Raw genomic sequence first — 57,671 nt, forward strand, 5'->3', positions numbered from 1 at the left:
TGGAGCCTAAATTTGAGCAGTTATCAGATGAGGCATTAAGAAGTAAAACAGAAGAATTTAAAAAACGTTATCAAGATGGGGAAACACTTGATGACTTAATGGTGGAAGCTTATGCAGTAGTTCGTGAAGGTGCAAAACGTGTTTTAGGTATGCGTCCTTTTCCGGTACAACTACAAGGTGCTGTTGCTTTACATGAAGGTAATATTTCTGAAATGAAAACAGGGGAAGGTAAAACCCTTGCTTCAACAATGCCTGCGTATTTAAATGCTTTAACTGATAAAGGTGTCCATATTATCACAGTGAACGAATATTTAGCAGACCGTGATGCGCGTGATATGGGTCAACTTTTTGAATATCTTGGACTAACTGTTGGGATGAATGGCAACAGTATGACAAAAGAGGAAAAAAGAGAAGCCTATTTAAAAGATATTACGTACGGTACAAACAATGAGTTTGGTTTTGATTACTTGCGTGACAACATGGTGTTATACAAAGAACAAATGGTACAACGTCCATTACACTTTGCGATTATTGATGAGGTTGACTCGATCTTAATTGATGAAGCAAGAACACCATTGATTATATCTGGTTCGGCTAGAAAATCAGCAAGTATGTATCAACAAGCCAATTCTTTTGTACGTACATTGAAAAACGAAGATGACTATACATTCGATGAAAAAACAAAAGGTGTACAACTTACCGAAGAAGGTATGAACAAAGCAGAGCGTGCTTTTGGAATTGAAAACCTGTTTGATTTAGATAATGTGACATTAACACACCACATTAATCAAGCGTTAAAAGCACATGTATCGATGCATCGTGATACCGACTATGTAGTAGAAGAAGATCAAGTTGTTATTGTTGACCAATTTACTGGTCGTCTAATGAAAGGTCGTCGTTATAGTGATGGCCTACACCAAGCGATTGAAGCAAAAGAAGGCTTGCAAATTCAAAACGAAAGTATGACGCTCGCATCGATTACATTCCAGAACTTTTTCCGTATGTACGATAAACTAGCTGGTATGACTGGTACAGCGAAGACAGAGGAAGAAGAATTTAGAAACATTTACAATATGGATGTTATTGCCATTCCTACGAATCGCGAAATTGTCCGTGATGACAAGGCTGATTTAATTTATAAATCAATGGAAGGTAAGTTCAGAGCGGTTGTTGAAGAAATTAAGCAACGTAATGATAATGGCCAACCTGTTCTTGTTGGTACGGTTGCCGTTGAAACATCTGAGCTTATTTCAAAATGGTTGGATAAAGCTGGCGTGAAGCATAACGTATTGAACGCAAAGAACCACTATCGTGAAGCTGAAATCATTGAAAACGCTGGTCAAAGAGGAGCAGTTACGATTGCAACAAACATGGCTGGTCGTGGTACAGACATTAAACTTGGTGATGGTGTCATTGATCTTGGTGGTTTAGCTGTCGTTGGTACAGAACGTCACGAATCACGTCGTATTGATAACCAGTTAAGAGGTCGTGCTGGTCGTCAAGGTGACCCAGGTGTGACACAGTTCTATCTATCAATGGAAGATGAACTGATGCGTCGTTTTGGCTCTGACAACATGAAAGCAATGATGGAACGACTGGGAATGGACGACACTCAACCGATTGAAAGTAAAATGGTATCACGTGCTGTTGAATCGGCTCAGAAACGTGTGGAAGGTAATAACTTTGATGCTCGTAAAACAGTCTTGTCTTATGATGATGTTCTGCGTCAACAACGTGAAATTATTTATAAGCAGCGTTTTGAGGTTATTGATTCGGAAAGCTTACGTGAGATTATTGAAAAAATGTTACAAACAACGGTGGAACAGATTGTTAAAACCCATACGATGGATGACGATGAAGATAAGTGGGAAATTCAGTCTATTCTAGATTATTTATATGCAAATCTATTGGAACAAGATGATATTTCTGGAAATGATCTTAAAGGCAAAGAGCAAAATGAAATCATTGACGTGATTATGGAGAAAATCAAGCTTAAATATGATCAAAAAGAGATCGACTTAACTCCAGAACAGATGAGAGAGTTTGAAAAGGTTATATTACTTCGAACTGTGGATACGAAGTGGATGGATCACATCGATCAAATGGACCAATTACGTCAAGGTATTCACCTACGTGCTTATGGACAAAATGATCCATTACGCGAATACCAGATGGAAGGCTTCGCAATGTTCGAGCAAATGATTGAATCGATCAATGAGGAAGTTTCTAGATACGTAATGAAAGCACAAGTTCGCGAAAATCTTCAACGTGAAGAAGTAGTGAAAGATGCCAAAGCCGTATCTGGTGGAGAAGATAAGAAACAAAAAGTAAAACGACCATATGTGAAATCGGATGATGTTGGACGTAACGATCCATGTCCATGTGGGAGCGGTAAAAAGTATAAAAATTGCCACGGACGTTAAGTGAGTGAAGACACTTCCAAGCTGGAGGTGTCTTCCATTTTTAAAGTAGTTAGCAAAATTTTAATGAGGTGAAAGCATGGAATTAGGAGAAATTAGACAAGAATTAGAAAATATAGCTGGACGTTTAGCTGACTTTAGGGGGTCTCTTTGACTTAGATGAAAAGAGAGCTCGCATTGCAGAACTAGAAGAAGAAATGAGTGATCCATCTTTTTGGGACAACCAACAGGAAGCACAAAAGGTGATTTCTGAGGTTAATGGATTAAAAGATTTAGTCCAAACGTTTGATAAGCATGGGGAAAGCTTGGAAAACTTAGAGGTTTCCTATGAATTAGTAAGAGAAGAAAATGATGAAGAACTCCGCGAAGAACTGGAAACAGAAGTGAACGAACTGACGAGTGCACTGAACCAGTTTGAGTTATTTATGCTTTTAAGTGAGCCGTATGATAAAAATAATGCGATATTAGAATTACACCCTGGTGCTGGTGGCACAGAGTCACAAGACTGGGCAAGCATGTTATTACGTATGTACACACGCTGGGCGGATGCTAAAAACTTTAAGGTCGAAACAATGGACTACTTACCTGGGGATGAAGCAGGAGTTAAAAGTGTGACATTATTGATCAAAGGTCACAATGCTTATGGCTACTTGAAAGCTGAAAAAGGTGTACACCGTTTAGTAAGAATATCTCCATTTGATTCTTCAGGACGCAGACATACATCATTTGTTTCATGCGAAGTAATGCCTGAATTAGATGATGATATTGAATTAGACATTAGAACAGAGGATCTTAAGGTTGATACATATCGTGCAAGTGGTGCAGGTGGTCAGCACATTAACACAACGGACTCAGCTGTTCGTATTACACACGTACCAACCAATACAATTGTGACGTGTCAGTCGGAGCGTTCACAAATTAAAAACCGTGATCAAGCAATGAAAATGTTAAAAGCAAAGCTATACCAATTAGAAATTGAAAAACAACAAGCAGAGCTAAACGACATTCGCGGTGAACAAAAAGAAATCGGCTGGGGCAGCCAAATCCGCTCCTATGTATTCCACCCGTACTCGATGGTGAAAGACCACCGTACCAATCAAGAGGTAGGAAATACAAACGGCGTCATGGACGGAGACCTAGACCCATTCATCGACGCATACCTGCGTTCGCAGATGAATTAATCTTAAGATGAGACTTTCTGAATGTTGGAGAGTCTCATCTTTTTTGATGGAGCTTTGGGCCTAGTGAGGTGGAGTGGGATTATATGCCCGTTCAAGGTTGTTTTATCTACTTTCATTGATTGGAAATGCTCGTTGTGGCATGCGATATGACTGTTGCGATTTGGTATATCTACTTTCGGTCCTAGTATATGCCCTTTCAGGTTTTATATATGTACCCTATGTTTAGAGGAAATAGTAAATGATATCATCACAAAATGTTAACAAATTATTATTACCAATTTAACAATATAGTGATATACTAAGTTTGTGGGTTTATGTGGGTTACCTAGTTAGTTTGAACATAAAGGACGTGTACCTATGTTGGCGGAGAAAAGGCACAAAATAATATTAGAAAAGTTAGTGAAAGAGAAATCGGTGAAAGTAGCTAATTTAATGGATGAATTTGGTGTGTCTGATGAGACAGTTAGACGTGATTTAGAACTCCTTGAATCAAAAAAGCAATTAAAGCGAGTTCATGGTGGTGCTGTCATTGAAAGACAGGATGAGAATAAAGAAGAAAAATCGTTTATAACAAGAGAGTTTTTACATGTAGAAGAGAAAAAAGAAGTTGCCTTAAAGGCAATCGAATATGTGCAAGAAGGACAATCAATTGCTATGGATGTTAGTACTACGAATACGGAATTTGCTAGAGAGCTTAAGAAGCATTTCAAACAATTAACCGTACTTACTAATTCATTACCCATAGCTTATGAGCTGTCTGAAATGCCTCACTTTACTATCATTCTAGCAGGTGGTATCCTGCGTAATGAGGAATTGTGTGTCATAGGTGAAATGACAGAGGATTTCATTTCACAGTTTCACATTGATACATTGTTCTTAAGTGCAAGTGGAGTTTCCTTGCAATCAGGTATTACAGACTACGGTGTTCATGAATGGCATGTGAAGAAAAAAATGCTTAAGTCATGTAAGAAGTGCTTTGTGTTAGCAGACAGTAGTAAGTTCGATGCTGTTTCATTATTAAAGGTATGTTCCATTAATGAAGTGACTGGGATTATAACCGATTCGCAACTCCCGGATAGTACGAAGCAAAAATTCATATCAGAAGGTATAACATTAATTAACTAAGGAGCATTTAACAATGCTTCTTTTTTGTGTTTATTTGGATTATTAAGTGGTATTGTGGGTTTATTTTGTGTGAAAAGCTCTTTATTTTGAGTAAATCATACGAATTAGCTATTAAATAGATGATATATACCTCAAACTTCTTTATAAGATAGATTAAGAGGAAATGCGGATGAATAAGCGGTTTGGAAAGAATTTAGTTATCCGTTATTATTTATATAGGAGATAACCCACAACATTTAACCACAAAGTAAGTAGGAAAAAATTGGGTTTTCCAACATAATAACATCAAGATTCACACTTAAATTCAACAAAAGTCCATTTTTTTACACATTCTTAAAACTCTCTTTATACTATCTTTACAACTATGATTGATAATGAATATATCGGAGAGGGATAAAGGAGGCCGAAAGATTGGAAACAGTCGCAGAAACGTCAAAAGTAGAAACACAAGCAAAGACGAAAAGAAAGAGTAAGTTAAGCGCATTAAAAGCTTTTACACCTTGGTTTTTCGCATTACCAGCTTTAGTGCCACTCGCAACATTTTGGATATATCCAATGATAAATTCGTTTTATATTAGCATGACAGATTGGGATTACATCAGTCCAGGTTATACTTTCGTATTTTTTGAAAACTATCTTAATTTGATCAAAAATCCAGTATTTTATGAAGTGCTTTGGAATACGGTGTATTTCACACTCGGCACTGTAATCCCAACAATTATTGGAGGGTTACTTCTCGCACTACTGGTTGTGAAAAACCAACGTGGTATCGGAATTTTCAGGACTGTTCTTTTCTCACCATGGGTGACACCAACCGTTGCGGTAGCTATTGTCTGGTCATGGATATATGAACCAGAGACAGGGATAGCGAATTGGGTTTTGTCTCTGTTCGGGTTACCAGGATTAGAATGGACGAGTAGTTCTCAGTGGGCGATGCCGGCAATAATTATTGTAACGGTTTGGAAAGGGCTCGGATGGGCAATGATTTTTTATCTAAATGCACTAAAAAGAGTACCTACTGTTTTATATGAAGCGGCTTCGATTGATGGTGCTTCAAGTTTTCAAAAGTTTTTAAAAGTAACGGTGCCACTTGTATCACCAACCACACTTTTTTTAACGATCATCACGATGGTTGAGTCGTTGCAAGCGTATGACCAGATTCAAGTAATGACCCAAGGTGGACCAGCAGGAAGTACAAGAACATTACTATACATGTACTATCAATCTGCATTTGAGGAATTTAACATGGGCAAAGCGACAGCACTAGCTACGATATTGATTATTATCACGGCTATCTTATCACTCGTTCAATTTAAGTCGTCTAAGAAATGGGTTCATTATCAATAACATAAAGAAAGGAGAAAATAAATGAATACGAGAACAGTTTGGTCTAATACCGTCTTGTCTGGAAAATATCTTTTACTAACCTTTCTCAGCTTTCTCATGTTTTTTCCATTTTTATGGATGGTGAGTAGTGCATTAAAAACAAAGGAAGAAATTTGGCAGTTCCCACCAACGTGGTGGCCAGAAAATCCGCAGTGGTCTAACTTTCTCGAAGCATGGGAGATGGCGCCATTTGGTTTATACATATTTAACAGTGTATTTACAGCCACGGTCATTGTTGTTTTGCAATTAGTCACTGCGGCAATGATTTCGTATGCATTTACACAATTCAAGTTTAAGGGTAGAGACGCACTATTTACGATTATTCTAGGATCTTACATGCTACCTGTTGCTGCCACTTACGTACCAAGTTACGTTCTATTAGCAGATTTTGGATTGCTAGATACATATAGTGGGATTATTGTATCGAATGCGGTTAGTGTGTTTGGGATATTTCTTCTTAGACAAGCATTTATGCAAGTTCCAAAAGAAATGGTTGAAGCAGCTAGAGTGGATGGTGCAACTCATTGGAGAATATTATGGAAGATTTTCCTTCCACTAACACTTCCTTCATTTGTAACATTTGGTCTAATTAGTTTTGTTCAAATGTATAACAACTATCTATGGCCTTCACTAATTATAAAAAGTGAAGAAAAGATGTTGATTACGCAAGGGATTCAAAAGTTTTTTATGCAAGAAGGTGGATATGGATTACAGTGGCCACTAATTATGGCAGCAAGTAGTTTTGTTGTTTTTCCACTATTAATATTATTTATTTTCGCGCAAAAGTTTTTTGTATCAGGTATTAATGATCAAGGGGTTAAAGGTTAAACAGCTTTATAAAAATGGGAGGCAATAAAAATGAGTAATCTATTAAAAACGAAGTTATCTGTAATTTTCTCTATGCTTATTCTAGTTGGTGTACTAGTCGGATGTTCTGATTCAGATGGTGAAGCAAATGCTAGCCAAGGTGACGATGCCGCAAGTGATGGGCCAGTAGAAATTGAATTTTGGTATGGTCAAGGTGGTACATTAGCTGAAACGATTGAGCGTTTTATTTCTGAATTTAATGAAAAACAAGATGATGTTATTGTTACTGGTGTGACGCAAGGTAACTATGATGAAACGTATCAAAAGCTACAAGCTGCTATCGCTGCAAAAGAGGTTCCGGCAGTAGTACTTCTTGAAAATGACATGACTCGTAATTTAATTGAAAAAGAAGCCTTAGCATCCATGGATAGTTTTATAGATTCAACAGAGGATTTTAATGCCGACGATTTCGTACCTTCATTTTATCAACAAGGAACGGTTGATGGAAGTCAATACGCGCTGCCATTATACGGTACTACACAAATTATGTATTACCGTAACGATGTATTCGAAGAGATGGGTTTAACAGAAGATGTTTTTAAAACATGGGAATCACTAGAAGCAGCAGCAGCAAAAATTAAGGATGAAAAAGACATTGCTGGTTGGATGCCGATGTGGGGAACAGATAACTTGATTGATGCATCATTAAGCCGTGGTGGAGAAATCCTAAGTGAAGATGGTACGGAAGTCTTGATTGCTTCACAAGAATGGATTGATACGTGGGAATTTTTCCGTACAGCAATTCATGAAGATGAATCGATGGCAATTAATCACGGTGGACAAGGTTGGGAATATTGGTATAAGACAATTGATGATGTTATGCAAGGTAATGCCTTTGGATATACAGGTTCTAGTGGTGACCAAGGTGATTTAGATTTTGACATCTTATCAGCAGCGCCACAACCAGGTTGGGAAAGTCATGCAGCAGCTCCATTTGCTGGAGCATTGTTAGGAACCATTCCAGCAACAGCATCAGAGGCGCAACAACAAGCTGGATTCGAATTCCTTTCTTTCTTTACTAGTGCCGAGAAAACAGCAGATTGGTCTATGAGCACAGGTTATATTCCGGTTCGTAATTCAGCAACTGAGGTTCCTGCATTTGCAGCATATGCAGAAGAGAACCCACAAAGCCTTGTGCCATTGGAACAGGCGCAAACAGCAACGCCTCCATTTGTTGATCCAACTGGTGGTAAAATCTTAGATGCGTTATCGATTGCTGCTGATAAAGTTGAAATCGAAGGTGTTTCTGCTGAAGAAGCTTTAACTGAAGCACAAGAAGTAGCACAGAATGCGTTAGATTCAGTCGAGTAAATTGGAGGGGTTAGATGATTCGTACCGATAAAAATAAACTAAGTCGAGTTATGGATGCACAACATGTGATAGAAACATTTAATATAGAGCAAACAACTAATCTATTGGAATTAACTTTTTCCTTTACTGAAAACACATGGGCTTTCCTATTACTCTGGGATTCAAATGAAAAATTAAGATGGCAATATTTATATACACAAGATGATAAAGATAAACGGATTACTATCGGAGAGAGTTCTTCTCTCTCTTCTTTTTCATCCGTTGCTGGTACCATTCCAAAAGGATATTGGAAAATAGAAATTTTTTGCATGACCTATAAGAAATCCCCTGTTTTTAATTTAACAATGGAAGATAATCCTGAACAAAGCAACGTACCTGATGAAATGATTAATGTAGTTAACTGGGCGACTGTTGGTGAGACTTCTGGTTTTGAATTAACTTCCTATGATAGTAGTAAAGTGTTAAAGTCTGGCTACCAGTGGTATAAGGGAGATTTTCATACACATACAAGCCAAACAGACGGAAAAATGACACCAAAAACAAACATTCAACAAGCTAAGAAGATGGGTTTAGACTTCTTTGTTGCTACGGATCATAATATTGTGCCAACGAAATGGGTTGATGATAATCAAGTACTAGTCATACCTGGCGTGGAAATCACTTCATCCCAAGGACACTTTAATGCTCTGGGAGTAAACAAATGGTTAGATTGGCGCCCAAGCTGTGAGGATGGTGGAATGGAATCGGAAGTTGGTATGAACAGGATTTTAAAGGAAGTTAAAGAAGCCAAAGGGTTACGTTCGATTAATCATCCGAATCTAGCGCCATGGCATTGGACTTTCCAAGAAACCGATTTAAATGAAGTAGAAACGATTGAAATTTGGAATGACCCAACTTTTGAGGATAATATACAAGCGACCGAGCAAGCATTGGTCATTTGGGACACGTTGTTAAATGATGGACATCGCATTTTTGGTATCGGCGGTTCAGACTCGCATCTATTACCAGAAGATAGTTATAAAGAGGGCGGACCACCATCTCTAATCGGTGACCCAGCAACTTATGTGTATGCAAAAGACCTATCAGCCGATTCAATACTGAAAGCAGTATCGGAAGGGAAAGTGTATGTATCTCGTGGACCAGCTATCGATATTGTGGTTGTATCAGGTGAAGAAAAAGTCGAACTAGGTAGTCAATTCCAAGCAGATACGGTTGAATTTTTATTGAATATAGAAACTACGGAGACGGACCTAGTCATTGAATGGGTTGTTAATGGGGAAATTGAAAAAACAACGCCTGTATCAGATACATTTATTAAAGAAACGTTTGATTTTACAGATAAATCATTTGCTTGGATTCGTTTTAATGTAAGAAAAAAGAATGGTGAGTTATTAGCCTTTGCAAATCCTGTATTTAAAGGAGAAAAAGAGACTTCTATCAACACCTGGGGAAATCTGTAACAGAAGGCAGGTTGTCAATCATTGAGAAATATAAAAGCTATATTATTTGATAAAGACGGAACATTAATGAATTTTCACTCCGTTTGGACAAAATCCATTAAAGAGTTATTGCAAGAATTAAGTAAGATGATGCCTGATAATGACAACGCGTATAAGGAATTATCTGCATCGATTGGACTACACGGTGATGAACTTGATGGTAACGGTATTTTGGCAGGCGGAACCGTCAAGGATATTGCAGAAGCATTTGCATTGATTTTAAATAAACATTCACAAGATGTGGAATTAAATGATTTAAATCAATGGATATCGAGTAAAATGCTTCTCTTAACTAAGAAGTATATAACAGAGATTCGTCCTGTCTCAGATGACTTGGAAGGATTGCTGGCACAGCTTAACAAAAAAGGAATTGCGATAGGCATTGCAACTGCGGATGACTATTTAACAACAGAGGTTTGCCTCGAACATTTAAAGATAAAGAAGTACTTTGACTTTGTTTTTACATCAGACAAGTTTCCATATAAGAAACCAGATCCAAGTGTTTTAATAGCTTTTTGTAATCACTACAACTTAAAAGCAGAAGAAGTTGCAGTCATCGGAGACACACAAGTAGACTTAAACTTAGCTAAAAACGCAGGAGCAGGGTTAGCAGTAGGTGTTCTGTCTGGGGCAAGTAATCGCAGTCAATTAGAACCTTTAGCCGATATTATTTTAGGTTCGGTAGCGGATATCTTAAATAAAGATGACGAATTCATTTGGGATTCAGAGCCATATAATAAAGAAATATCATAGTATACTAAAAGGGCAGTCGATTTAATCGATTGCCCTTTTGCTTTTTGATAGCTTTGTGCTGGCTGCGGCTGGGACTGATGGGAGGATATACCCGTTCGGAGCGTGTATATGTACTTTTAGGGAGTATAAATGCCCGTTGGGGCGTGCGGTATGCCCGTTCAACATTAGAATATGAACTTTCGGCCTGCGTATATGCTCGTTGGATCACACGATATGCCCACTCAACACCGATGTTGCATCAAAATAGCGATATGCTCTTTCAGGTCTATTATATGAACTTCCATTTACTATAAATGCCCTTTCTACCTCTTCATATGTCCGCTGGATTCAGTATATCTACTTTTGTCCCCGGTATATGCCCTACAGCACTTACAATGTCCCCGAGTTAGTAATTTGAGCAAACGATATGTACACCCTTAACAATGTTTTACCTAAGAACATCGAAAATGTAGGCTCGAACCTAAAAACTAATCAAAGGTGTAAGATTTGTTGTTCAAATAAGACTCAAATCAATAAGAGCAGTATTCCGCAATAGGTTGAGGGAGCAAAGGGGGGACAAATTGTAAATAAGATATCTAAGTCTTTTTGATATAATAAATATTTTAGAGAAATAAATAAAGCCGCCAATATTAGCACAAAAAGTCAAGTCTCTTTAACTTTATATAGTTATAATTGAATTGAAGGTTAGGAGGTATCTGGTTGGTCTATAAAGAGCACGAAAAAACTATTCAAGAAACATTAAATTTTATTGAACAACATCTAACGGATAAATTGCAACTTCCTTTATTAGCTGGATACGCTGGTTATTCAAGGTTTCATTTTCACCGTGTTTTTCGGAAAATTATTGGGAAATCAGTTGTTGATTATATAAGAGAACGTCGGATTTCCCAAGCATCGAGAGATTTAATTGCTACGGATTATAGAGTTATAGACATCGCTTTGCATTATCAGTTTGGATCAGAAGAATCTTTTATAAGAGCTTTTAAAAAGGTATATGGCATGGCACCCGGCCGTTATAGGAAATTACTCAGAAAAATATTTGATAAAGGAGAATCTATTATGGTTAAAGATAGCAATATACCAAGCGGTTGGATTATGACAGGGGAATCACCATATGATTATGAAACAGGCTTAGACAGTCGAATAGTGCATAGCGGTAATTACTCTGCATATTTGAATTCAAAGGATGAAAAAGCACGGGGCTTTGCTACATTGATGCAACAAATTAAGTCAGATCGGTATCAAGGAGAGCGATTACGATTTTCTGGATTTGTAAAAAGTATAGATGTTGAAGGAACGGCAGGTTTGTGGATGCGTATCGATCATTCTTCCGGAGAAGTACTTGCATTTGACAATATGATGAATCGACCAATCAAAGGCACGAATGAATGGAATTATTATAGCGTTGTGATGGATGTTCCAGTGAAAAGTGAAGTAATTGCATTTGGAATATTATTAAATGGCACTGGTCATATTTGGATGGATGAACTTAGCTTTGAAATAGTGGATGAAAGCATTCCAGTTACCGTTCAGAAAACCTCAGAAGACCTATCCGATAAGCCTGTCAATTTAAATTTCGAAAGTATTGATTAAGATGATCAGAAGATATTTGGTTTAAGAAGGAGAGTACTAGCCATGAAGAGAGTGTTATCAATTTCATTATTTGTTGTTAATTCACTTACCTTTCTTATCGGTCTCGGATTTTTATTTGGTGACGATAAGGATGATAAAGCTTTAAAACAAAAGTAGTGATATTCATAGTGAATGGGCGCGTATCAAGAATATGTGATACGTGTATTTTCTATTTAAAGTGCCAGATAATGAAGCAACTTCAATATTACCTAGTAGCCTAAAACTAGGCACGAGGGTCCCCACTATAAAATAAATTGCTTTATGGCTAATGGACAGCCATCGATGATGTAATTCTCACCTACAGTGATGAAGACAAATAGTGGAGTGACCGATCTTCAACTCATTCTTTTTTACTAGCTTATGTCATGTATTAGATACCAAGTATTGGAAGCTTACTAGTATGATAAGTGAGTGCTAATCACTGTTTTAATTCATATGGCTATTTCATCACTTTCAGCAAATAAAATCGCTCTACTTATGATAAAATTAAGCATATAATTTCTAAAAATTCAATTAAACTTAAATCTTATGGGGGAGATGAACATGTTTTCAAATAAAATTGGCGGAGTTTTTATTCCAGTTAGTAATGTTGAAGTTGCACGTGATTGGTATTGCGATATTTTAGATTTGCCAACAGACGGAGAAATTTACTTTGGGCATATCTATGTTCTCCCGTTAGATGGACCAAATATTGTACTTGATAGTAAAATATATGCTCCCGAAAATATATACAACGTCCCAGCTTTTCAATTGCAAACCGAAGATATCAATAAATCATATGAGTATTTAATAGGAAAGAATGTTCATATAACAACTGAAATCGAGAATGGACATTGGTTCAACTTTAAAGATCTAGATGGAAATCTAATAATGGTTTGCAAATAAATTGAGAATTAAAAGATATTTAATTGGTAAAAGGGGAGTTGATATGTCCAATGAAACTGTTAGTGAATGGTTAAGAAGTGAAGGGTTATCTAATACTGACATTGATTTTATTGAAACAGTTTTGACGTTTACATCTACTGCTAAAGGACTTAACAATAAATTAGATGAAATTAACAAAGCATTTCAAACATCTTTTCCTGACAAAAAAGCAGAGATTGATCCCAATTTAACATTTTGGCAATTTGAGAAAATACTACATGATAATGGGTTACTCATTGATTTAAATGAAATGTTGATTAGATATAAGGCACAAGGTCTTTGTGTGTATCTCTGTAATGAACTGTTAGAAAGCCAGTTATAAAATATTGTTTCATTAAATGTTGAACTTCTGGAATGTAATTATGTTGAATTTTGAGTTACTTTAAGAAGGGAATTACTTAGAATTAAGTGGCAATGCCCTTCCATTAACAAGAAATGCCTGTAGCGTCACATGATATGCCCACTCAACCCCAAAAAATGCCCGTAGTGTCACTGGATATGCCCGCTGCATCTAGGTATATCTACTTTCGGCCATCGTATATGCCCGCTCAACACAGGCGTCTCAGCCAAAACAGGAAATGCCCACTGACCACAAAAATATGCCCTTCCATTAACTACAAATGCCCTTATCGCCACTGGATATGCCCGCAGCATCCAAGTATATCAACATTCTGACCGGGTATATGCCCACTCAACACAGGCATCTCAGCCAACCTAAGAAATACCCACTCATCCAATAAATTTGCCCTTTTATTAACTACAAATTCCCGTAGTGCCACATGATATGCCCGCTGCATCTAGGTATATCTACTTTCGGCCTCCCTATATGCCCACTCAACCCAGATATATCTACCTCCACCCCAGATAAATGCCCATTCGACGCAGTTGAACATTTTAACACTCCACTACTATACAGTGCTAAATACAGTTGTGATGGGGCTTTGGGGATGTTATACTCCTTTAGGTTGATTACAGAACTAATGACATAGAGGTGTATAACATGATGACAAAATATAGACGGGAACCGATGCCGTCGTTTCTTATTAATATGATTGAATATTCGTTGGTTCTAGTCGGGTCTTTTTTAGTTGCCACAGCGTTTAATGTGTTTTTACTTCCACATGAAGTTGCGTCTGGTGGCGTTGTAGGTATTAGTACGATTACGAAATCATTATTTGGATGGGAACCGTCCGTTGTACAATGGGCTTTGAATATCCCTTTATTTATTGCAGGTGTTGTTATTCTTGGTAAAAATTTCGGTGTTAAATCACTTGTAGGGACGATTGTGTTACCGTTCTTTGTTTATTTAACGAAAGATTGGCCGCCAGCTACTCCTGATCCGCTACTCGGTGCTATTTTTGGTGGAATGGGTGCAGGGCTAGGTCTTGGGATTGTTTTTCGAGGTAAGGCATCAACTGGTGGAATTGATTTGGCAGCGCAAATCTTCCATAAATTTTTCCCATTACCATTAGGTATCTGTCTTGCGCTATTTGACGGATTTATCGTGTTAACAGCAACGCTTGTATTTTCAGTGGAGCAAGGGTTATATGCATTAATAGCACTGTTTGTAACGAGCCGCACGATTGACTTCGTTCAAGTCGGACTTAACACATCAAAAAATGTAATGATTATAACCGACCAAATAGAAGAAGTTAGACAAATTTTACTGAAAGATATTGACCGTGGTGTAACTGTTTTAAATGGTACAGGTGGCTATACAGATGAGGAACGCAAAGTTCTTATGTGTGTTGTAGCGCAAAATGAATTTAGCAAAGTAACCCAAACCATAAAACGTGTCGATCCAAGCGCTTTTGTTGTAGCAATGAATGCAACGGAGGTACTTGGTGAAGGATTTAAAACTTCATAATTTTTAATAGTAAAGAGTTTGCGAATTTATCTCTTAGTTGCGCAAACTCTTTTCCTATTTATTCTATCAAAACAACATTGTAGAAAAATTACCAAAACGTTACAAAAATTGAAATATAAATGTAATAAAAAAGGGGCTAAACAAACTCGAAATAGATGTTATAATATAAAAGAACTGTTTATTCGACAGAAGTTGCAGATTTTTTTCTAACAAGAATTAAGTATCAACGAGAATATAAACATAATAGAAAATAAGGTGATTAATATATGATAGATATGCAGGGAGTATATAAAACATATCCTAATGGTGTAATAGCGATAAATGGTATTGATGTTACCATTGAACAGGGAGAATTTGTTTATATCGTTGGACCAAGTGGCGCAGGAAAATCTACTTTCATTAAATTGATTTTTCGTGAAGAAAAGCCAACGAAAGGTTCTATCACGGTAAATGGAAAAGACGTGTTGAAATTAAAATGGAAGCAAATACCATATTTGCGTCGAGATATAGGTGTTGTGTACCAAGATTTTAAGTTACTCCCAAAAATGACAGTCTATGAAAATGTCGCTTTTGCGTTAGAAGTAATAGGAGAAACTCCTAAAACAATACGAAAACGCGTAATGGAAGTACTAGATTTAGTAGGATTAAAAAATAAAGCTCGTTTTATTCCAGATGAATTATCAGGTGGCGAACAACAACGTATTTCGATTGCCAGAGCAATTGTCAACTATCCGAAGCTACTAATTGCGGACGAGCCTACGGGTAACTTAGACCCGGATACATCTTGGGAGATTATGAGAATTTTGGAAGAAATAAATGCAGGTGGTACGACAGTGATCATGGCTACGCACAGTAAAGAAATTGTTAACACGATTAAAAAGCGCGTCATTGCGATCGAAGACGGCTTAATCGCACGTGACCAACATCGAGGGGAATATGGCTATGAAGTTTAGAACGATGAAAAGGCACTTTCGAGAAGGTGCAAAAAATATATGGCGTAATAGTTGGATGACAATAGCTTCGGTAGGTGCAGTAACAACCACACTAGTATTAGTTGGAGCATTTCTTGCTTTGATGTTAAACCTGAGTCATATCGCAGGTAATCTGGAAGAAGATGTAGAAATTAAAGCCTTTGTCGATTTGACAGCTGAACAAGCAGAAATCGATGCAATAGGAGCAGAAATTGAAGAAATATCTGAAGTATCACTCGTAGAGTTCTCGACAAAAGAAGAGGAACTTGAAGGTTTAATTGAAAGCATGGGGGATGAAGGTCAAGTTTGGGAGTTATACGAACAAGATAACCCATTAAGCCATGCATATATCGTTAAGACAACCGATCCACTTGATACGGTTTCCGTGGCTTCTCAGATTGAAGCCATTGAGAACGTTGAAAAAGTAAATTATGGACAAGATGTTGTACAAAACCTATTTACGTTTAATAACTACGCTAGAAATATTGGCTTGGTATTAATCATTGGACTAGTATTTACCGCGATCTTCCTAATTTCAAATACAATTAAAATTACGATTATGGCAAGAAGAAAAGAAATTGAAATTATGAAGCTTGTCGGTGCTACAAATGGATTTATCCGTTGGCCTTTCTTTGTTGAAGGTTTATTACTAGGAGTGTTAGGAAGTATTATTCCAATCGCAGCAATAGTAACAGGATATTATTACTTATCAAACAATGTAAGTTCCTTAACCCAATTTGAGTTTGTAGAATTATTATCCTTTAACCCATTTGCATGGCAATTGTCATTACTTATTTTAGCTATTGGAGCAAGTATTGGTGTTTGGGGCAGCGTGATGAGTGTCCGTAAATTCTTGAAAGTATAATATATAAACAAATAGATAGATTACTAGATTTAAACAGTGGGAAGGGGAAAGTTGAATGAAAAGGTTAATATCTTACTTCGTTATCATCACCGTAATTGTTGCAGCATTAATCCCAGCGTCGTCTCCAGTATTGGCAGCTAATAGTATTAGTGGTATTAAAGAGGAGATAAAAGGTTTAAAAGAAGAACAAGACAAAATTAATAGTGAACAAAATAGTATAAATAATAAAGCGGCAGAAGCTGAAAAAAAGATTGAAGAAAATCTTGCAGAACAAGATGAAGTAAATGAAGAAATTTCGTCCCTTACGAGTGAGCTTGAAAAAACACAAGCACAATTGTCTACAAAAGAAAACGAAATTGCAGCAACAAATAATGAAATTCAATTAACTGAAAAAGAAATTGAATTAACGAAAGCAGAAATTGAGCAACTTAAAGTAGAAATTACAGAGTTGCAGAAAAGAATTGAAACACGCGAAGAACTATTAAAAAATCGCTTGCGAGCTATCCAACAAAATGGTGGAGAAATTAGCTATTTGGAAGTGATTATGGGCGCTCAAAATTTTGGTGATTTCTTAAATAGAGCTACCGCAGTTACAAAAATTATGGATCAGGATAAAGGCATCATGGAAGCACATATGGATGATAAAACTGATTTAGAAGATAAAAAAGGGGAAGTTGAAGAAAAGAAGGTTTCCTTAGATGAGAAACAAGACAATTTAGTTGCTACCAAAGCATCTCTTGAAAATCAAAAACAAGAATTAGCTTCGATTCAAGCAACCCTAAACACGCAAAAGTCAGAACAAGAAGGCTTAATGGCAAACTTAGAACATGAACATGAAGAATTAGAAGAATATAAAATGTCTGTTGCCGAAGAACAAGATTTACTTAGAAGTCAAGAAGCTTCGATTAAATCAGCAATGGCACAAGCACAGCAACAACAACAAGAATTAGAGCAGTTAGCTGCAGAAAAAGCACGTCAGGAAGAAGCGGCACGTCAAGCAGCAGCAAATAGTGGTTCAAATGGTTCGAGCGATAGTAGTGGTTCAAGTGCTGATAGTGGTGGTTCTACAGCTACACAACCTTCATCTGGTGGAGGAAATAGCATGTTCATCTGGCCTTCTTCAGGTAGAACGAGTTCGCATTTTAGATCACCTAGCAGACCAGGGCATCACGGCTTGGATATTGCTAAATCAGGCACAGTACCAGTTGTGGCTGCAGCTGCTGGTACAGTAATGAAAGCTGGTTGGTCTAATAGCTACGGAAATGTTGTCTATATTACTCATTATCTAAATGGACAAATATATACAACTGTGTACGCACATTTAAGGTCAGCTCCAATGGTTTCAACTGGTCAGTCTGTTACACAAAATCAGAAGTTAGGAAATATGGGTAATACCGGAAATTCATTTGGTCAGCATTTACACTTTGAAATTCATAAAGGTGCATGGAATATGTCGAAATCAAATGCTGTTAACCCACTTAGCTATCTACCATAAAAAAAACTAGACATGATTTGGACAAGTATTGCATAATATAAGTAAAGAAAAGGGCATCGCACGATTTGTTGTGATGCCTTTTTGTGCAATACATAGTAGAATAGGCAACAGGATGAAACAAATTGATTGAGGTGAAGTCTGTGAATATAAAAAAGAGTTATATTGTTTTAATTATTGTTGCAGCTTTATTTATAGGTGCATTAGGTTCTTATGCAGGAGTGAAGCTTGCGCAATCCGAACAACCATCTTCAAACGAAACAACAGAAGACCAAGCCTCAGAAGAAATTACCGAGGAGCAGCTAAATGAGTTAACAGCTGGCGTATCTGATACGGAAAGTATCTCTAAAGTACTACAGGCACTAAATACAATTCAGGACAATTATCTTGAAGAAGTTGATGAATCTGAATTAATAGAAGGTGCTGTACAAGGCATGCTAGATACTTTAGAAGATCCATACAGTGTCTATATGGATAAAGAAACGGTTGAAGAGTTTAACCATCAAATTGAATCTTCCTTTGAAGGTATTGGTGCAGAAGTAAGTATGGTAGAGGGGAAAGTTACCATCATTGCCCCAATAAAAGAATCCCCTGCTGAAGAAGCTGGATTAAAGCCTAATGATCAAATTTTAAAAGTGAATGATGAAAGTGTTGAAGGGCTTGAGCTTTATGATGCAGTCTCGAAAATTCGGGGGGAACAAGGGACAGAGGTTGTGTTAGAGATACAACGACCAGGTGTAACAGATCCAATTACTGTGGAATTAATACGTGATGATATTCCACTGGAAACTGTGTACTCGGAAGTGAAGGAAGTAGATGGTAAGAAAGCTGGTATTATTGAGATTACTTCCTTTTCTGAGAAAACAGCAGACAGATTTAAAGAGGAATTGATCAGTTTAGAAGACGAAGGAATAGAAGGACTTGTGATTGATGTTCGAGGCAATCCTGGTGGTTTGTTACCGGTTGTTGAAGACATATTAAAAGTCTTTATCACAAAAGATACACCATATGTTCAGATTGAAGATAGAAATGGAGAAAAGTCTCGTTATTTTTCTGAATTAGAAGAACCAAAGGATTATCCAATTAATGTTTTAATTGACGAAGGTAGTGCTTCTGCTTCTGAAATTCTTGCTGTAGCAATGAAAGAGGCAGGCAACTCTGAAGTCGTTGGTGCTACTAGTTTTGGTAAGGGAACTGTTCAACAAACAATTCCTATGGGTGATGGTAGCACGATTAAATTAACACTATTTAAATGGTTATCTCCGGACGGTAACTGGATTAATGAAGTAGGGGTAGAACCTACGATAGAAGTGAAACAACCTGATTATTTTTATACGAATCCAATTCAACTAAAAGAATCAGAAACATTGGCATTTAATCAAAGTAATGAAAAGATTGCTAATGCACAGACGATGCTAAAAGGACTGGATTATAACCCAGGTAGAGAAGATGGTTTTTACAGTCAAGAAACGGTAGAAGCTGTTAAGCAATACCAAGCAGATCAGGACATGGATGTAACCGGCGAAATCAATGAGCTTACAGCAGAAAGATTGCAAACAAGTATTGTGGAAGTAATAAGAAGTGGTGAAGATGATAGACAGGAAACAAGGGCACTAGAAGCATTGTTTCAGTAACTAATAAATGATCCGCGAGTCTGTTCGCGGGTCATTTATGCTATTCTACATATATAATTTTTTACATAAAAAATGTGAATACATCCTATAAACTTTAGTATAAAAGCAGGAATATGATTGCAAATATCGAAGTAATGATACATACATGAAGTATGTCTTTTAGGTGTTGGAAGGAGTATAAAGATGGATGATTGGTTGATTGAATTAGCAAAAGGGCTAGGCAGACTTTTTTTATCCCCTTTATTTTATTGGTTCTTTATACTAACATTTCTAGCTTCTGCAGCTAGAATAAAAAAAGAAAGAACTCATTTTGGTTCAAAGATTTTCGACACGTTTTACGAAGCAAAACATACATGGTTTATTGCGCTCATTAGCGGTATTCTATTATCAGTTCTAGCTATTGGTGTAGGTGTGCTATTTAGTTATCCAGTAATTTTGTTATTATCATTTGTTACTATTTTATTTTCGATAACTAGAAAATTTTCATTACTGTCTTCGGCTTATGTGTTTGGTTTTACATACATTATGTTGTTGATTTTACCAACGTATTTGGCTGATTATATTCCTGATTACTGGTTAGAACAATTACAGCAACTAGATTTAGTTAGCTTTACTACGTTGTTAGGCCTGTTTCTAGTGATAGAAGCAATAATCATGATGCGGATTGATCAAAACAATACATTACCAGAGCTTATTAAAGGAAAACGTGGAAAATGGCTTGGTCAACACCGTATAAAAAAAATAGCAATGATTCCTTTATTTACACTAATTCCAGATGGTACGATTGTTTCATTTGCTGACTGGTGGCCAGTATTTCATGTGAATGGGGAAAGTTATGGTTTAATGTTGTTCCCAGTTATTATCGGATTTGAGCACGTCATTAGAGGTTCATTACCAATCAAAGCAATTCGAAGTTTAAGTCATTGGATCTTAATATTAGGATTAGTAACGATAGGGATTTCCATTGCAGGATACTACTTACCACTACTCACGTTAGTTAGTGTTGCAATTGCAATTATTGGAAGAGAATTTATTTCTTATCGCTTCCGTTTAAAAGATCAATTAAAGAAACCTTTCTTTAGCCCAGAGTCAGCAGGAGTATTGGTTCTTGGTGTTATTCCAGGCACTCCAGCAGAAAGCATCGATTTATTAGTTGGGGAAAGAATTATGAAGGTTAACGGTAAACCTGTTTCAAGTGAGGATGAATTTTATCAAGCGTTACAAGCGAATAGTGCATACTGTAAATTAGATATAAGGGACGTACGAGGAGAGCTTCGCTTTGCCCAACGTGCGCTATATCAAGGAGAGCATCATGAGCTAGGCATCCTATTTGCAAAAGAACATTATCTCAAAAAAGAAAAGAAATCAAAGAAAATAGATTAATTATATTAAAAAGCATCGCATTTGCGGTGCTTTTTGTATGAACTAAAACAACAGATCAGCTGTTTGTAATATATTTTATCAACAAACTGCTGCGTCAATTTAAATGAAGTAATTCGCATTATTAACTTAATTTACAGATTAAATTTATTACATGTTTGCCTCGTATTATTTAGAATTCGACTTTTTCAAAATGACTGCCTGAGCAGGTGCTAAATCTGGAATGTTTTTTATGCTTAGTTCATATTTAATTCCATCAATAAATAGGGTAGAAATCTTATTGCTAGTCACATTTTAAACATGGAGATTGTTTCTACTTTTCTTCCTTCTTTTTCAAGGTGTGAGACAACCGCATAATGAAACTTCTGAGGCTCTTCATACCACTTATACCATACATCTAATTCAAATCGAATGATATTATCTGTCTCCAATAAGCGTTTAATGAACTTTTTAATCACAGTTACCCATCCCCCCCCCATCCCATTTCGTATCATATTGTTAATCTGTTTTAAAGAATGATGACTCTCTAATTCGGTACTACTTTCAGAGATAAGACAATTTATCGCAAACTTTTAAAACAAATTGATAGCTTTTTTACTCGGGTTGGAACCTGTTGCGAAATATTGTTTATTTTTCGATATAAACTAGTATACTGTTAATTATTAAATTTAAAAATACTAAAAGAGGCGATATTTATGAATCCAATTATGCTTGATTTCCCAAACCGATTTGAAACAGAACGCTTATCTATTAGATTACCACTCCCTGGTGATGGTGAAGCTGTTTATAATTCAATAGAGGCTTCTATTGAAGACTTGAGAGATTGGTTACCATTTGCACAAAAACAACAAAGTAAAGAGCAAGTGGAAGTAAATATCCGTGAAGCACATATTAACTTTTTAAATCGTGAAGATTTACGCTTGCTGATTTTTTTAAAGGAAACGGGTGATTTAGTCGGTTCATCTGGCCTACATCGAATCGATTGGAATGTACCAAAATTTGAGATTGGTTATTGGATTGATTCTCGCTTTAGTGGAAAAGGTTATATGTCAGAAGCAGTTGAAGGAATTACATCGTTTGCTTTTGATCATCTACATGCCAAGCGAGTTGAAATTCGTTGTGATGCAGTTAACTATAAAAGTAAAGCAATACCCGAAAAATTAAACTATCAACTTGAAGGCATCCTACGAAATGAAGATCGTTCCGTCGATGGTAGTGAACTCCGAGATACATGTGTCTATGCTAAGATTAGAGATTGATTTATTGTTAGGCTGTTAGTGGTGGGTAGAAGGATATGCCCGTTCGATTCAGTTATATGAACTTTTTAACCGGCTTTATGCCCTTTGCAACTTGTTATTTGCCCGCGGGATTTATATATATGAACTTTCAATCTAAGTATTTGCTCGTTCGGTCGTGGCATATGCCCATTCATCATGGCATTTGGCTGAACCACCGCAGGAAATTCCCACACCTAGGTATATGCGCTCGTTAGACGGTGGGATATGCCTACCAGACCCAGATAAATGCTCGTTCACTTGTATATGCCCACTTAAGTGGTTGTATGCTCGTTTGGTCGTAGGATATGCCCACAACCCCGGCCGATATGCCCGCCAGATCCAAATAAATAAACTTTCAATCTACGTATATGCTCGTTCGGCTTGTGTGATAGAATGAGAGAGGCATTATCCTCATTACCTGAGGTGGAAAGGATGTTTCATATATATGAATACAAAAACTGAGCTTCGTACACTTACCCCATCCTATGATCCTTGGGAGGCTTATATGGATGTTGAACAATATGGCAAGATGACTTTATCTAATATTGAATTTACTACGACTACATTGTGTAACATGCGTTGTGCACACTGTGCTGTTGGCTACACACTCCAAAATCGCGATCCAGAGGCGCTTCCGATTGAATTATTTATAAAGCGTTTAGATGAAATTCCTAATCTTAGAACACTTAGTATTACTGGTGGAGAGCCAATGATGTCAAAAAAATCAGTTCGAAACTATGTGGTTCCTTTACTAAAGTATGCGCATGAGCGTGGTGTAAGGACACAAATGAATTCTAATTTAACGTTACCATCTAGTCGTTATGAGGAGATTATTCCGTTTCTTGATGTTCTACATATTTCTCATAACTGGGGGACGATAGAAGAGTTTACCGAGACAGGGTTTGCAAGGATGGACCGCAAGCCTACCAAAGAAAATAGACAAAAGTATTTTGATCGAATGGTGGAGAACTCACAATTGTTATCCAGTCGGGGTGTGATGGTATCTGCAGAGACAATGTTAAATAAGCGGACATATCCTTATCTAGAAAAGATTCATGATCATGTGATTGAGATGGGTTGTGCACGCCATGAGATTCATCCGATGTACCCGGTAGACTTTGCAAGTAACTTAGAAACGTTAAATTTAGATGAAACTCGAACAGCTATCAAAAGGTTATTGGATCATCGACAAGAAAATGTTTGGATGTTGTTTGGTACATTACCATTTTATCCGTGTAGTTCTTCTAATCAGGATTTAAATCTGCTGCAACGATTGTACAATGAAAAAAATGTTACGGTAAGAAATGATCCGGATGGACGTTCTCGATTAAATGTAAATATTTTTTCTGGTGAAGTTATTGTGACTGATTTTGGAGATGAACCACCTCTTGGTAATATTCAACAAACATCTTTACCAGATGCTTATCAACGATGGATGCACACAAAAACTGCAAAAAGTTTAAATTGTCATTGCCCTGCAGTAAAGTGCTTAGGCCCAAATGTGTTAGTGAAAAACACGTACTATCCAGAAGTTGACTTTCAACAAAGAAAAACGAATATTAGCTTGTAATCAAAGCAAAAAAAGCAGTTCAATTGAACATAATTGGACTGCTTTTTCTGTTGATTTAACAAAGGTTGAATGGATACGATGGTAAAATAACTAAACTTTATCAAATAAAACACAGGAACTTCATATTTTCATCACATATATCAATTTGTTGTAGGAGAACTGTCCGAGAGCGAGCTATACTTTTTAAAAAGTGGTGCACAGGTAAAAGAACTGAGTGAAGAAAATCATCATTAGGTAGAGTGTCTCTTTCCTGTCACTTAATGACTGCAATGTCATGGGAGCAGTTAGGGAGTTTGGGATTAACCGCTCCTATGATAGCCTTTGCTAGGATTCCATCAATAACAGTCTTTTTAAAAACAACTGTTTATATAAAAGTATCTTCTTATCTAATGAAACTTCTACTACCTATATTTCGTATTATGTATGTAAGGCTTATTAGATTCTATATGTAAAATAGTACATAACTCGAAAAAAACTAAACAGGTGACAATTATCGTAACAATGGAAAACAACACGGTTTCTTAAAATTATGGTGATATAATTTATATGTTAACAAACTGTTTTGGAAAGGTTGATGCAGTATGAATAGTTTTCAAGATAACTTTAACGAATGGAAAAACGGACTATTGATTTATAAATTTGCGCTTGATGAAATAAATACTAAATTAAATATTCTAAATGAAGAATTTCAATTCATTCACAATCACAACCCAATTGAACACATTAAATCCCGAATTAAAGATCCGGAAAGTATTATTAGAAAGTTAAAGCGCAAGGGTCTACCTGTTACACTAGAAAATGCAAGAGCTAATCTTAATGATATCGCAGGAATTCGAGTTACTTGTTCGTTTGTACGAGACATTTACAAGATTTATGAAATGATTACTACCCAAGATGATATTAAAACGATTAAAGTAAAGGATTATATTAAGAATGCAAAAGAGAATGGCTATCGTAGTTTGCATATAATCTTAGAAGTACCTGTGTTTCTAGCGGACCGGACGGAATATGTACCAGTTGAAATTCAGGTTCGAACGATTGCTATGGATACGTGGGCAAGTTTAGAACATAAAATATTTTACAAATTTGATCAAGATATCCCTGAAATACTCAAGCAAGAATTAAAGTTAGCAGCAGATACAGTAACAGCTTTGGATGATAAAATGGAGTATATTAACACGGAAGTGGATAAGATTAAAGTTACTTCTAAAGTCCCCAGCGTATAATAATAGTAGATAACAAAATAGGCCTAATTCTGTTCAATTTTTGAATTAGGCCTATTTTATTGCTAATGAAATGAGAATAAAATAGCTAATTAAGTTAAAAGTTATTTGTAATAGCCTCAAAAGTAACCCAACCATATACTTCACCAACTTGGAAGCAAAGAACCGTCCCCTGCTTCCAAATAGATTAGTTGTTTATTTGTGTTAACTTACGGGAATTGAAGGATAATACATAATAAAGTTAACTTGAAAGAAACGAAAGGATGCGAAGAAATGAAGCGTGTTGCGATTATTTTTAATCCAGCATCAGGAAAAGGCAAACTAGATCAGTATAAGGATAAAATAATGAGTGAATTAACTGATACTTTTGCTGAGGTAAATGTCTATTATACGGAACAACCTGGTGATGGGAAGGAAATTGTAGAAAGAGTCGCCAACGAAGTTGATATCATTATTGCAGCTGGTGGTGATGGAACAGTAAATGAAATTGTTAATGCCCTATGTCCGCTTGAAAATAGACCTGCTTTCGCAATAATTCCAGGTGGTACAAGCAATGACTTTTCTAGAGCTGTTGGGATGAACCAGAATCCATTAAAAGCTACCGAACAACTAACAGAGATGACATTAGAAAAAGTCGATGTAGGTCAAACAGATAAAAACTATTTTCTCAACTTTTGGGGAATTGGTTTAATTACACATGTTGCCTCTAATGTTGATTCGCAAATAAAAGACCGGTACGGCCGATTTGCGTATTATTTACGGACGGCCCAAACAATGGGAAAAGCCCAACCCTTTCATCTAAAGCTTGAAGCAGACAACTTTAGCTTTGATGATGAAGCGGCTATGCTCGTAGTTGGAAATGGAACGTTTACTGCGGGTGTCCAAGCTTTTTTTCCAAAAGGAGATGTACAAGATGGCATGCTTGATGTGCTTTTAATTAAGGAAACTTCTGTCCAAGTATTTTGGAAAATGCTTCAATCGAAAATGGCTAATCAACCGACACAAGAGGAAGGTTATATTTATTTCCAAACAAAAAAATTAAGCGTGTCAGCTACACCAGAACAACTTGTCGATTGTGATGGAGAACGTCGATGTTCAACGCCATCTGATATTACTGTCCTACCAAAACATTTGACGATGCTGGTTGGTAATTTAAATTAATACATAATAAACTCCCAAGCGTTTGCTTGGGAGTTTAATTTTATATTTGTACTTCCAATAGCTGTCTTAATTCTTTTTCTGATAGTTTAGATAGCATCGTTTCTCCAGGTTGAATGATTTGATCGACAAGCTCACGTTTCTTTTGCTGCAGCTCATAAATCTTTTCTTCAATCGTACCCTCGGTGATCATCCGAATAATTTGTACCACTTTCTTTTGCCCGATTCGGTGTGCACGACCTGCTGCTTGTTCTTCAACCGCAGGATTCCACCAAAGATCATATAAAATAACTGTATCTGCTCCGGTTAAATTCAGTCCAGTCCCACCAGCTTTTAAGGAAATAAGAAAGACAGACTTCTCCCCGTTATTAAAAGCATCAACCATATCAATTCGTTTTTCAGACGGGGTAGATCCATCTAAATAAAATGTGTCATAGCCCTCGTCTTGTAGACTCGTATTGATTATTTTTAGCATGCTTGAAAACTGAGAGAAGATTAATGCGCGTTTACCGCTATTTTTAAGCTCTTCCACTAGCTCTTTTAATTGTTCTAGCTTTCCTGATTGGCCACTGTAATTTTCCAAAAATAACGATGGATGACAACAGATTTGGCGTAGGCGGGTTAATCCAGCTAAGATTTCAAGTTTGCCTTTTTCAAAACCTTTTTCTTGAATCGTTTCGGTAATCCTTTGTTGCATTTGATCTACATAAGCCATGTACACTTCTTTTTGGTTCTTCGTTAAATCAGAGTATTGTACGGTTTCAATCTTATCAGGCAGTTCATCTAATACATCTTTCTTTAAACGCCGTAAAATAAATGGACGAGTAATCTTGGAAATATAGGCATGATCTAAATTCAAGAATGCCTTTTTGTTGCCAAATAGACCAGGCGAAATCGTATAAAATAGCGACCATAATTCATCAAGTGAGTTTTCAATTGGTGTACCACTTAATGCAAAACGTTGCGTAGCACTTATTGAACGGACTGCTTTTGCTGTTTGTGTTAAATGGTTTTTTATCGCTTGTGCTTCATCAAGTATGAGTGCATCAAAATGAGATTTTTCATATAAATCAACATCCTTACGTAGCAATGGATAAGATGTAATAAATACATCGACATCATCATTGTTATCTTCTGTTATTAAGTTTCGGCGCTGATTTTTATTGCCGATAATGATTTTTGTCGTCATCGAAGGGGCAAATTTTTCAAACTCCTTTTTCCAGTTATACAATAAAGATGCCGGCGCAACGACTATGCTTGGTGATTTCCTATCACGTGCTTGTTTTTCTGCTAGTAAATAGGTAATAGTTTGAAGTGTCTTTCCAAGACCCATGTCATCGGCTAGGATTCCACCCAGATGATAATGAGATAGAGTTCTTAGCCATTGGTAGCCAACAAACTGATAGTCTCTTAGCTCTGCTTGTATGCCATCAGGTAATGGAAAATTTAGTTCAGTTGGTTGTTTTAACTCTGTTAATAATTGCCTGAATGATTGACTATATTGAGCGCTTGAACTATTTAATGTATCTTCTATTTGGAAACTGCGTGCTGCTGGAACTTGCAGGTGCCCTTGATCGATTTTATTTTTATTTAACTGTAGTTGATCAGCCAGGTCATAAAAGGACTCAAATGCTTCACCTTGAAGCGAAAGAAGTGCACCGTTTGGAATTCGGTAGTATCGCTTTTTTTCAATCATAGCTTGAAGCACGTCTTGCACATCTGATTGTGAGATTCCTTCTATATCAAAATGTATATCGAGCATGCCGCGATTGGTATCTACATTTACGTTTGAAATTAGCTCAGGCTTTTGTTCGACAATCATTGTTTTTACTTCATCAGAAACGTACACAGTAGCTAATCTTTCTAAATCTGCGATGGTCTCATTGATAAATGTGTATATGGCATCATTTTTAAATAATTGAAACTGCTTATTTAAATAAACAAATTCTGCCTTTTCTAGTAGTTCGAGAATTCGCATTTCCCTGGATATATCTCTTTTAATCACCGAATCATTGGACGAACTATCCACATAAGGTCGTACGATTCTATTGCCATAGTGAAATTCTACTTTAGCCATTAAAGCATTTTTTTGTTCTTCCACATACACTTTCGCTCGGAGTGGAGCAACCGTAATCGTATCTTTTGTTTTTTCGGAATAGTTAACGGTTCCGATTTTTTCTAATTTAGGAACGACATTTGTAATAAATGATTCTATTTTATCTCTACTAATATCGTGCGTTTGTTTTGTCCGATATGGTAAGAGTGCATAAAGTTGGTCGATTATTTTATGTTGTTCTTCTGTCAATCGATAAAATACACCTTGTTTAACTAAATAGCCATAACTACTTAAGAAAGTGAATTCAGAAAGTGCAGAAATATCAATATTATAGTGTTCCTCTGTTTGACTATCTAATTTGAAATCAAGATGATCGATTTCATCTCGAAGTGATACACCAGCTACTACTTCTCCGTCATATGATTTATAAAAACCTGCCTGCGCACTAATATTATCAATTAAGTTATCAGCCATTCCTGGTGGGATAATGATGGTACGTTTATCATGGAGTGGGTTTGAAAAGGAATTTTCAAAAAGCGACTCATTTTCATAGGCAGTTAAAATCATTTTGATGATTTCTTTATCGTTATCACTAAATTCGTGGTACTTCGGATCATAAGCAAACTTAGCTGTTAATGCGTATGTTTTTGCTTTTTTTATATGAACAAGAAACTCTCGTATGTTTTTAATGACATATAATTTCTTTATACCTATTTTCAATTCTACTTCTAAGAACGACATCGAATTGTGTGGGTTAATTCTACTTCCAATGATATATTCTACTTCTAACTGTTCCTTATTTGAGGAGAACTCTCGTTTATCATTAGAAAATACATCTAGGATTCTTGTTGTAAATGTATCATTGGGAACAGTTGTAGCTTTTTTTTGTGGTACCAGTTGTGCTTGTTTATTCGTGTTCAAGTTATTCCAAGAGTCTTGTCCAATTGCCAATAATACAGCAGCAATATGCTTGCATGTAAAATGGGTAGCATAGGCAGGACAATCACAACTTGCTTCTAGTTCATCATTTTCAAAGAAAAAGATTCTAACGCTATATGATTCCGTTCCTCGAACATATCCACGCCACGAATTTATCGACGGATTGTAGCTTAAACCATGGACGCGTCCTTGTTTGAAATAATTGTATCCTCTTTTATAAAAACGTTCGCCAGTAATTCGAACGATATCTTGTTTGTCTAAGAAAAAGGTTCGCAACGTTAATCCCTACCCTTGGTGAATTGACATACATCCTTACATTATAACAAATGTTGCAAGCAATCTGCTAATCGGTTTTTATTATGCTGAAAAAATTGATTTGTTGATGTTTAAATTAACCGAAATATATAAGTGTAGACGTATATAAAAGTCCCATTGTCATAGGTATGGCTCGCTAAGATATAGTTGACTTTATCGCGGTTAACGTGCTATTTTTACTATCGTGAACAAAAAATAATCGATTGAAATTACAATTAAATTCATATAGATAATTAAAGGAGTATTATTCCAATGTAAACACAAATCCCGGATAAACATAGATTGATGATTTACGTATTATAATTGAATAGATTGGAAGGGATTTTTATGTCAATAAAAGATGAAGCAAATAGACGGAAGACGTTTGCGATTATTTCGCACCCGGATGCCGGGAAAACAACACTTACTGAAAAGTTATTATTATTTGGAAACTTAATTCGTTCAGCAGGAACGGTTAAAGGTAAAAAGTCAGGGAAATTTGCAACATCGGATTGGATGGAGATTGAAAAACAACGTGGTATCTCTGTTACATCCAGTGTAATGAATTTTCCATACCGTGATTATCAAGTGAATATTTTAGATACACCAGGGCACGAAGATTTCAGTGAAGATACTTATCGTACATTAACTGCAGTGGATAGTGTTGTTATGATTATTGATGCAACAAAAGGGATTGAAGCACAGACAATTAAGTTGTTTAAGGTTTGTCGAATGCGCGGAATTCCAATATTTACGTTTATTAATAAGTTAGACCGTGAAGGCCGAGAGCCGTTAGATCTTTTAGAAGAAATTGAACAAGTATTAGATATTGAAACATTCCCAATGAATTGGCCTGTCGGTATGGGAAAACGTTTCTTAGGTATTTTTGATCGCCATAACAAGCAATTTGTTAAGTATAACGGGAATGAAGAAGAAACCTATATTCCTTACGATCAATTAGATTCACCAGAACATGAAGAACTTGTTTCAAGTGCTACGTATCAAGAGACTTCAGATGAACTGGAGTTACTTGACGAAGCAGGGGATGACTATTCACTGGAAGCTGTCTTAAAAGGGGAACAAACACCAGTATTCTTTGGAAGTGCTTTGGCACCATTTGGCGTTCAAACTTTTTTCGATACGTTTATTGATATGGCTCCTAACCCAACACCAAGAAAATCAACCGATGGATTAGTGAACCCTGAAACAGAAGAATTTTCAGGATTCATTTTCAAAATTCAAGCTAATATGAACCCAGCTCACCGTGATCGGGTTGCTTTCTTACGTGTTTGTTCTGGAAAATTTGAACGTGGCATGAATGTGAAATTAGCTAGAACAGATAAATTGTTTAAGCTATCGCAAACCCAACAATTTGTTGCATCATCTAGGGATACCGTTGAAGTTGCTTATCCTGGGGACATAATCGGCATTTATGATCCAAATATTTACCGAATTGGTGACACACTAGTGGAAGGCAAAGATAGTTTTGAATATGATGAATTGCCGCAATTTCCACCTGAATTGTTTAAAAAAGTGACAGCGAAAAACGTCATGAAAGCAAAGCAATTTAGAAAAGGAATTGAACAGCTCGTACAAGAGGGAGCAATTCAGTTATTTAGAGGTTATCCTATGGAATCATTTATCATCGGTGCTGTAGGTGAACTACAGTATGAGGTATTTGAATACCGCATGAAAAATGAGTATAACGTCGAAGTCATGCTCGAGTCGATGGGTGAACGAATCCCGCGTTGGCTAAAAAAAGAGCAAGTTGATACGAAGCTATTCGATGAGCGTAATTTGTTAGTCAAAGACCGTGAAGATGAATTTCTCGTTTTATTTAAAAATGATTTTGCCTTAAGATGGTTTGAGGATAAACATCCAAAAATTGATTTGATTGATCTATTTGAAGTAAATCAATACGATCAAAGCTATGCTAAATAATTTAAAAAAGGACTTCCGATTTAGGAAGTCCTTTTTCTTAGCTAGGAAATTATAGATTTAGTGTCCTGTGGAAAACTGACTATTGCATGTGCCACGTCCAGCTACAGCGCCTACCCCCTCGAGGTCTTAAGACAAACATCTTTGTGGTAAATAGCACCACATAGGGTTTGTCTTAAGCTTGTCGGGGGTGAGCAAGGCGCTTGCGCTTTTGTTCTTATTCAACGGTAATTGTTTTTTCTTGATGGTCGTGCAAATCTTCTTTTTCGACATGGATCACAATGGTATAGTCACCTTTTAATGAAAAGGTCACAGATCCACTATATTGTCCTGCTTCCTTTTCAGTTAAATCGACCCATGCATCGTCTGAATCGGTCGTGTGTTTTATTTCTAAGGAAACATTAGCATCAGTAAGTGCTTCCTCATTGTTCGCTACTTGTACTGAAATAGTTTGATTTGTTCCGGATGAGAAACCATCCTTATTTTCCAATTCCATCGTTAAGCCATGATCATGGTGAGACGCTTCTCCATGATCGTGATCCGATGTCTCATGGTCGGCATGACTTTCTTGTTCATTCTCTTGTTCAACTGTTTCATCTGGACTTGGATTTCCTACAATAATTTCTGTTTTAGGCATATTATGCATTTGACGTGCGGTTACGTGTGATTGTACTTGGTATGTTGCTTCCCCATTAAATGCCATCATTAACCTGTAAACACCGTCGCCTTGATGTTCTCCTTCAATCATTTTAGATGTGTCTTTAGAACCTTCTTCCCAAACTTCAAACATAACTTCATCTGCATCTTCAACCGCTTCCCCGTCTTGAGTGACAATCGCATCAATCGTTGCTTCCACACCAACATCAATTTGTTCAGGGGCCTCTAAAGTAACTTCAATTGGCATAATAGCTTCTTCCGTTTCGTTTCCGTTCGTTGTATTATCTTCATCTGCTTGCCCACATGCTGCAAGTAAACTAGCAGTAATAAGAAGTGATAACATGTGTTTCATTAATTAGCGCTTCCTTTCTTTGGTTACCTATTTTTACAATTGTATCCAACTTTGATTATAAATAATATCTTTTTAAACCACAATGTATAATAAGTTAAAATTGTTACAGAGTTAGTACATATTTCTATCAATAAATTAGCATGTCATGATAGGCTAGTAAAAAATAAAGTTTTAAAACGAATGTTTGTTCGTATATTTGTTTGTTTTATAGTATAATGTGGTAAAATATAGTTTAAATAGATGAACGGAGGGTTGCATCGTGGATAATACGTTTAACTTAGTTGCCCAGTATCAACCAGAAGGTGACCAGCCAAAGGCGATTGCAGAATTGGTTGATGGCATTAAAGCAGGGAAAAGACACCAAACACTGCTTGGTGCAACTGGTACAGGAAAAACATTTACGATGTCTAATGTAATAAAGGAAATAAACAAACCAACATTAGTGATTGCTCACAATAAAACACTAGCAGGGCAATTATATAGTGAATTCAAAGAGTTTTTTCCAGATAACGCCGTAGAATATTTTGTTAGTTATTATGATTACTATCAGCCAGAAGCTTATGTTCCTTCCACAGATACATTTATTGAGAAGGACGCAAGCATAAATGATGAGATAGATAAATTACGACACTCGGCAACATCTTCCTTATTTGAACGGAAAGATGTATTAATTGTCGCGAGTGTTTCGTGTATATATGGTTTAGGTTCTCCGGAAGAGTATGGAAAACAAGTGCTATCGATTCGCACTGGAATGGAAAAAGACCGAGATCAGCTATTACGAAATCTAGTAGATATTCAATACGCTCGTAACGATATCGACTTTCAACGTGGTACTTTTCGTGTTCGTGGTGATTCGGTAGAAATCATTCCAGCATCGCGCGAAGAGCATTGTCTTCGTGTTGAGTTTTTTGGAGATGAAATCGACCGGATACGGGAAGTGGATGCATTAACAGGAGAAATTATTGGCGATCGAGAACATATTGCTATTTTCCCTGCCTCCCACTTCGTAACGGGTGAAGAAAAGTTAAAGGTAGCAATGAAAAATATCGAAAACGAGCTTAATATTCGTTTAAAAGAGTTAAGAGAACAAAATAAATTACTTGAAGCCCAACGAATTGAACAACGTACAAACTATGACCTGGAAATGATGGGAGAAATGGGCTTTTGTTCCGGGATTGAAAACTACTCAAGACACTTAACATTACGTGAGCCTGGTTCGACTCCATACACGTTATTAGATTACTTTCCAGATGACTTTTTGATTGTTGTGGATGAATCCCATGTTACATTACCGCAAGTTCGTGGTATGTATAACGGAGACCAGGCAAGAAAACAAGTCTTGGTTGATCATGGTTTTAGGCTTCCATCAGCAATGGACAACCGTCCATTAACGTTTAAAGAGTTTGAGAAGAAGGCAAGTCAGTTTGTGTTTGTATCTGCTACACCAGGCCCGTATGAATTAGAACATACACCAAAAATGACAGAGCAAATCATTAGACCAACTGGTTTACTTGACCCAGAAATAGAAATTCGACCAATTGAAGGTCAAATTGATGATCTAATTGGTGAGATAAATAAACGAGTTGATCGAAACGAACGGGTACTTGTAACGACCTTAACGAAAAGAATGTCCGAGGATCTAACCGATTATTTGAAAGAAGTTGGTATAAAGGTTGCTTATCTTCACTCGGAAATAAAAACGTTAGAACGAATTGAAATTATTCGTGAGTTACGTGTTGGCAAATATGATGTGTTAGTAGGAATCAACTTACTTAGAGAAGGACTTGATATTCCAGAAGTCTCACTCGTAACCATTTTAGATGCCGATAAAGAAGGATTTTTACGTTCTGAACGGTCGTTAATACAAACAATGGGCCGGGCTGCGCGTAACGAAAATGGTCGAGTTATCATGTATGCAAACAAAATTACTGATTCGATGCAAAAGGCGATTGATGAAACCACCCGTCGTCGTGAAAAACAACAGGCCCATAATGAAGAACATGGAATCACACCGACAACAATTAAGAAAGAAGTACGTGATGTGATTCGTGCGACTGTAGCAGCTGAAGATACAGAAACATACAAAGAGAAAACACCTAAGTTAAGCAATTTAACGAAGAAAGAAAAAGATAAAATGATTGAACAAATGGAAAAAGAAATGAAGAAAGCAGCTCGTGAACTTGATTTCGAAAAAGCTGCAGAACTTCGTGACTTAGTATTGGAACTTAAAGCGGAAGGATGACCGTGAATGGCTAAAAAGGCAATAACAGTCAAAGGGGCAAGAGCCCATAATTTGAAAAATATTGATATTGAAATCCCGAAAGACCAATTAGTTGTACTGACTGGTTTATCTGGTTCCGGTAAATCTTCTCTGGCATTTGATACGATTTATGCGGAAGGTCAACGACGTTATGTTGAATCTTTGTCCGCCTATGCAAGACAGTTTCTTGGTCAAATGGACAAACCTGATGTCGATTCCATTGAAGGATTATCTCCTGCAATATCGATTGATCAAAAAACAACAAGCAAAAACCCAAGATCTACGGTAGGTACTGTAACAGAGATTTATGATTATATCCGTTTACTCTTTGCACGAATTGGACATCCAACGTGTCCAAAACATGGTGTGGAAATTAAGTCACAAACGATACAACAAATGGTTGACCGAATCTTGCAATATCCAGAAAGAACGAAGCTGCAAATATTAGCACCTGTTGTTTCCGGACGAAAAGGTGAACACGTAAAAGTGTTAGAAAAGCTTCAAAAAGAAGGTTACGTAAGAATTCGTGTCGATGGCGAAATGCGAGAAGTTACCGAAGATATCGATTTGGAAAAAAATAAAAAGCATTCGATTGAAGTAGTAGTGGATCGTATCGTTGTGAAGGAAGGTATTGCTTCTCGCTTAACCGATTCTTTAGAAACAGCACTTGGCCTAGGAGAAGGTAAAGTGATTGTTGATGTAATGGGCGAGGAAGAGCTGATGTTCAATGAACACCACGCTTGTCCAATTTGTGGTTTCTCGATTGGTGACATGGAACCACGGTTGTTCTCTTTTAATAGTCCATACGGTGCATGTGGTCGGTGTGACGGGTTAGGTACACAACTAGAGGTGGATATGGAGCTTGTTATTCCTGATTGGGAACTGTCACTAAAAGAAGGAGCAATTGTTGCATGGGAACCGACTAGCTCGCAGTATTATCCGAGGTTATTAGAAAGTGTTTGTACTCATTACGGGATAGACATGGAAGTGCCGATTAAACAATTACCACAAGATCACTTAGATAAAATATTACATGGTAGTGGGAAAGAAAAGATATTTTTCCGCTATGAAAATGACTTTGGTATGATCAGAGAAAATGAGATTATCTTTGAAGGTGTCGTTGCAAATATTGCTCGTCGTTATAAAGAAACAAGCTCAGATTACATCCGCGAACAAATGGAAAAATATATGGCACAAAAACCTTGTCCGAAGTGTAAAGGTTATCGCTTAAAAACAGAGGCCATGGCGGTACTTATAAATGGATTACATGTTGGTAAAGTTACCGAGATGTCTGTAATAGAAGCAAATGACTTCATTAATACATTGGATTTGAGTGAAAAAGAAAAGAAAATTGCTCAAATGATTGTAAAAGAAATAAGCGATCGATTGACGTTCTTAACCAACGTTGGCCTTGATTATTTAACATTATCGAGAGCTGCTGGAACCCTTTCAGGTGGTGAGGCTCAACGGATTCGTCTAGCAACTCAAATTGGTTCAGCGTTAACAGGGGTCCTTTATGTACTCGACGAACCATCGATTGGTTTACACCAAAGAGATAATGATCGTTTGATCGGTACGCTACAACGTATGAGGGATTTAGGAAATACGCTGATTGTAGTGGAACATGATGAGGATACAATGCTTGCGGCTGATTGGTTGATTGATATTGGTCCGGGAGCAGGGGAACATGGAGGATCGATTGTAGCGAGTGGTACCCCGGATAAAGTGATGAAGCATAAAAATTCACTAACTGGCCAATATTTATCTGGTAAAAAATTTATCCCACTTCCGTTAGAGCGTAGGCAACCATCAAATCGATTTATCGAAGTTATCGGTGCTGAGGAAAATAACTTAAAAAAAGTTAATGCAAAGATTCCTATTGGTATTCTAACTGCCATTACTGGTGTATCAGGTTCTGGTAAAAGTACGCTTATTAATGAAATTTTGCATAAATCCTTAGCGATGAAATTAAATCGAGCTAGGCAAAAACCAGGTAAACATAAAACGATTAAAGGTATTGAGCATCTAGAAAAAGTAATTGATATAGATCAATCACCAATTGGAAGAACACCAAGATCAAATCCAGCAACATACACTGGTGTGTTTGATGATATTCGTGATGTGTATGCTCAAACAAATGAAGCAAAAATTCGCGGCTATAAAAAAGGTCGGTTTAGTTTTAATGTAAAAGGTGGTCGTTGCGAGGCGTGTCGTGGTGACGGAATAATAAAAATCGAAATGCATTTCTTGCCAGATGTATATGTGCCATGTGAGGTTTGCCACGGCAAGCGTTATAATCGTGAAACATTAGAAATAAAGTATAAAGGTAAAAGTATTGCTGATGTCTTAAGTATGACAATCGAAGAATCACTAGATTTCTTCGCAAATATTCCTAAAATAAAACGGAAATTACAGACCGTTTATGATGTAGGTTTAGGATATATTCGACTTGGTCAACCAGCAACAACCCTATCAGGTGGAGAAGCACAACGGGTTAAGCTAGCTAGTGAATTACACCGAAGATCAACAGGTAAATCATTTTATATCCTTGATGAGCCAACGACAGGACTTCATGTTGATGACATTTCACGTTTACTAGAAGTGTTACAAAGATTAGTTGAGAACGGTGATACAGTACTGATTATTGAACACAATCTAGACGTCATAAAAGCTGCTGATTATATAATTGACCTTGGTCCAGAAGGCGGGGACAAAGGTGGACAAATAATTGCAACAGGAACACCAGAACAAGTAGCAGAAGCACCAAATTCGCATACGGGCACTTATTTAAAACCTATCTTAGAGCGCGACCGCAAAAGAATGGAAGAAAGAATGGAATCAAAAGAAAAGGTTAGTCAAAACTAATTAAGTTATTATACAAGAGAGACTGTCTAGCGCATACATGCAAGACAGTCTCTTTTTATTTTTAAAACTATTGCAGTTTTCTGAAGAAACTAGGAAGTTTCGTATTAAGTAATATAAAAAAACCACTTAGAATTCACCTTATATAATATATTGTTAATTTTTATAGTGTTTTTATTTTTTAGGCTATGTTAACGTGAAAATACGATATTCCCTAATGGTGATATTGTTCCTCTAAAAAAAGATGGTAATGCATAACCACAAACCTATTCAATATAGAAAGAATCAAGGTTAAACCGGTTTTCTAATTTGAGAAAATTGGTTTTTATTATCTTTAGAACCGTTTAGACGTAAAATTCATATTGCAGATAAGCACCTGTTACTTTAATAAGCTATAAGGGTTTCCAATTAAGGTCTTTCAAATCACTTTCATTTGGTTTTCTTACAAACTCAATACACCTTTTTTCACAAGCCCCAAATAAGATATAGTTTTTCTGTGCTTGCCTTAAGGAAGGGATATTTGCACCACCGCCAGAATCAGGGTCATCATATTGAACTCCATCATCTTCCCAAAAGCAGATACTACATATGTCATAAGTTCCAGGAGGTTCTTCATCTAATGTTTTATAGCCACAACATGGACAAGTATATTTCATTTAATCACCTCCATAATACCATTTACACTCTTCCACTAAACTGCTCCGTTGGATAAGAAGCAGTATTTATTTCGTGATTTTGATAACATAAGTCTATCATAACTTTCCATATTCCCCTTTTAATAATGGGTCTTTTTAAAAGTAAACTTCACTTCTATATAACTAGATACAAAACCCTACCAGAGAAATACGCTTTACACTAAAAGCAAGGTTAATCTTTTGACCAGTTGTGATTTTTTGGGTATGGTAAAAATAGATACAGTGTTGTTCAATAAAGCGATTTGAACATCCTTTGATGAGAAGAGGTAATCGAATGGAACAAATTACAATTGATCAAGTGCAAAAGCAATTAGAACGATTTTTAAATAAAGATGTATATGTACATTTAGAAACAACCAACGGTGCCTATGCTAGTCATAACAATGATAAAGCATATAATGTAGGCGCCTTTATTCGGAATGCACAAGTAAACTATAAACATGCCAAAATTGTCGGTAGTGGAAATGCATTTAGAGTAGGATTGAAATTGGACATTGGTTGGATATATGCAGAGGGACTTAGCCAGTATGAAGTTGATGATAACGACCGACTGCTAATGGCTGGTCATGACCGTGAAGGAAGATTGATGGTTGCACTAGAAATTAGTGAAACACCATTTACGTATTAATTAATAAGCTTAACCAGTGAAAAGTAATGTACCGAATTACAACTGCTGCTAGGGGCCAACCTGAACATTCATATTCGTATGCGATAGAGGTTCAGGAAGTATATTCAATTCCTTTGGAAAGCATCCCCTCCAGAGGAAATGAAACATAGCAATTACCGCGTAATTTATAGATTTTTAGTCAACAATTTTAAAAAGGAAGAAGTGAGTTTTGTGGAAAAACACGTAGTAGTCATTTATCCTCACCCAGATGATGAAGCATTTGGAGCATCAGGAACAATTACGAAATTCCGCGAACAAGGTGTGCCAGTTACTTACCTGTGTGGCACCCTAGGTGAAATGGGTAGGAATATGGGCAACCCGACATTTGCCAATCGTGAAACGTTACCAGAAGTTAGAAAAAAAGAATTAATCGATGCATGCAAAGTTTTAGATGTCGAACTAAAAATGTTAGGTTATCGAGACAAAACATTAGAGTTTGAATCAAGAGACGAGATTGCTGAACATTTGAAAGGTTTAATTGAAACAATTGAACCAAGTTTAGTTATCACACATTATCCAGGACATGCGGTTCACCCTGACCATGATGCACTAGGCGCAGCTGCTATTGAAGCAGTTAAACGTATCGAAACAAATCGTCGACCTAATGTATGGGCTCAAGCAATTAGCCGTAACCACTTGGAAGAATTAGGAGAGCCAGATATATCGATTGATATTTCACCATTTTTCAAGAAAAAAATGCAAACAATATTAGCACACCATTCGCAAGCACAGGGTGTACTAGGTAGTATGAACCCTGAAACGGATGATATTGAAGCCATTGCAAAGGAAAGACTAGGCAATGAACAGTTTTACACTTGGAATTTCTAAATGATTTCTTATATGAAATTCGTTGTTCTATGATGCTTAATCACTCCATATAAGACTGGTAAGGGGGTCCTAAGATGAATGAAGAGCAAAGAAAAATTTTAAAGATGGTAGAGGACGGAATTATTAGTTCTGAGGAAGCCGAAGAATTATTTGAAGCGTTAAACTATGCAGAACAGGAAAAAAAACAATCCTATGAACTAACAGAACAAGTTAAGTGGGACCAAGGTGAATCCTACCATTCCAATAGCAAAAAACAATCAAGTTCAAACAAAAAAGCTAAATTTCTCGGATTTATTGAAGAAGCTTTTAACAAAGTTAAAAATGTAGATTTGGATTTTAACTTTGGTACACACACAAATGTTTCACATATATATCATAGCCAACATGTAGATGTATCGAACATTGATATTGATATAGCAAACGGAAGTTTCACACTAACACCTTGGAATGAATCAGATGTAAGAGTGGAATGTGAAGCGAAAGTGTATCAGGTAAGTGATCAAAAACAAGGACGTTTAAAATTTTTGGAAGATTGTAGTTTTGATATTGTAGAAAATCGTCTGCAATTTAATTTGCCATCCAAACAAATTAAAACCGATGTAGTCATGAAAGTGCCTAGTAAATTGTATGAAAAAATTACGATTAAGTTGTTTAATGGCCCAATCGATGCGGGTAATATAAATACAAAGCATTTACATGCTAAGACAACTAATGGAGCTATTTCATTAAGCACAATTGATGCTGACCTACTGTATTTGGAGACAGCTAATGGTATGATAAAGCTTGATCAGTCAAATATTAAAGAAGTTGAGACAGAAACAATTAATGGCTCGATACGTTTGAATGGGAAGTATGAAGCTATCGATGCCCAAACGGTTAATGGGAGTATCCATTGTGTATGGGCAGATGCACAAACAAAAACAGGCTTCTTTAGAACTACAACAGGAAGTATTCGTTTAAGTGTTCCTCAACTAGTGAAAATTGAAGGTAAAGTAGAAAGTAATATTGGTCAAATTCACTGTAATTTAGATGATTATAATGTCTTGAATGAAACAAAGGAAGTTATAAAACGCTCGCTGCATTTTGAAGCAAATAATCAATTTTCATCATTACTCCATATCGAGGCAGAAACAAAGACTGGATCAGTATGGATTTTACCAAATGAGTGAGGAGGGTTATTTTGAAAAAAAGACTAGTTCGCTCAAAAAAAGAACGGATGCTAACCGGTGTGCTTGGAGGTATATCGGATTATTTTAACATAGATCCTACTATTGTACGCTTAGTCTTCTTTATTGCCATTCCATTTACGGCTGGTTTTCCATTAGTGTTTTTCTACATCGGTGCTGCTTTTATAATTCCTAAAGAAGAGGACGTTATTTAATGAAACGCTTATTACTCTCGCTCTTATTAAACGCAGTTGCCCTTATTGTTGTCGCTCAATTATTTGAATCTTTTCGTTTAGAAGGGTTTGGGACAGCGATTTTAGCTAGTATTATCTTATCGATTCTAAATGTAATTGTTAAGCCAATTTTAGTTGTGTTGACCTTGCCAATTACTTTTGTGACATTAGGGCTATTTCTATTTGTTATAAATGCGATTACGCTTATGATTACACAGGGTTTAATCGGTAGTGCTTTTGTAATTAATGGGTTCGGAACAGCTCTTATTGCCGCAGTAATCCTGTCGGTACTGAACTTGCTATTAAACAAACTTATAAGAGATACAGTGCTGTTAAATAAATAAAGTGATAGGGAAGCGTAGGTTTTACACCTGCGCTTTTGTATTGTCTAAACAATTATAAAAATTGCTAAATGTTGAACATGCAGAACAGCCACATCTAGTTCTAGCGCCTACCCGAACCAATCATCTATGTGGCTAAGTACGCCACGTCGAGGCTAGACTTAACCTTAAAGGTGATGAGTAAGGTGCCTACGCTTTTATTCCGTAAATAAACTTCGGAACAAAAGATAAATAGTAATGCTTGGTTATGTAAAAAATGCTACAATAGAGTACAATAATTGACATCTATTATTAAGGTTCAAAAAGTTTCTAAATGCTAAGTATCAATGGCTGAATATCGTTTTTAAAAGAAGAGTAAATCCATTGTATTATACAAACTTTATGCATTTCTTTTGAACACGTACTATTATGCAACTTTGGAGGGAAAATAATGGTGAAAGTTCGTACCCAAGATTTATTAAACCAGTTTGATATTGAATTAATTGCTGGTAAAGATGGGATTCATCGAGAGATATTAATGAGTGAGATTTCTCGACCTGGAATAGAAATGACTGGTTATTTTAAATATTATCCAAAAGATAGACTACAATTGTTAGGGAAAACAGAGCTTTCTTATTATACTGATTTAAGTCATGCGGAAAGAAAAGATCGTGCTGAGCGAATATGTACCGATATAACACCTGGTATTGTCGTTTCAAGAGGCTTGGAAATCCCTGAAGAGCTAGTTGAAGCATGTAATGCGTCGGGTGTACCATTAATGCGTTCTCCATATAAAACTACTCGTGTGATTAGTAGGTTAACCAACTTTTTAGAAGCTAAATTTGCACCATTTACTGCTCTACATGGTGTGCTTGTAGACGTATATGGCATTGGTGTACTAATTACCGGTCAAAGTGGTGTTGGTAAAAGTGAAACAGCACTTGAACTAGTAAAGCGTGGACACAGGCTTGTAGCAGATGACAGTGTGGAAATACGCCAGGAAGATTATGATCGTTTAATAGGTAGTGCACCGCCATTAATAGAGCATTTATTAGAAATTAGAGGACTTGGAATTATAAATGTGATGACATTGTTTGGTGCGGGGTCCGTTCGTTCTTATAAAAAAATATCGATGATCATTAATTTAGAAACATGGGATCAGAAGAAACAATATGACCGTTTAGGATTAGAAGAAGAAACAATGAAAATAATTGATGTAGAAGTTCCAAAAGCAACACTTCCAGTTAGACCTGGTCGTAATATTGCGGTTATTATTGAAGTGGCAGCGATGAATTTCCGTTTGAAACGAATGGGAGTTAACGCAGCAGAAGAATTTTCAGAACGATTAACTACGATGATCAAATCAGAAAAAACTGTGGATGTTGAATCAGATCTTGATCTTGATTAATTTAGGGGGGAAACGAATTGTCGTGTAGTGTGCAAGAATTGGATAGAGTTTTTTTTGATCTTGGTCCATTGACTGTTTATTGGTATGGAGTAATTATTGCGACTGGTGCATTTTTAGGACTTTGGCTTGCAACAAGAGAATCTAACCGACTAGGATTGCAAAAGGATTTGTTTGTTGATTTAGTCGTATTTGCTATTCCAATTGCAATCATTTCTGCGAGAATATATTATGTTGTATTCGAGTGGGAAAATTATGTAGATGGTCCGTTGTGGCGTATTTTTGCCATCTGGGAAGGTGGTATTGCGATTCATGGTGCATTAATAGGATCTGTCATTACTGCGATTATTTTTGCGCGCGTGAAAAAAGTATCTTTCTGGCAGTTAGCAGACATAGCTGCTCCAAGTCTTCTTTTAGGCCAAGCAATTGGCAGATGGGGAAACTTCATGAATCAAGAGGCACATGGTGGTCCTGTTTCCGAAGCTACATATAATAATTTATTGCAATATTTACCGGATTTTATTATGAACCAAATGTGTATTGATGGTACGATGTATCACCCAACATTTTTATATGAGTCACTTTGGAACTTTCTTGGTATAATACTTTTACTTGTTTTAAGGAAGTATAATCCTAGAAGAGGAGAAATTTTCTTAAGTTACGTTATTTGGTATTCGATTGGACGCTATTTTATTGAAGGCATGCGTACCGATAGTTTGTATATTATCGGCAACTTACGAACTGCTCAAGTTATTTCGATCATATTGGTAGTTATAGGTATAGCTATTATCATTTATCGAAGAAAAAGTGGTCAAGCGGATAAAAAATATAACGGCAAAAAAATTAAATAAAACTGTTTGATTATATTTTTAGGGATGAGGTGCATCCGCAAGGTGACATTATTTGTACCTCATCTTTGATTTTATATCACATATTTACATTTAAATTTGACCGAGTGAAAAGCGAGGAGAAATAACGGTGATAGGCATTCTGCAACGAGGTTTTAAGCAAGGGATAAGTGTAACATGGACACTCGGAAAAGTGATTTTTCCTGTCACGATAATAGTAACGATCCTTCGTTATACACAACTATTACCTTGGTTAATTGAATTAATAAGTCCATTTATGAAATGGATTGGGTTACCTGGAGAAGCAGCCGTTCCCTTAGTGATAGGCAATCTGCTTAATTTATATGCTGGTATAGGAGCAATTGTATCGTTTGATTTTTCTGTGAAAGAAGTATTTATAATGGCTATTATGTTATCTTTTTCCCATAATTTGATCATTGAGTCTACGGTTGCTTCCAAAGTCGGCGTTAATTGGTTGATTGTTGTTGGCGTGCGAATTGCGTTAGCGCTTTTATCTGCCTTTATCATTAATATCTTTTGGAAGGGTGGCAGTGAATTAGCTCAGTATGGGTTAATTTCGAAAACTGATCATGTCCCAAGTGGATGGATAGATATGACCATACTGGGGATTCAAACAGCATTGATGAGTGTAGTACAACTTGCTATTATTGTTATACCATTAATGTTGGCCATTCAATTTTTCAGAGAACTCGGTTGGATGAGCAAGGTTTCTGATTGGTTAGCGCCATTCACTAAAGTTCTTGGTATGGAAAAAAACACCTCGATGACTTTAGTTGCTGGTTTATCGATTGGACTCGCTTATGGAGCTGGTTTAATGATCCAAGCAGTAAAAGAAGACGGTGTTTCTAAAAAGGATATGTGCTTAGCGCTTATATTCCTTGTCTCATGTCATGCTGTTGTAGAGGATACACTGGTATTTATTCCACTTGGTATCCCTGTCTGGCCATTATTATTAATTAGATTATCTACCGCTATTATTTTAACAGCGGCAATTGCTTTCGTTTGGAATCGAAATAGTGCAAAAAAAAGGAAGGAGCCACTCCATGAACATTCGTACGATTCTATTTGATCTTGATGGAACTTTAATTGATACAAATGAATTAATTATTGCTTCTTTCACTCACACACTTAATAAATATGCAGGTAAATCATATACACGAGAACAAATTTTAGATTTTATTGGTCCACCGCTAGTGGATAGCTTCAAAAAGGTTGATCCTGTTCGGGTCGATGAACTCGTACAGACTTACCGAGATCATAACCTTTCTAACCATGATAGTTATGTTGTAGCTTATCCGACGGTTGTAGATACAATGATTAAATTAAAACAAGCAGGTTTTCAATTAGGTATTGTTACAACTAAGGTGAAAAGCACTGCTGAAATGGGTCTAAGCCTAACAGGTTTAACAGATTTTTTTGAAGTACTTATTGGACTTGAAGATGTAACACATGCCAAACCACATCCTGAACCTATTATTAAAGCATTAACCGAGTTAAATGCTCATCCGGCAACAACGTTAATGGTTGGTGATAATTATCATGATATCGAAGCAGGTAAAAACGCTGGAACAAAAACCGCTGGTGTTGCATGGACAATCAAGGGAAGAGAAGCACTTGAAGCGTATCAACCAGATTATATGTTAGAGGAAATGAGTGACCTCTTAAAGATCTTAGGAGTGTAATACCATGCGGAAAACCGAGCGATATCGTGTGAATGAAGCAAACTCTTTATGGCATATATACAAAACAGTTCCTTTTTGGAAAGTTATCAAAAACTTCCTTGTCATTCAAATCGCAAGATACACCCCGTTTTTATCTATGAAAAATTGGTTGTATCGAACGTTTTTACGTATGGAAGTCGGTGATAAGACTGCCTTTGCATTAATGGTTATGCTCGATATTATGTTTCCAGAGCGCATATCTGTTGGAAAGAATACCGTGATTGGTTACAATACAACTATCCTTGCACATGAGTATTTAATAAAAGAGTATCGTCTAGGTGATGTTGTTATTGGAAGTGAAGTGATGATTGGTGCCAACACTACTATTTTACCTGGTGTAACTATTGGTGATGGGGCAATTGTTTCCGCAGGAACGCTCGTACATAAAGACGTGCCTGAAGGGACGTTTGTTGGGGGTAATCCGATGCGAGTAATTTATACGAAACAAGAAATGGATGCTCGGATAGAAGATGATGATTTCTATAAGTGACAGACACCTTAATTTGCTAGTAGTAGTATGAGGATAAAATTCTCTTGCTCTACTAGTTTTCCTTATATATTTGATTTTTGACTGATGCATTTTTAAAAATAGAAATGTATCAGTCAGAAATTAACAAGGTAAATTAATGTAATCATTTACTTTTACTCTTCTATTTCTCCTGAATGAGGTATGATTATCGCAGTTAAATACGGGATAAATTGATAATTAAGTGGAAAACTAGACACTGAAGTTTACGTTTGATTTGGATAAAACTAGGGAAAAGTTATCTTCTCAAAAAGATATGAATAAATAAGATTGTATAGAAGCAGTTGTGTCGTTCATGAAAGGAGTTGGATACAATAAATGGTGAAATTTTCAAATCTATATCGCTATGATGTTTATGAAGGATTAATGAATGAAACCTTAGATGTATTAATCATTGGTGGAGGTATAACTGGGGCTGGAATAGCATTGGATGGAGCTTCACGAGGTTTTAAGACAGCGGTGTTTGAAATGCAAGACTTTGCTGCCGGTACATCTAGCCGTTCTACTAAACTCGTTCATGGTGGCCTTCGTTATTTACAACAATATGAATTAGCAATGGTTGCTGATGTTGGTAAAGAGAGGTCTATCGTTTATGAAAATGGTCCACACGTAACGCAACCAGAATGGATGTTACTTCCTTTTTACAAACAAGGTAATTTTGGTCCTTTTACTGCTAACTTGGGTCTACGCATGTACGATTACTTGGCAAAAGTAAAAAAGCAAGAACGAAGAACGATGCTTTCTCGCAAGGAAACACTTGAAAAAGAGCCGCTCCTTAAAAAGACAGATTTAAAAGGTGCAGGCTACTATGTTGAGTATAAAACAGACGATGCGAGGCTGACCATTGAAGTAATGAAAAAAGCAGTAGAATATGGTGCTCGTGCAATAAATTATGCCAAGGTAGAAGAATTAATATATGATGATAACAAAAAAGTTATCGGTGTTGTTGTAGAAGATCAAATTACTGGAGAACAGTACAACGTATATGCAAAGAAAGTAATTAATGCTTCAGGGCCTTGGGTTGATTCGATTCGAGAGTTAGATGGATCGAAACAGGGGAAAGAACTCCATTTAACAAAAGGTGTACATATTGTCTTTGATAGCTCAGATTTTCCTTTAAAACAAGCTGTTTACTACGACAATAAGGACGGTCGAATGATCTTTGCAATACCAAGAGATAACAAAACATATGTAGGCACCACGGATACCACTTATGAAGGTGAGATTGCACACCCTACTATGACGGTAGAGGACCGTGATTATCTTATTGATGCGGTGAATTATAAATTCCCATCACTATCTATCAGTAAGGATGAAGTTGAATCAAGCTGGGCTGGATTAAGGCCGTTGATTGGAGAAGCGGGAAAAGAGCCGAATGAAATATCACGTAAGGATGAGATTTTCCTTTCTGATTCCGGTTTGATCTCGATTGCAGGTGGTAAATTAACAGGCTACAGGAAAATGGCAGAAAATGTGATTGACCTTATTGTAAATCAATTCAAACAAGAAATTGGTATTTTGTATTCAAAATCAGAAACGAAAGAGATACCAATAGCTGGTGGTAACGTTGGTGGTTCGAAAGGATTTAGACAATTTAAATCCGATCAAATAAAAGAGGCTGAAGAGATAGGAATATCGAAGGAAAATGCCGAGCAATTGATCAACAAGTATGGCTCCAATGTATCGGAAATATTTCGACATTACAATGAGTTGCATAACGAAGCGTTGGAAGCGAGTTTAGATCGCTTGCTCTTTGCCCAATTAAGGTATGCGATTGATGAAGAATGTATATATAAACCAGCAGATTTTTTTATTAGGCGAACGAGTGCATTATATTTTGATGTGGAACAGGTAAAAGCTAACCAAGAAAATGTGATTGCCTACATGGCAAAAATATTTGATTATACAAAGGAAGAAAGAGCGTACTACTATAGAGACCTTCGACAACTATTAGAAGAGGCAGTGAATCCAGAAGCATAGCAATAAATGGAATTTTTAATCATCTACCCGGTATTAGGCATAAAGAAAAACTCTCAATTAAGAGAGTTTTTCTTTATTTCTTGTATTAGTTGGTTTCTTTAGTCCTATCATAATTAAGGTTCTCAAACGGTTTAATTATTCCATAAATCGTTTCAACAAAAGGTAAGTCGATGTTTTTTTCTTTTGCAAGTCGTAGTGCTCCACCGTGTAAATGTTCAACTTCTAAACCTTGCTGTCGACGTCTATCCTGATGCATGGAAGAAGTAGCTTCATCACCTAGTTTTTGCATGTTTTCAATCGCTTTTGAAACATGCTTATCATTAAGCGCAATATCATTTGCATTAGCCAACTTACGCATGTCTTTAACCAAGTTTTCAGCAATTCGAAAGGTTGCGGGTTGATCTCTAATACTACCTATAGCAAGATTTGTTGCCGTAGTAATCCCAGAAAAAGCAGTAATAAACATATACTTTTTCCATAAATGGGTCTGTATGTTCGGACTATTTATTACATTCATATTGGCGTTGTGTGAAAGAAATTCGATTTGTTCACATAATTCAACTTGTGATGGATGAAGCGCACCGACAAGCAAATCATGAAACGGACTAGAATGAACGACATCTCCTTCTTGATTTAAGGTGGAAATGATGAAAGAAAGTCCTCCTAGAACTGCTTCATTTCCTAATTTTGATTGTAATAATGAAAAATGTTCAATTCCATTTAAAATGGGAAGTACCTTTGCTCCTTTTGCAACTAGGTTTTCAAGGTCGTCTAGGACCCCTGATAAGTGATACCCCTTAATCGCTAGCAGTACAAGGTCGCACGCTTCTATTTCTGATGTGTCAGTGACCACTTGCGGCTGTTTTATTGCGTAATCACCTTCGATACTATGTATGATAATGCCATTTTGTCTAAGTTGCTCTGCACGTTTAGGTCTAACTAGGAATGTTACATCTTGGTTAGATTGTTGCCATCTTGCCCCGAAATAAGCACCTAAAGCTCCTGCCCCTAATACAACTATTTTCATAAGAACATCTCACCTCCATGATTATATATAAATAGTACATTGTCCTTTTGAAAAAAGAAAAGATTATCCCTTGGTAGACTTGTTATTGCATCCTATAATTGTATGCAACGGAAAAGGATGGTATAACGATTAAAAATAAAAAAGATTCCCAATCTGATTTGTGAATATAGTATACTTTCTATAAAACTGAAAGGGATTTACATTCTAAAATCTTCGAAATGTATTGGAGGTAAACAATGACACAATTATCTAGGATCATTAAACAAGATGCAATTAAACAGATTGTCACAGGTTTGATCATGGCTGTTTTGACACTTGGACTAATCATCATAACTTTCGTAATAACAGCCCAATGGCAAATAATCTTTTTGATTGCTTCTCTAGGAATAGCTAGTGTTTCGTTTCTTAAAAGTGGAAGTATTGATTTAGCTGTAGCTAAGAACACGCAACTAAGAATGAAAGCACCAGAAGAAAACAAAGTAACAACAACTTGGCCAAGACGGATGTTTATTGAGCATCAAATAGGCAATGTTTCTACTCTTTTGGATATGGACGAAACGAAGTACCTATCTATATTTGAACAAAAACAGTCTAAAATCAAGCTTATCTTAGATATCGTAACAGAAACTGTTTCCATCCGTCATTTTTTGCCGAAGAGATTTCGAATAGAAGATTATCATGGAAATAGAATCTTTTATTTGGAGAAAAAAGGTGGGTTTAATTGGCGCTCCTATGTTTTTGATGAAACAGGTAAAGGGATAGCTTACTTAGATAGTTCTAAACAAGATAAACATATTGTTTTGCAGTACATAGATAATGACGGGGTACGTTGGCAAGCTTCAAAAGATGGGATTGGATTTATAACGATCCAGGATAGTGAAGGTATAGGAAAAGTTATCATGAAACCAAATGCAATACCGATAGAATCTGAACGGTTTGCTAAAGCAAATGGAAGCCTAATTATTTGGTATGATTCGGTTGAAATACCCTATTCGTTAATCATATTACTATTTGCTATCACTAAGAAATCATAAACAATTATTGTTGGCATTTTCGCTTGTTAGCTTGATTTTGCTATATAATAATGCTTTAAACTGTGATATAATTCAAACGTTATAAAACTATGTCGAAAGTCACAGAATACTAGATTACTATGACGAATGAAGGACTTGAGTTGTTCAAGGAGTGTTCTCCTTTTTGGACGCTTTTTAAAGGGGGAAGACAGATGCAAACGACAGAGGGTATTTCTATAGAGACAAAAATAGATAAAGTCATCCCTTTTATACCTGATGGTGATTTTTATTTTACCAAGGGTGTTGAAGCTTTTAATAAACGAAAATTTGACATTGCTCTGAAATGGTTAAAAAAAGCAGTAGAAACATCACCAGATGAAGCTGTTTATCATTGTCAGATGTCAATTATTTATACAGAAATCGGTTCTTATCATACAGCAAACCAAATATTAACAAAAGTGCTGTCAGAATATGGCGATAGTTATGTTGATTGTTATTATTTAATTGCTAATAACTATGCGCACCTTGGTTTATTACAAGATGCGAAAAAATACACATTATCTTATTTAGAAAAAGCACAAGACGGTGATTTTAGAGAAGATGCAGAAAATTTATTGACTGTTCTTGATATTGGTGATGAAGATGATGACGATGATTGGGCTTTTGAGGAAGAAGATGAACTATTAATCTATCAAGAGACTGCTTTCTATCACCTTGAGCGCCGTGAATGGGATCAAGCGATAGCATTACTAGAAGAAATGATGGTTGTTTTTCCAGAACATATAGCTGCTAAACATGAATATAGTTTTGCTTTGTTTTTTTCTGGTCAAGAAGAGGAAGCAATTAACATGGAGTTAGAGTGGCTAGAAGAAGAACCGCAATCATTATTTAGTCAAACGAATTTAGCGGTTTTTTATTCAGAACAAAAAAATGAAGCTTTATTTAATAAGTACATTTCTTCACTACAGAATGTATTTCCGATTCATGAGCAGCAAAAACTACGCATTGCTACTACGCTTGCAAGAACAGGTCTTTATAAAGAAGCTTATGAGAGGTTTATCACTTTAACTAAATCTCAATTAAAAGGGCATGCTTCTTATTTCCATTGGTTTAGTTTCTCTGCCTATCACGTTAATAAACTGTCTAAGGCAATTGAATTATGGGAGGAAGGTTGTAAGCGACACCCAGTTTTGCGTAAAGAGCCTATTCCTTGGGTACAAGAATAACAGTATCTTAATATACTAATATATGTAGTTGAGCATAATACTAGACCTAAGACATCTTTCATATCATAATATTGTTGAATAGCTTGAAAGGGGCGAGGAATAATGTCCGATGAACGTATTTATGATGTTATTATTGCAGGTGCTGGACCAGCGGGAATGACTGCTGCTGTTTATACGTCACGTGCAAATCTTGACACACTTATGTTAGAACGAGGAATACCAGGTGGACAAATGGCTAATACAGAAGACGTTGAAAACTATCCTGGTTATGATCATATTTTAGGACCTGATTTATCTAATAAAATGTTCGATCACTCAAAAAAATTTGGTGCAGAATATGCATATGGTGATATTAAAGAAATTAAAGATGGAAAAGAGTATAAAACAATCATTGCTGGGAAAAAAGAGTACAAAACGCGCGCGTTAATAATTACTACTGGTGCTCAGTATAAAAAAATTGGTGTACCTGGAGAACAAGAATTGAGCGGACGTGGTGTCTCTTATTGTGCAGTATGTGATGGAGCTTTCTTCAAAGGAAAAGAATTAGTAGTAGTTGGCGGGGGAGATTCTGCTGTTGAAGAAGGTGTATATCTAACACGATTTGCAAGCAAGGTAACGATTGTTCACAGACGAGATAAGCTAAGAGCGCAAAAAATTCTTCAAGATCGTGCATTTAACAATGAAAAGATTGATTTTATTTGGGATACAACGGTTAAGACTATTAACGACAAAGATGGAAAAGTTGGTAGTGTAACGTTAGTAAATCAAAAAACAGGTGAAGAATATAACAAACCTACAGATGGTGCTTTTATCTATATTGGTATGATTCCGTTAAGTGATCCATTTAAATCATTAGGAATTACCAATGAAGAAGGTTATATTCCAACCAATGAAAAGATGGAAACAAATGTTGAAGGTGTATTCGCAGCTGGCGATATTCGTGAGAAAGAATTGCGTCAGATTGTAACTGCGACTGGTGATGGAAGCATTGCGGCACAAGCGGCACAGTCGTATATTGAAAACTTAGTTGAATCTTTAGATGCTGTAAAATAACCGTTGTAATATAATGACATTACAACGTAAAAGCTTTTTAACCCTGTTGTAACACGCACGAAACAATTTTGCGGTACAATGAACTTAACTAATTGACCCCCTTTTAATAAATATACTTTAACGCACAGGTGTTTATCACCTGTGCAATTTTTTTGGATTTTTATATTAGGCTCTTTTCGTGGACGATGAAAAAGACAAACTACTAAAAAAGCTCATAATATTGTTAGTTGTGAAATATTCATTGTATAATATAAGAAGAAGGCTCACTAAACAATCTTAAAATATCTTACTGAAAAACAATAGCATCTGCTATTTAATGCGTAGATTTTGAGACTGAGTTCATACGATGTAACACACATGTTTACTCATTGATAGTATAAGCTAAACTTCGTTACTGCGAGTGCTTAGTTTCTTTAAAAGAAAGAGATGATAAATTGAGACGCGTAACAAATTGTATTTTAAAACAAAACAATCATATATTAATGTTAAAAAAACCTCGACGTGGCTGGTATGCAATGCCTGGTGGAAAGATGGAATCAGGAGAGTCTGTTAAACAGGCTGTAGTTAGAGAATATAAAGAAGAGACAGGCCTTGAATTAGTTGAACCAAAACTTCGAGGTACGTTTACGTTCATCATTAAAGAAAATGAAGCAATGAAACAAGAATGGATGATGTTTACTTTTTTATGTGAACAATCTAATGGTGAACTTGTGGAGTTTTGTAATGAGGGAGAATTAGAGTGGGTTCCACTTGGTGAAGTGTTAGATAAACCAATGGCTGAGGGTGATCGCTTTATTTATAAATCTATTTTGACTTATGATGACCTAATTGATGGTACGTTCACGTATACGGATGATTATCAATTAATTGAGAGTAACCTTAATCCATCAAGCAACTAAAAAAGGAGGGGTTTTAATTGGTAAATAAGGAGCAAGAAACTAAACTAGTCATAATAACGGGTATGTCAGGTGCTGGAAAAACAGTTGCTGTGCAAAGCTTTGAGGATCTTGGCTATTACTGTGTTGATAATTTACCACCTGCTTTACTACCAAAATTTCTAGAGTTAATGAGAGATGCTACAAATAACATTAAAAATGTTGCTTTAGTTATGGATCTTCGGGGTAGAGAGTTTTTTGATGCATTATTTGGTGCACTTGATAAATTAGGTAAACAGGATTGGTTAGAAGAACATATTCTATTTCTAGATGCAGATGACAAAACACTGGTGTCACGTTATAAAGAGACGAGAAGATCTCATCCACTTGCACAAGAAGGATTACCATTAGAAGGAATTGAGTTAGAAAGAAAAATTTTAGACGAGTTAAGAGGAAGAGCTCAAAACATTATTAATACGACTAACTTAAAACCTAAAGAATTAAGAGAAAAAATTGTTAACAAATATGGTACGCAAGAACAGGAGATTTTCTCGGTTCATATGGCTTCCTTTGGCTTTAAATATGGCTTGCCAATCGATGCAGATTTAGTATTTGATGTACGTTTTTTACCTAACCCACATTATGTCGAACATATGAGACCGTTAACGGGTTTAAATCAAGACGTATCTTCCTATGTTTTTAAATGGTCAGAAACACAAAAATTCATGGATAAGGTAATTGATTTACTACAGTTTATGTTACCGCAATACCGAAAAGAAGGGAAAAGTCAGTTAGTTATCGCCATTGGCTGCACTGGTGGACAGCACCGTTCTGTTGCGATTTCTGAGCACCTAGCTAAACATTTTTCTGCTAACTATGTCACCCATGTAAGTCACCGTGATATAGATAAGAGAAAGGGACATTAACTATATGGTTTTAAATAAAAATACAAATGTAGTTGTCCTTGGAGGAGGAACGGGTATGCCTGTACTCCTTCGAGGTCTTAAGGATTATCCAATCGATTTGTCAGCAATTGTAACAGTTGCCGATGATGGTGGAAGTTCGGGTAGGTTGCGTTCAGAAATGGCAATGCCGGCACCAGGTGATATTCGAAATGTTATTGCCGCCTTATCTGACGTGGAGCCTATGTTGATGGAACTTTTTCAACATAGATTTAAACAAGGGAATGGCCTATCTGGACACTCGATGGGTAATTTACTGTTAGCTGCAATGACTTCAGTAACTGGAGACTTTTATAATGGAATAAAAGAAATCTCTCGTGTGTTAAATGTAAAAGGAAGTATTTACCCCATTGCTAATCAAAATATGTTTTTACATGCAGAAATGGAAGATGGGCAAATCATTTCGGGTGAATCAAACATTCCGTTAGCTAATAAACAAATTAAGCGAGTTTTCTTAAAGCCAGAACCGGTACTACCTTTACCTGAAGCGGTTGAAGCGATTAAGGCAGCTGATCTTGTTGTAATAGCTCCTGGAAGTCTATTTACGAGTACGTTACCAAATATGATCGTTCCACAAATTGGTGATGCACTTAGGAATACGCAAGGGAAAGTTGTTTATGTTTGTAACGTGATGACACAAGAAGGCGAGACAAATGGATACTCTGCTGCGGATCATGTACAAGCAATCACAAATCATATTGGGGATGGTTGTATTCATTCCATTATTGTGCATAATAAACCTATTGAAGGTGATGTCCGTGAGAGTTATGCAGAGGAAAATGCAGAACCTGTCATTTATGATACAGAGCGTTTAATCAGCATGGGTTTAGAAATTATTGAAGCTGATATCATAGACCATCGAAAAAAAATGTTACGACATGATACATCAAAAGTTGCAAAACTATTATATTCTTTGCTGTAATAGTTGATTAGAATAGGGGGTGAAGGAGTTGTCATTTGCTTCTGAGATTAAGAAAGAACTTACACAAATTAAAAATGAAAACTGTTGCGCTCAATCAGAGTTAGCTGCACTAATTCGAATGAACGGAGCCATCTCCTTATCTAGGCAGGAATATGTACTTGATGTTCAAACAGAAAATGCTGCCATAGCTCGTAGAATATATACATTAATAAAATCACTTTATTCCTTTCCTGTAGAATTACTTGTTCGAAAAAAAATGAAATTGAAAAAGAATAATGTATATATTGTGCGAATGAGCGAAGGGGTAAGAACGATATTAGCAGACTTAGAAATCTTACATGAACCTTTCACACTAGTTAGAGAAATCTCAAGTAAATTTCTAGATAAACCTTGTTGTCGAAGAGCCTATTTACGTGGAGCCTTTTTAGCAGGGGGTTCTGTAAATAATCCTGAAACATCTTCCTATCATTTGGAAATATTTAATTTTTATCAAGAACACAATGAATCATTATGTGACCTCATGAATAAATTAACATTACATGCCCGGATTTTAGAAAGAAAGAAAGGTTTTATAACGTATATTAAAGAAGCAGAGAAAATAACAGAGTTTTTTAATCATATTGGAGCACATAAAGCATTACTTAAGTTCGAAGATGTACGTATTATAAGAGATATGAGAAATTCCGTAAATCGGTTAGTAAACTGTGAAACGGCTAATCTAAATAAAACAATTGGAGCTGCCTTTCGTCAAGTAGAAAATATTCGGTTTATTGATCGGACTGTTGGTTTACAAGCGTTGCCTGAAAAGTTACAAGAGATTGCTTCATTGCGAGTACAACATCAAGATGTTTCTCTAAAAGAGTTAGGTGAGCTTGTGTCTACCGGAAAAATCAGTAAATCAGGAATCAATCATCGATTAAGAAAAATTGATGAGTTCGCTGAAAAACTTAAAAGCGGTGAAGCTATAGAAAAATAATTGATAACATCTTAGTTTTGTAGTCATTTTTAGTATTATTTATCATACCTTATGTAAAGTCACTTGTGTACGTAATATTGCACATGATATAATTATACAAAGCTCTCTTTCAAAAGAGAGTCTTTTACTCACTGGATATGTTAGCGCTTTCTTTTATAAGGAATTTAAGATAGAGAGGGGAATGAACGTTGGTCGAGAAATCTGTAGTTGTGGAGCTGGTAACTGGTCTTCAAGCAAGGCCAGCAGCCGAGTTTGTACAAAAAGCAAACAGTTTTTCATCAGAAGTATTTATTGAGAAAGGTGAAAGACGAGTAAATGCTAAAAGTATTATGGGTTTAATGAGTTTAGCGATAACAAGTGGTGAGACAATAAATCTAATTGTGGATGGAACAGATGATCAAATCGCCTTAACGGAATTAATTGCCTTCGTTTCTAAATAATAAATCATTAATAAAGACCCTTCCAGCATTAAAGGAAGGGTCTGTTTTGTTTTATTCTTCAGTTGGCTTTTTCTCCATTACTTTATCGATTAAACCATATTCTTTTGCTTTAGGTGCTTCCATGAAATTATCACGTTCAGTATCACGTTCAATTACTTCTAATGGTTGACCAGTACGTTCAGAAAGAATTTTGTTCAATTTGCTACGCATTTCAATAATACGTTTCGCATGAATTTGAATATCTGTTGCTTGACCTTGTGTACCACCAAGTGGTTGGTGAATCATTACTTCACTATTAGGCAAGGCATAACGTTTACCTTTTTCACCAGCTGCTAATAAAAATGCTCCCATTGATGCTGCCATTCCAATACAGATAGTTGATACATTAGGTTTAATGAATTGCATTGTATCGTAAATAGCCATTCCAGCTGTAATCGATCCACCTGGTGAATTGATATATAGTGAGATGTCCTTATCAGGATCTTCAGCAGCTAAGAATAGTAATTGTGATACGATGCTATTTGCTACGTTATCATCAATCCCACTTCCTAGCATAATGATTCTGTCTTTTAGAAGTCTAGAATAAATATCATACGCACGTTCTCCACGGTTTGTTTGTTCAATAACTGTAGGTATTAAATTCATTGGAAAATCTCCTCCTTTAGCTTAGTTATTTCACCTATGTAGATGACTAACTATTCTTATCTTAACTAATTGGTCAGTGAAGGTCAAACAATACACTTTATTGAATGTACTGATAATTTAATTTGTTGATTTGGTTGTGCTTCTGCCTTCATTTTATAACTGCTTTGACCAATTTAAATCTAATTCCATCCTTCCCTATTTTTTATGAAATAAACATTAAAATATGTAT

The 57,671-nt window shown here is 36.2% G+C and carries 49 protein-coding genes (1 of these 49 only partly in view); 43 read left to right on the forward strand and 6 right to left on the reverse strand.

Going from position 1 to position 57,671, the window contains the following annotated elements; all coding sequences use genetic code 11:
* The 17 genes from secA to QQS35_RS02130 form a co-directional block, all read left to right on the forward strand.
* Window positions 1–2,423, forward strand: the 3' portion of a protein-coding gene (gene secA, locus QQS35_RS02050; protein ID WP_285930099.1) for a preprotein translocase subunit SecA. It extends 88 nt beyond the left edge of the window; only the last 2,423 of its 2,511 coding nucleotides appear in the window; its start codon lies off the left edge, out of view; it ends in the stop codon at window positions 2,421–2,423.
* 76 nt (window positions 2,424–2,499) lie between these two features.
* A protein-coding gene (prfB, locus tag QQS35_RS02055) for a peptide chain release factor 2 (RefSeq protein ID WP_285930100.1) occupies window positions 2,500–3,601 on the forward strand; the annotation gives its coding sequence in 2 pieces (ribosomal slippage) (window positions 2,500–2,571 and window positions 2,573–3,601; 1,101 coding nt in all).
* Window positions 3,602–3,958: 357 nt separating this feature from the next.
* Window positions 3,959–4,726: a DeoR/GlpR family DNA-binding transcription regulator gene (locus QQS35_RS02060; protein WP_285930101.1), complete on the forward strand. Its 768-nt coding sequence runs from the start codon at window positions 3,959–3,961 to the stop codon at window positions 4,724–4,726.
* A 525-nt stretch (window positions 4,727–5,251) separates the two neighbouring features.
* Window positions 5,252–6,073, forward strand: a complete 822-nt coding sequence (locus QQS35_RS02065; protein WP_285930219.1) for a carbohydrate ABC transporter permease — start codon at window positions 5,252–5,254, stop codon at window positions 6,071–6,073.
* Between the two features lie 21 nt (window positions 6,074–6,094).
* Window positions 6,095–6,940, forward strand: coding sequence for a carbohydrate ABC transporter permease (locus tag QQS35_RS02070; RefSeq protein WP_285930102.1), 846 nt, complete (start codon window positions 6,095–6,097; stop codon window positions 6,938–6,940).
* A 30-nt stretch (window positions 6,941–6,970) separates the two neighbouring features.
* Entirely contained in the window at window positions 6,971–8,290 is a 1,320-nt protein-coding gene (locus QQS35_RS02075; protein ID WP_285930103.1) for an ABC transporter substrate-binding protein, read from the forward strand.
* 14 nt (window positions 8,291–8,304) lie between these two features.
* On the forward strand, window positions 8,305–9,750 hold the full coding sequence (locus QQS35_RS02080; protein WP_285930104.1) for a CehA/McbA family metallohydrolase: 1,446 nt from the start codon (window positions 8,305–8,307) through the stop codon (window positions 9,748–9,750).
* Window positions 9,751–9,771: 21 nt separating this feature from the next.
* Window positions 9,772–10,542 carry an HAD family hydrolase gene (locus QQS35_RS02085; protein ID WP_285930105.1) on the forward strand — a complete coding sequence of 257 codons (771 nt, stop codon included), beginning with the start codon at window positions 9,772–9,774 and terminating at the stop codon, window positions 10,540–10,542.
* Window positions 10,543–11,241: 699 nt separating this feature from the next.
* Window positions 11,242–12,135: a helix-turn-helix transcriptional regulator gene (locus QQS35_RS02090; protein WP_285930106.1), complete on the forward strand. Its 894-nt coding sequence runs from the start codon at window positions 11,242–11,244 to the stop codon at window positions 12,133–12,135.
* 576 nt (window positions 12,136–12,711) lie between these two features.
* Window positions 12,712–13,059, forward strand: a complete 348-nt coding sequence (locus QQS35_RS02095; RefSeq protein ID WP_285930107.1) for a VOC family protein — start codon at window positions 12,712–12,714, stop codon at window positions 13,057–13,059.
* 43 nt (window positions 13,060–13,102) lie between these two features.
* Window positions 13,103–13,420, forward strand: a complete 318-nt coding sequence (locus tag QQS35_RS02100; RefSeq protein WP_285930108.1) for a hypothetical protein — start codon at window positions 13,103–13,105, stop codon at window positions 13,418–13,420.
* A 681-nt stretch (window positions 13,421–14,101) separates the two neighbouring features.
* Window positions 14,102–14,965: a YitT family protein gene (locus QQS35_RS02105; RefSeq protein ID WP_285930109.1), complete on the forward strand. Its 864-nt coding sequence runs from the start codon at window positions 14,102–14,104 to the stop codon at window positions 14,963–14,965.
* Window positions 14,966–15,231: 266 nt separating this feature from the next.
* Window positions 15,232–15,918: a cell division ATP-binding protein FtsE gene (gene ftsE / locus QQS35_RS02110; protein WP_285930110.1), complete on the forward strand. Its 687-nt coding sequence runs from the start codon at window positions 15,232–15,234 to the stop codon at window positions 15,916–15,918.
* Window positions 15,908–16,801 (forward strand): permease-like cell division protein FtsX, encoded by an 894-nt coding sequence (gene ftsX, locus QQS35_RS02115; RefSeq protein WP_285930111.1) that lies wholly within the window; start codon window positions 15,908–15,910, stop codon window positions 16,799–16,801. Before ftsE ends, ftsX begins: the two co-directional genes overlap by 11 nt.
* A gap of 55 nt (window positions 16,802–16,856) precedes the next feature.
* Window positions 16,857–18,296 carry a murein hydrolase activator EnvC family protein gene (locus QQS35_RS02120; protein WP_285930112.1) on the forward strand — a complete coding sequence of 480 codons (1,440 nt, stop codon included), beginning with the start codon at window positions 16,857–16,859 and terminating at the stop codon, window positions 18,294–18,296.
* A 140-nt stretch (window positions 18,297–18,436) separates the two neighbouring features.
* Window positions 18,437–19,927 (forward strand): S41 family peptidase, encoded by a 1,491-nt coding sequence (locus QQS35_RS02125; protein WP_285930220.1) that lies wholly within the window; start codon window positions 18,437–18,439, stop codon window positions 19,925–19,927.
* A gap of 183 nt (window positions 19,928–20,110) precedes the next feature.
* Window positions 20,111–21,310, forward strand: a complete 1,200-nt coding sequence (locus QQS35_RS02130) for a PDZ domain-containing protein (RefSeq protein ID WP_285930113.1) — start codon at window positions 20,111–20,113, stop codon at window positions 21,308–21,310.
* A gap of 284 nt (window positions 21,311–21,594) precedes the next feature.
* Here the strand turns inward: QQS35_RS02130 and QQS35_RS02135 are convergent, their stop codons facing one another.
* Window positions 21,595–21,765, reverse strand: a complete 171-nt coding sequence (locus tag QQS35_RS02135; protein ID WP_285930114.1) for a hypothetical protein — start codon at window positions 21,763–21,765, stop codon at window positions 21,595–21,597.
* Between the two features lie 237 nt (window positions 21,766–22,002).
* Here QQS35_RS02135 and QQS35_RS02140 point away from each other — a divergent pair, with 237 nt between their 5' ends.
* The 4 genes from QQS35_RS02140 (at window position 22,003) to QQS35_RS02155 (ending at window position 26,538) form a co-directional block, all read left to right on the forward strand.
* A complete protein-coding gene (locus tag QQS35_RS02140) occupies window positions 22,003–22,566 on the forward strand; it encodes a GNAT family N-acetyltransferase (RefSeq protein WP_285930115.1) in 564 nt (187 codons plus the stop codon).
* Window positions 22,567–23,029: 463 nt separating this feature from the next.
* Window positions 23,030–24,154: a radical SAM/CxCxxxxC motif protein YfkAB gene (gene yfkAB, locus QQS35_RS02145; RefSeq protein WP_285930116.1), complete on the forward strand. Its 1,125-nt coding sequence runs from the start codon at window positions 23,030–23,032 to the stop codon at window positions 24,152–24,154.
* Between the two features lie 581 nt (window positions 24,155–24,735).
* A complete protein-coding gene (locus QQS35_RS02150) occupies window positions 24,736–25,380 on the forward strand; it encodes a GTP pyrophosphokinase (protein WP_285930117.1) in 645 nt (214 codons plus the stop codon).
* Between the two features lie 270 nt (window positions 25,381–25,650).
* Window positions 25,651–26,538: a diacylglycerol/lipid kinase family protein gene (locus QQS35_RS02155; protein WP_285930118.1), complete on the forward strand. Its 888-nt coding sequence runs from the start codon at window positions 25,651–25,653 to the stop codon at window positions 26,536–26,538.
* Between the two features lie 40 nt (window positions 26,539–26,578).
* On the opposite strand, the gene QQS35_RS02160 is transcribed toward QQS35_RS02155, so the two are convergent.
* On the reverse strand, window positions 26,579–29,806 hold the full coding sequence (locus tag QQS35_RS02160) for a DEAD/DEAH box helicase (protein ID WP_285930119.1): 3,228 nt from the start codon (window positions 29,804–29,806) through the stop codon (window positions 26,579–26,581).
* A gap of 366 nt (window positions 29,807–30,172) precedes the next feature.
* Here QQS35_RS02160 and QQS35_RS02165 point away from each other — a divergent pair, with 366 nt between their 5' ends.
* Window positions 30,173–31,765 (forward strand): peptide chain release factor 3, encoded by a 1,593-nt coding sequence (locus QQS35_RS02165; RefSeq protein WP_285930120.1) that lies wholly within the window; start codon window positions 30,173–30,175, stop codon window positions 31,763–31,765.
* 214 nt (window positions 31,766–31,979) lie between these two features.
* On the opposite strand, the gene QQS35_RS02170 is transcribed toward QQS35_RS02165, so the two are convergent.
* Window positions 31,980–32,771, reverse strand: a complete 792-nt coding sequence (locus tag QQS35_RS02170) for a FixH family protein (protein WP_285930121.1) — start codon at window positions 32,769–32,771, stop codon at window positions 31,980–31,982.
* A gap of 259 nt (window positions 32,772–33,030) precedes the next feature.
* Here QQS35_RS02170 and uvrB point away from each other — a divergent pair, with 259 nt between their 5' ends.
* Both uvrB and uvrA read left to right on the forward strand, forming a co-directional pair.
* Window positions 33,031–35,013 carry an excinuclease ABC subunit UvrB gene (uvrB, locus tag QQS35_RS02175; RefSeq protein ID WP_285930122.1) on the forward strand — a complete coding sequence of 661 codons (1,983 nt, stop codon included), beginning with the start codon at window positions 33,031–33,033 and terminating at the stop codon, window positions 35,011–35,013.
* A 6-nt stretch (window positions 35,014–35,019) separates the two neighbouring features.
* The gene (uvrA, locus tag QQS35_RS02180; protein ID WP_285930123.1) at window positions 35,020–37,896 is read left to right on the forward strand and encodes an excinuclease ABC subunit UvrA; all 2,877 of its coding nucleotides are present in this window, start codon (window positions 35,020–35,022) and stop codon (window positions 37,894–37,896) included.
* Between the two features lie 389 nt (window positions 37,897–38,285).
* On the opposite strand, the gene QQS35_RS02185 is transcribed toward uvrA, so the two are convergent.
* Entirely contained in the window at window positions 38,286–38,549 is a 264-nt protein-coding gene (locus tag QQS35_RS02185; RefSeq protein WP_285930124.1) for a CPCC family cysteine-rich protein, read from the reverse strand.
* A 313-nt stretch (window positions 38,550–38,862) separates the two neighbouring features.
* On the opposite strand from QQS35_RS02185, the gene QQS35_RS02190 reads away from it, so the two are divergent.
* The 11 genes from QQS35_RS02190 (at window position 38,863) to QQS35_RS02240 (ending at window position 48,303) form a co-directional block, all read left to right on the forward strand.
* Window positions 38,863–39,216: a YojF family protein gene (locus QQS35_RS02190; RefSeq protein WP_285930125.1), complete on the forward strand. Its 354-nt coding sequence runs from the start codon at window positions 38,863–38,865 to the stop codon at window positions 39,214–39,216.
* A 210-nt stretch (window positions 39,217–39,426) separates the two neighbouring features.
* Window positions 39,427–40,083 carry a bacillithiol biosynthesis deacetylase BshB2 gene (gene bshB2 / locus QQS35_RS02195; protein WP_285930127.1) on the forward strand — a complete coding sequence of 219 codons (657 nt, stop codon included), beginning with the start codon at window positions 39,427–39,429 and terminating at the stop codon, window positions 40,081–40,083.
* A 74-nt stretch (window positions 40,084–40,157) separates the two neighbouring features.
* Window positions 40,158–41,252, forward strand: a complete 1,095-nt coding sequence (locus tag QQS35_RS02200; protein ID WP_285930128.1) for a DUF4097 family beta strand repeat-containing protein — start codon at window positions 40,158–40,160, stop codon at window positions 41,250–41,252.
* 11 nt (window positions 41,253–41,263) lie between these two features.
* Window positions 41,264–41,464 (forward strand): PspC domain-containing protein, encoded by a 201-nt coding sequence (locus QQS35_RS02205; protein WP_285930129.1) that lies wholly within the window; start codon window positions 41,264–41,266, stop codon window positions 41,462–41,464.
* Window positions 41,464–41,826, forward strand: a complete 363-nt coding sequence (locus QQS35_RS02210; RefSeq protein ID WP_285930130.1) for a phage holin family protein — start codon at window positions 41,464–41,466, stop codon at window positions 41,824–41,826. Before QQS35_RS02205 ends, QQS35_RS02210 begins: the two co-directional genes overlap by 1 nt.
* A gap of 427 nt (window positions 41,827–42,253) precedes the next feature.
* Window positions 42,254–43,210 (forward strand): HPr(Ser) kinase/phosphatase, encoded by a 957-nt coding sequence (gene hprK, locus QQS35_RS02215; protein ID WP_285930131.1) that lies wholly within the window; start codon window positions 42,254–42,256, stop codon window positions 43,208–43,210.
* A gap of 17 nt (window positions 43,211–43,227) precedes the next feature.
* A complete protein-coding gene (lgt, locus tag QQS35_RS02220; RefSeq protein ID WP_285930132.1) occupies window positions 43,228–44,058 on the forward strand; it encodes a prolipoprotein diacylglyceryl transferase in 831 nt (276 codons plus the stop codon).
* Between the two features lie 127 nt (window positions 44,059–44,185).
* Entirely contained in the window at window positions 44,186–45,145 is a 960-nt protein-coding gene (locus QQS35_RS02225) for a nucleoside recognition domain-containing protein (protein WP_285930133.1), read from the forward strand.
* Complete coding sequence (ppaX, locus tag QQS35_RS02230; RefSeq protein WP_285930134.1) at window positions 45,120–45,758, forward strand: pyrophosphatase PpaX; 639 nt, start codon at window positions 45,120–45,122, stop codon at window positions 45,756–45,758. The genes QQS35_RS02225 and ppaX overlap by 26 nt, the downstream gene beginning before the upstream one ends.
* A 4-nt stretch (window positions 45,759–45,762) precedes the next feature.
* On the forward strand, window positions 45,763–46,287 hold the full coding sequence (locus tag QQS35_RS02235; protein WP_285930135.1) for an acyltransferase: 525 nt from the start codon (window positions 45,763–45,765) through the stop codon (window positions 46,285–46,287).
* A gap of 354 nt (window positions 46,288–46,641) precedes the next feature.
* Window positions 46,642–48,303, forward strand: coding sequence for a glycerol-3-phosphate dehydrogenase/oxidase (locus QQS35_RS02240; RefSeq protein ID WP_285930136.1), 1,662 nt, complete (start codon window positions 46,642–46,644; stop codon window positions 48,301–48,303).
* Window positions 48,304–48,388: 85 nt separating this feature from the next.
* Here QQS35_RS02240 and QQS35_RS02245 read toward each other — a convergent pair whose 3' ends face one another.
* Window positions 48,389–49,330 carry a ketopantoate reductase family protein gene (locus tag QQS35_RS02245; protein ID WP_285930137.1) on the reverse strand — a complete coding sequence of 314 codons (942 nt, stop codon included), beginning with the start codon at window positions 49,328–49,330 and terminating at the stop codon, window positions 48,389–48,391.
* Window positions 49,331–49,566: 236 nt separating this feature from the next.
* On the opposite strand from QQS35_RS02245, the gene QQS35_RS02250 reads away from it, so the two are divergent.
* The 8 genes from QQS35_RS02250 (at window position 49,567) to QQS35_RS02285 (ending at window position 56,797) form a co-directional block, all read left to right on the forward strand.
* The gene (locus QQS35_RS02250; protein ID WP_285930138.1) at window positions 49,567–50,364 is read left to right on the forward strand and encodes a hypothetical protein; all 798 of its coding nucleotides are present in this window, start codon (window positions 49,567–49,569) and stop codon (window positions 50,362–50,364) included.
* Window positions 50,365–50,555: 191 nt separating this feature from the next.
* Window positions 50,556–51,569: a tetratricopeptide repeat protein gene (locus QQS35_RS02255; protein ID WP_285930139.1), complete on the forward strand. Its 1,014-nt coding sequence runs from the start codon at window positions 50,556–50,558 to the stop codon at window positions 51,567–51,569.
* Between the two features lie 102 nt (window positions 51,570–51,671).
* On the forward strand, window positions 51,672–52,622 hold the full coding sequence (gene trxB / locus QQS35_RS02260; RefSeq protein ID WP_285930140.1) for a thioredoxin-disulfide reductase: 951 nt from the start codon (window positions 51,672–51,674) through the stop codon (window positions 52,620–52,622).
* A 434-nt stretch (window positions 52,623–53,056) separates the two neighbouring features.
* Window positions 53,057–53,521 (forward strand): NUDIX hydrolase, encoded by a 465-nt coding sequence (locus tag QQS35_RS02265; RefSeq protein WP_285930141.1) that lies wholly within the window; start codon window positions 53,057–53,059, stop codon window positions 53,519–53,521.
* A 17-nt stretch (window positions 53,522–53,538) separates the two neighbouring features.
* Window positions 53,539–54,423, forward strand: a complete 885-nt coding sequence (rapZ, locus tag QQS35_RS02270) for an RNase adapter RapZ (RefSeq protein WP_285930142.1) — start codon at window positions 53,539–53,541, stop codon at window positions 54,421–54,423.
* A 4-nt stretch (window positions 54,424–54,427) separates the two neighbouring features.
* Window positions 54,428–55,381, forward strand: a complete 954-nt coding sequence (locus tag QQS35_RS02275; protein ID WP_285930143.1) for a gluconeogenesis factor YvcK family protein — start codon at window positions 54,428–54,430, stop codon at window positions 55,379–55,381.
* 28 nt (window positions 55,382–55,409) lie between these two features.
* The gene (gene whiA, locus QQS35_RS02280) at window positions 55,410–56,357 is read left to right on the forward strand and encodes a DNA-binding protein WhiA (protein WP_285930144.1); all 948 of its coding nucleotides are present in this window, start codon (window positions 55,410–55,412) and stop codon (window positions 56,355–56,357) included.
* Between the two features lie 188 nt (window positions 56,358–56,545).
* Window positions 56,546–56,797 carry an HPr family phosphocarrier protein gene (locus QQS35_RS02285; RefSeq protein WP_285930145.1) on the forward strand — a complete coding sequence of 84 codons (252 nt, stop codon included), beginning with the start codon at window positions 56,546–56,548 and terminating at the stop codon, window positions 56,795–56,797.
* Window positions 56,798–56,848: 51 nt separating this feature from the next.
* On the opposite strand, the gene clpP is transcribed toward QQS35_RS02285, so the two are convergent.
* Window positions 56,849–57,442, reverse strand: a complete 594-nt coding sequence (gene clpP / locus QQS35_RS02290; RefSeq protein WP_285930146.1) for an ATP-dependent Clp endopeptidase proteolytic subunit ClpP — start codon at window positions 57,440–57,442, stop codon at window positions 56,849–56,851.
* Between the last annotated feature and the right edge of the window lie 229 nt (window positions 57,443–57,671).

The organism is Aquibacillus rhizosphaerae (assembly GCF_030282825.1).
Lineage (GTDB): Bacteria > Bacillota > Bacilli > Bacillales > Amphibacillaceae > Aquibacillus_C > Aquibacillus_C rhizosphaerae.

Excerpts from the sequence above, each read along its gene's own strand:
- QQS35_RS02100 (WP_285930108.1), top strand. The coding sequence starts at position 13,103 with ATGTCCAATGAAACTGTTAGTGAATGGTTAAGAAGTGAAGGGTTATCT.
- QQS35_RS02150 (WP_285930117.1), top strand. The coding sequence starts at position 24,736 with ATGAATAGTTTTCAAGATAACTTTAACGAATGGAAAAACGGACTATTG.
- clpP (WP_285930146.1), bottom strand. The coding sequence starts at position 57,442 with ATGAATTTAATACCTACAGTTATTGAACAAACAAACCGTGGAGAACGT.
- QQS35_RS02255 (WP_285930139.1), top strand. The coding sequence starts at position 50,556 with ATGCAAACGACAGAGGGTATTTCTATAGAGACAAAAATAGATAAAGTC.
- QQS35_RS02070 (WP_285930102.1), top strand. The coding sequence starts at position 6,095 with ATGAATACGAGAACAGTTTGGTCTAATACCGTCTTGTCTGGAAAATAT.
- uvrA (WP_285930123.1), top strand. The coding sequence starts at position 35,020 with ATGGCTAAAAAGGCAATAACAGTCAAAGGGGCAAGAGCCCATAATTTG.
- QQS35_RS02185 (WP_285930124.1), bottom strand. The coding sequence starts at position 38,549 with ATGAAATATACTTGTCCATGTTGTGGCTATAAAACATTAGATGAAGAA.
- QQS35_RS02170 (WP_285930121.1), bottom strand. The coding sequence starts at position 32,771 with ATGAAACACATGTTATCACTTCTTATTACTGCTAGTTTACTTGCAGCA.
- QQS35_RS02250 (WP_285930138.1), top strand. The coding sequence starts at position 49,567 with ATGACACAATTATCTAGGATCATTAAACAAGATGCAATTAAACAGATT.
- ftsX (WP_285930111.1), top strand. The coding sequence starts at position 15,908 with ATGAAGTTTAGAACGATGAAAAGGCACTTTCGAGAAGGTGCAAAAAAT.
- QQS35_RS02140 (WP_285930115.1), top strand. The coding sequence starts at position 22,003 with ATGAATCCAATTATGCTTGATTTCCCAAACCGATTTGAAACAGAACGC.
- QQS35_RS02245 (WP_285930137.1), bottom strand. The coding sequence starts at position 49,330 with ATGAAAATAGTTGTATTAGGGGCAGGAGCTTTAGGTGCTTATTTCGGG.
- QQS35_RS02190 (WP_285930125.1), top strand. The coding sequence starts at position 38,863 with ATGGAACAAATTACAATTGATCAAGTGCAAAAGCAATTAGAACGATTT.
- ppaX (WP_285930134.1), top strand. The coding sequence starts at position 45,120 with ATGAACATTCGTACGATTCTATTTGATCTTGATGGAACTTTAATTGAT.
- QQS35_RS02095 (WP_285930107.1), top strand. The coding sequence starts at position 12,712 with ATGAACATGTTTTCAAATAAAATTGGCGGAGTTTTTATTCCAGTTAGT.
- QQS35_RS02200 (WP_285930128.1), top strand. The coding sequence starts at position 40,158 with ATGAATGAAGAGCAAAGAAAAATTTTAAAGATGGTAGAGGACGGAATT.
- ftsE (WP_285930110.1), top strand. The coding sequence starts at position 15,232 with ATGATAGATATGCAGGGAGTATATAAAACATATCCTAATGGTGTAATA.
- yfkAB (WP_285930116.1), top strand. The coding sequence starts at position 23,030 with ATGAATACAAAAACTGAGCTTCGTACACTTACCCCATCCTATGATCCT.
- trxB (WP_285930140.1), top strand. The coding sequence starts at position 51,672 with ATGTCCGATGAACGTATTTATGATGTTATTATTGCAGGTGCTGGACCA.
- QQS35_RS02235 (WP_285930135.1), top strand. The coding sequence starts at position 45,763 with ATGCGGAAAACCGAGCGATATCGTGTGAATGAAGCAAACTCTTTATGG.
- QQS35_RS02155 (WP_285930118.1), top strand. The coding sequence starts at position 25,651 with ATGAAGCGTGTTGCGATTATTTTTAATCCAGCATCAGGAAAAGGCAAA.
- QQS35_RS02120 (WP_285930112.1), top strand. The coding sequence starts at position 16,857 with ATGAAAAGGTTAATATCTTACTTCGTTATCATCACCGTAATTGTTGCA.
- QQS35_RS02275 (WP_285930143.1), top strand. The coding sequence starts at position 54,428 with ATGGTTTTAAATAAAAATACAAATGTAGTTGTCCTTGGAGGAGGAACG.
- QQS35_RS02080 (WP_285930104.1), top strand. The coding sequence starts at position 8,305 with ATGATTCGTACCGATAAAAATAAACTAAGTCGAGTTATGGATGCACAA.
- QQS35_RS02210 (WP_285930130.1), top strand. The coding sequence starts at position 41,464 with ATGAAACGCTTATTACTCTCGCTCTTATTAAACGCAGTTGCCCTTATT.
- QQS35_RS02130 (WP_285930113.1), top strand. The coding sequence starts at position 20,111 with ATGGATGATTGGTTGATTGAATTAGCAAAAGGGCTAGGCAGACTTTTT.
- QQS35_RS02240 (WP_285930136.1), top strand. The coding sequence starts at position 46,642 with ATGGTGAAATTTTCAAATCTATATCGCTATGATGTTTATGAAGGATTA.
- QQS35_RS02105 (WP_285930109.1), top strand. The coding sequence starts at position 14,102 with ATGACAAAATATAGACGGGAACCGATGCCGTCGTTTCTTATTAATATG.
- QQS35_RS02075 (WP_285930103.1), top strand. The coding sequence starts at position 6,971 with ATGAGTAATCTATTAAAAACGAAGTTATCTGTAATTTTCTCTATGCTT.
- QQS35_RS02060 (WP_285930101.1), top strand. The coding sequence starts at position 3,959 with ATGTTGGCGGAGAAAAGGCACAAAATAATATTAGAAAAGTTAGTGAAA.
- QQS35_RS02165 (WP_285930120.1), top strand. The coding sequence starts at position 30,173 with ATGTCAATAAAAGATGAAGCAAATAGACGGAAGACGTTTGCGATTATT.
- hprK (WP_285930131.1), top strand. The coding sequence starts at position 42,254 with ATGGTGAAAGTTCGTACCCAAGATTTATTAAACCAGTTTGATATTGAA.